A 42,675-nucleotide genomic window follows, 5' to 3' on the forward strand; every position below is an offset into this window, starting at 1 on the left:
CGGCCAGGGTCAGGATTTCGGCCTCGTCGGCGACGACGCGGATCAGGATGAAGCCGTCCGCCTCCTCCACCGCAAACACGCCGGGCGAGGCCAGCAGGGCCGACAGGCTGGCCGCGTCCCACGGCGTCTCGAACGCCTCGGCGTGGATGGCGACGAGGGCGTCGGTCACGATGCTTGGGGGCGCGGCTGCCCCGGCAGTCGGCTGGGCGGCGTGGCGTCGGGCGCACGCAGATAGAGGGGGCGCGGCGGCGCCGTCGCCGGATCGACCACGGCGGTCATATAGGCCAGGGCCTCGGGCGAGGGGGCGGGCAGGCGGGCGAGGACGGCCGCGCCCAGACGCTCGGGGAAGGCCTCGGCCAGGACCGGACCGCCCGACCCGACCAGGATCGGCGGCGCCCCGGCGGCGGCATGGAAGATGCGATCGGCCGCCGCCTCCAACGACAGGGCTTCCGGTTGGCCCAGCGGACGGCCGTCGCGGAACAGCCGCGCATAGACCTGACCCCGGCGGGCGTCGATGACGGCGGCCACCAGTCCCGCCGGCTTGATCGAGACAGCCAGGCTGTCCAGCGTCGACAGGCCGATCACCGGCCGGTCCAAGGCCGCGCCCAGGCCCTGGGCGAAGGCCAGACCGACGCGCAAGCCGGTGAAGGAGCCCGGCCCGACGGTGACGCCGATCCGGTCCAGCGCCTCGAAGCCGCCGCCGGCTTCCTTGGCCGCATCGGCCACAGCGTCGCGGACCATGCCCGCCAGCCGTTCCTGATGGCCCTTGGCCATCAGTTCGGAGCGCACGCCCAGCAGGCGCCCGTCTTCGACCACGCAGGCCGAGCAGGCGCCCAGCGCCGTATCCACGATCAGAACTCTCATCGCGGCCTTCCTATCGGGGCGGTCAGGCCGACGCCAGCGCCTCGACCACCCGCGTCACGGCGTGACGCAGCGCCGGGTCGCTGATGCGCGGAAAGGCCTCCGCCAAAGCGCGTCCGTCCGCCGTCGCCGTCAGGTCGCGCAAACCGGCCGCCGGATCCACCGCGTCCGCCCGCACGGGGAAGAAGTCGGCCACCGAACAGCCCAAGGCCGTCGCCACCTGGTGCAGGCGCGAGGCAGAGACGCGGTTGGCGCCCTTTTCGTATTTCTGAACCTGCTGGAAGCTGACGCCCAGTTGGACGGCCAGGGCCGTCTGCGACAGGCCCAGGGCCGAACGCCGCGCGGCCATGCGCAAGCCCACGGCGGCGTCGATATCCTGAGTGCGGCGAGGCATGGGCGGCGTCTCCCTGACGATGACGCCTGAAGAGTTTCACAACACCGCATGAAACACAACTGTTTCGTTTCATTACTCATCCAGCCGAGCGACGACCGCGCCGACCGCTCTGGCGCGGGCGCGCGGAATCCGCTCGATGGTCAACAAGGCGCCCGCCCCGCGCACGACCAGTTCCGTCTCGTCGGACCGCACATAGAGGCGCGCCCGCAGACTGCCGTCGTCCATTTCGATGACGCAGCCCTGATCTCGGCGCGGCCAGCGCCCCGGAGCGTACTCGAGCACCGTCCCGGCTGCGGCCCAGGGCGCCAGGTCATCGGTCGACAACTGCAGCCGCCGCCGCTCGCTGACGGGCGGGGATTCGAAGGCGCGACCGCGCGCCTGAAGCCCGTCAGACACGGGCTTGGGCTGCGGGGCAGGGGCGGCGCCGACCAGAAGCGCCAAATCCTCGGGCGTGGCGTCCAGGGCCCCGGTCAGGCGGCGCTGCACGTCGGGGCGGAACAGGCCGGGCCGTTTGCCGGCCTCGTACAGGCCCCAGCCCTGGCTGGTCATGCCGATCCTCTGACCGGCCTCGGCCTGGCTCAGGCCGCGTTCGCGGCGCAGGGCGGACAGGGCTTCGCCGAGAGCGCGGCCCTCGGCCCCGGCGTCATCGTCGGAAGTGAAACGGGCCATGCGGCGATCATGCCCCACGGCCCGTTCGGACGATAGTGTTTCATGTGAAACATCTTAGTGGGCCGCGGTGCTTCATAGTGGGCCGCGATCGTCGGTCCTTCGGGACCTCCCGACCCGACGCGGCCTGGCGCTCCGCGCGCGCTCAAACAGCGAGCCGCCGCGCGGCGAGCGATAGCGCTACTTAAATCACCTGCTCGACGCTGGTCACTTCGGGAATGTAGTGGCGCATCATCTGCTCCACGCCCGCCTTCAGGGTGGCCGAGGAGGAGGGGCAGCCCGAGCAGGCGCCGCGCATGCGCAGGCGCAGGACGCCGGTTTCTTCGTCAAAGTGGTCGAACAGGATATCGCCGCCGTCCTGGGCGACCGCCGGACGGATGCGGCTGTCCAGCAGGCCCTTGATCTCGGCGATAATCTCCGTGTCCTCGCCGGCGTCCTCGCCCGACGCCGCGACGCCGCGCGTCAGCGGCGCGCCCGAGACGAAGTGATCCATGATGACCGACAGGATCGGGGCCTTCATCGCGCTCCAGTCCGGGGCCTGAACGCCGCGCGTGACCGAGACGTAGTCGGCGCCGAAGAAGACGCCCTCGACGCCTTCCAACTGGAACAGGGCCTCGGCCAGGGGCGAGGCCGCGGCCTCGTCGATGGTGCGATATTCCAGCACGCCTTCCGGCGCCACGCCGCGGCCCGGCAGGAATTTCAGGACATTGGGGTTCGGCGTGGGTTCGGTCTGGATGAACATGGCCGGGAGATGCGCCCCCTGAGCGTCTTCTTCAAGACCTCAGGCGCAGCGCCTGACGCGCAAATCGTCGCTCAAGCAGCGAGGCTCCGCGAGCCGAGCGGTGGCGACGCTCAAGCAGCAAGCCGCCGCGCGGCTTGCGTTAGCGACCTCTTAAATCAGGCCAGATCTTCGATGTCGGCTTCGGTCAGTTCGCCGGGGACGATGGTCACGGGCAGCTTGCGGCCGGTGAAGGCGCCGCCCGATTTCAGCACCGCCGAGACCAGGGGCCCCGGACCGCGCGAGCCCGAGCCCGCCGCCAGCACCAGGATCTTGATGTCGGGGTCGGCGCCGACGGTCTTGCGGATGGCGCCCTGGGGTTCGCCTTCCTCGATGATGAAGACCGGGGCGGAGCCGGACTTCGCGGCGGCCTCCTCGCCGATGCGGGTCAGAAGGGCCTCGGCCTCTTCGCGTTGCTGGCGACGGATTTCGTCGCGGACGCCGGACCAGTGTTCGTCGGACCCGCCGGGCAGGGCGCGCAGCAGGACCACACGACCGCCAGTCGATTTGGCTCGACGCGCGGCGTAGCCGAGGGCCGCGCCGAACTCGGGACTGTCGTCGACAACGACGAGAAACTTCCTGGGCATGGGTCTTCCGGCCTTGCGGATCTCTGAACAACGGCGACCACCTAACGCCAAGCCGCCCCAAACGCCAAGGCCCGCCCGCCTCGCCGCGAACGACGAAACGAGCGGGCCCTGAACTGACGCCGAAGCGCGTGATCATGCGCTCAAGCAGCGAGGCTCCGCGAGCCGAGCGTAGCGCCAAGACTCGCTCAAGCAGCGAGCGACCGCGTCGCTCGCGATAGCGCCTTGGGAAGCGTTAGCTTCCCAACACTTCGCGAATAGCGCCGTTGGCGATGGTCAGTTTGGCGAAGGTCCAACCCGAGCCCGAAGCCTCGATCTCGTCGACCGAAGCGCGCAGGGTTTCAACCTGGGGCAGGCGGGCGCCGATCCAGGCGTCGACCGCCTGTTCCGCGCTTTTCTCGCCGGCGCCGACCGCCTCGGCCGAAGCCTTGGCCACGGCGCGGGTCAGCTGCTGCTGCTCGGTCATCAGGTCCTGGATCAGACGACGCACCGCCAGCCGGTCGAAGTGATCGGCCGAAGGCACCGAACCCGCCGCCGCCCGCAGACGGTCGAAGTCGAAGGCGGCGCCCACCTGGTGATAGAGACGCGCCATGGCCGGGGCGCTCCAGCCCAGCTCATTGGCCAGATCGCCGATGTCCGCCGTGGCCACCATGGGCCGCAACAGGGCGATGTCGCGCGCCAGGTCTTCCGGCGCGCCCAGGCCGACGAAGGTCGCCACGCGGGCTTCGTACTGACGCTGCTCGAAGCGCGACAGCACCTCGGAACCGGCGGCGCGCAGGGCGTCGGCGGCCGGCTGATAGGCGGCGATCATGCCGCCGACCGTCGTTTCCGTGCGCGCGGCGCGACGCGCCAGCCAGTAGGTCTGGCGACGCAGGACCTTGGCGATCTCCTGATAGAGGGCCGTCTGGGCCGCGGCCGGGATCTTCAGATCCAGAGCCGAGACCGCCTTCCAGGCCTGATCCAGGCGGAAGACCTGACGCGCGGTCTCGAAGGCCGTGACCATGGCGGCGGTGTCGCATTCCGCCGCCGCGCGCAGGCGGTCGGGGAAGGTCGCGCCGGCCATGTTGACGATCTCGTTCGACAGCACGGTGGCGATAATGTCGCGACGCAGGCGGTGGCCCTTCATGTCCTCCTCAAACTTCGCCAGCGGGGCCGGGAAGTAGTGGACCAGCAGGCGCTCGAAGAAGGCGTCGTCCGGGGCCGAGGAGCCGACGATCTCGTCGAACAGCTCCAGCTTGGAATAGGCCGTCAGCACCGCCAGTTCGGGACGGGTCAGGGCCGCGCCCTGCAGCTTCATCTCGGCCATGCGGGCGTCGTCGGGCAGGTATTCCACCGCGCGGTTCAGCTTACCGATGGCGGTCAGGTGCTGCATGAAGGCCTGCTGGGCGTCCAGGGCCTCGGCGCCCTCGGCCTGTTGCAGGGTCAGGGCCAGGGTCTGGTCGTAGTTGTGGGCCAGGACCTTGAGGCCGACCTCGTCGGTCATCGACTTCAGCAGGGCGTTGCGGTCCTCGGCCTTGAGGTGGCCCGAGGCGATGGCCCCGCCGGTGAGGATCTTGATGTTCACCTCGTGGTCGGAGGAGTCCACGCCCGCCGAGTTGTCGATGGCGTCCGTGTTCAGACGCATGCCCGCGCGCGCCGCCTCGATGCGGCCCAGCTGGGTGGCGCCCAGGTTGGCGCCTTCGCCGAGCACCATGGCCCGGACCTCGCCGCCGTTGATGCGGATGGCGTCGTTGGCCTTGTCGCCGGCCTGGGCGTTGGTCTCGCCCGCGCCCTTGATGTAGGTGCCGATGCCGCCGAAGTAGAGCAGCTCGGCGCGCGCCTTCAGGATGGCCTGCATCAGCGCAGTCGGGTCGACCGTGTCCGCCTCGATGTCCAGCAGTTCCTTGATCTGCGGCGTCAGGGCGATGGTCTTGGCCGAGCGCGAGAAGACGCCGCCGCCTTGCGAGATCAGGCTCTTGTCATAGTCCTGCCAGCTGGTGCGCGGGGTCTCGAACAGACGCTGACGCTCGGCGAAGGACTTGGCCGTGTCCGGGTTGGGGTCGATGAAGATGTCGCGGTGATCGAAGGCCGCGACCAGCTTGATCGCCTTGGACAGCAGCATGCCGTTGCCGAAGACGTCGCCGGACATGTCGCCCACGCCGACCACGGTGAAGGGCTCGGACTGGATGTCCTTGCCCATCTCGCGGAAGTGACGCTTGACGGCTTCCCAGGCGCCGCGCGCCGTGATGCCCATTTCCTTGTGGTCGTAGCCGGCCGAGCCGCCCGAGGCGAAGGCGTCGTCCAGCCAGAAGCCGTAGGACTGGCTCACGCCGTTGGCGATGTCCGAAAAGGTCGCCGTGCCCTTGTCGGCGGCCACGACCAGATAGGGGTCGTCGCCTTCCCAGACCATGACATTGGCCGGGCGCACCGGGGCGCCTTCGCCGACGATGTTGTCGGTGATGTCCAGCAGGCCGGACAGGAAGGTCTTGTAGGCGCGGATGGCTTCGGCCTGGACCGCGTCGCGGTCGCCGCCGACCGGCAGCTGCTTGGGATAGAAGCCGCCCTTGGAGCCGACCGGCACGATGACCGAGTTCTTGACCTGCTGGGCCTTCACCAGACCCAGGACCTCGGTGCGGAAGTCGTCGCGACGGTCCGACCAACGCAGGCCGCCGCGTGCAACGGGGCCGAAGCGCAGGTGGACGCCCTCGATGTGCGGGGCCCAGACGAAGATCTCGCGGAAGGGCTTGGGCAGGGGCAGGTCTTCAAGCTCGCGCGAGGCGATCTTGATGGAGATGTGCGGCTTGGCCCGGCCCTCGGCGTCGACCTGATAGAAGTTGGTGCGCTTGATCGCGCCGATCAGCAGGGCGATGCGGCGCAGCACCCGGTCGTGATCCAGGCTCTTCACGTCCTGCAGCAGGCCGACGATCTTGTCGTTCAGCTCGGCGACCAGGGCTTCGCGTTCGGCGACCGAGCCTCCGTGGGCCGGATCGAACCTGGCCTTGAACAGCGACAGGATGGCGCGCGCCACGGTCGGGTATTCGCGCAGGGCCGCTTCCTGCACCGCCTGCGACGGGTCCAGGCCGGTCTGCTGGCGATAACGGGCCAGGGTGCGGATCAGGGCCGCCTCGCGCCAGTCGACGCCCAGCTCCAGCACCAGACGGTTGAAGCCGTCGCTCTCGGTGCGACCGGTCCAGACCGCCGAGAAGGCGGCCTCGAACGGGGCCTTGATGTCGGCGAAGGTCAGGGCCTCGCCGCGCGGGTCTTCCAGCAGGAAGTCGTGGACATAGATGGGGGCGTCGCCGATCGGACGGATGACGTGGTCCGATTCCTCGAGCGTCTTCAGACCCATGTCGGCCAGAAGCGGCAGGACGTCGGACAGCGGCACGGCCGAGCCGCGACGATAGAGCTTGAAGCGGAACTGCAGCGAGGTCTCGTCGGCCGTGCGGAAGGCGCGGACCGCCACCGGCTCGGAATGGACGCCGTCGCCGGCCGAGCCGTCGTTCAGGCGGTCGAACTGCTCCAGGTCGGCCACGGCTTCGGCGGCGTCATAGCGGTCGCGATAGGCGACGCCGTAGGCCTCGGCCCACTTGGCGCTGGTCGGGCCGACGGCGACTTCATCGACGTCAGCGGCGCGCAGGGCGGATTCGAAACGGTCCATCCAGCTGCGGCCGGCCTCGGCCACCGCGGCCTCCAGCGCCTTGGGATCGGGGTTCAGGTGGGCGCCCGGCTCGACGCCGATGATGTAGTGGACGCGGACCAGGGGCTGGTCCGACAGCTGCGGATACCAGGCCGAGACCCGGCCGCCCCAGGCCTTGGCCAGGATGCCGCCGATCCGCTCGCGCACCGAGGCCTCGAACCGCTCGCGCGGGATGAAGCAGAGCACCGAGACGAACCGGTCGAACGGGTCGCGACGCGAGAACAGGCGGATACGCGGGCGGTCATAGAGGTGCAGAATGCCCAGCGCCGTCTCCAGCAGCTCGTCCTCGCTGATCTGGAACAGCTCGTCGCGCGGGTAGTTCTCGAGGATGTTCTTCAGGCGCTTGTAGTTGTGGCTGCCCGGGGCCTTGCCGGCGCGCTCCAGGGCGTTGGCCGCCTTGCGCCGGATCAGCGGCACTTCCTTGGCCATCTTGTCATAGGCTTCGGCGGTGAACAGGCCGACGAAACGGGTCTCGCCCGAGGCCTTGCCGTCCGCGCCGTAACGCTTGACCCCGACGTAGTCCATGTAGGCCCGGCGATGGACGCGCGAGCGGATGTTGGCCTTGGCCACCGTGACCGGCTCGCTGAGGTCCAGCTGGCGCTGCATGGCCTGGGTCAGGACCGCCGGCTCCGAGGCGCGGCGCAGCACCCGGCGCGCGGGATCGCCCAGGACGCCGAGGCCCTGATCGGAGACCTCCAGCGGCGCCTCGGGGGCGTAGCCGCCGTCGGCGCTGCGCGGATAGGCATAGTCGCGGGCGCCCAGGAAGACGAAGTGATCGCTCTTGGCCCAACGCAGGAAGGCGATGTTCTCTTCCAGCACGGCGGGATCGACGGCGGCGGGGGGCGAGGCCTCCAGCTGCTCGACCGCGTCGCGCATCGACTGGACCATGGCGGCGTGATCACTGACGGCGGCGCGCACGTCGGCCAGGGCCTGGGCCAGGCCTTCGCCCAGGGCGTCGCGGCGCTCCTGCGGCAGGGGGTCGATGACGACGATGATCAGCGAGTCGCGACGGCCCGTCTCGATCTCGGCGATCGGGTGGAACAGAGCGCGCACGGTGACTCCGGCGTCGGCCAGTTCGCCCAGGACGCTGTCGACCAGGAAGGGGGCGTCGTCCTGCAGGATCAGGACGCTGTCATAGCCGGTCGGGGCGCCGTCGGCGCCGGCCAGCGGGCCGACCGTAACGCGAGCGGGTTCGCCGGCCTTGCGGGCCTGGGCCGAGCGCCAGACCAGACCCAGCAGGGCGGCCAGGTCGTCGCCGCCCAGTTCCGGCGTCTCGTCAGCAGCGTAGTCGTCGAAGGCCTGGGCCAGGAAAGACTTTTCAGCGGCGCCCGGCGGGCCGTCGACAATCCGCGCATAAGCCGCTTCCAGCGCCTCCAGAGTTGCTGGCGTGGCGGAAACTGTGCGCGGAGCGGCGGACATGGGAAAGTCTCGAACAGCACGGCCTGAGGCCGCAGGGATTGCGCCCGCACCTTAGCGCCGCTGGCGGAACTGGCTAGGTCGCCTGAGGCGCCCAAGACCCTGAATTTCAGTGTGCAGCGCACCATGTTGCGCCGGAGGCCCAGTGTTGGGCGAAATCTGCTCGCCAGGGTCGCAATCAGGACAACAAGCGCCCCATTTTCCGCCCTGATCAGACAAGCTCCCATCCACAATCCGAGGTCTGAAACGAACAAGGCCGTCGAACGCGAACGCTCGACGGCCTGCTCGGGTCCGGCGCCAGGAGGGGGAGGGAGGCGCCGTCCTCTGGACTTCGCGGCCGGGAGGGGGAGGGGAGGCCGCGTCGTCTGATTGGGTAGATAGTCGCCAGATATGGCGGATCAAGGGCAGGATCAGGCTTCATCCGGGCCTTTTTCATGCGACCGCTTGCCGCGCCCCAGCCGCCTGAACCAGCCGTTCCCGGCCGCGGCCTCGGCCTTGGGTTTGCGCGGCGCATAGGGCTCGCCGTCGCCCGACAGCAGCACCGCCATCCAGCGCGAGCCCTTGAACTCGGCCAGGACGGCCATGGCCATGACCGCCAGCGGCGTCGACAGGAACATCCCCGGCACGCCCCACATCTTGCCCCACAGGGCCAGGGCCAGCAGGACCACCACGGGGTCGATGTTCTGATTGTCGCCCTGCATGCGCGGCTGGACCAGGTTGCCCATGACGAAGAGCAGGGCCTGAAGCCCGATCAGCAGGATCAGGGCGGGCCAGTAGCTCTCGAACTGAACCAGGGCGAACAGGGGCGGGGCCAGGCCGGCGATGGCCCCGCCCAGCACGGGGATGAAGCCGACGATGAAGATGACGAAGGTCCAGAACTCGGCGTTCTGAAGCCCGACCGCCCGCATCATGGCCCAGGCGACGACGCAGATCATGGCCCCGGTGACCGCCTGGACCCACAGATAGCCCTCGACCCCGCCGCGGACCCGATTGAACACCTCCAGCGCCTCGTCGCGGGCGACGCGGTCCGGGAACATGGCGACGATCTTCTTCCTGAAGCCCGCCTGGGAGGCCAGCAGGAAAGCCAGATAGACCATGACGAAGAAGGCGCCCGAGGCCACGCCCTGCGCCTGCAACGCCGCCTGCGTCAGCCAGCCGCGCAGGTCGATGCCCGCGATCAGGTCGTTCAGGGTCGGCGGCTTGATCACGCCGAACAAGGTCGCGACGTCGCGGATGATCTGGTCCAGACGCGGCCCGATGCCGGTCGAGGCGCCCGAGGCGTCGGTGAAGAATCCGGCCGCCCCGTCGACGATGATCCAGATCGAGGCCAGGAAGCCCAGCACCACCAGGATCAGGGCCGCAACCCCGGCGTAACGGGCGGGTATCGGCGTGCGATGCTCGATGGCCCGCTTCAACCCGTCGATCATGATCATCAGGAAGATGGCCATGGCCAGGGGCGTCAGGATGTCCCTCAACCAATAGAGGGCGGCCCCGCCCGCCACGACGGCGATCAGGACCAGGGCGTTGCGCGCGACCGAGGAGGTCGGAACCGTAATGGGGAGCTTCATGAGCGGGACTGTCGGGGTCGGCGGGGGCAGCGTCAATCGCTGTAAGCCTCGCGGTTCCGCCTTGCGGCCCCGTCGCGGTCGGATAAGCATGGGAACAGACGCTGGAGATCGCTGAATGACCGACGCCCCCGCCGCCCTCTTCCTCGGCCAGTCCTTCGAGGGCGCCGCCGAGAACCTGCTGTTCAAGCGCGCCAACCGCCACGGGGTGGTGGCCGGCGCCACGGGCACCGGCAAGACGGTGACGCTACAGATCATGGCCCAGGGCTTTTCCGACGCGGGGGTGCCGGTCTTCTGCGCCGACGTGAAGGGCGACCTGTCGGGCATCAGCCAGGCGGGCGATGTCGCCAAGTTCGGCGAGCGCGCCGGCAAGATGGGCCTGAGCCTGACCGGCAAGGCGGCGCCGGTCGTCTTCTGGGACCTGTACGGCCAGAAGGGCCACCCGGTGCGCGCCACCGTCACCGACATCGGCCCCGTCCTGATGGCGCGGATGCTAGAGCTGAACGACGTGCAGGAAGGGGTGCTGACCGTCGCCTTCCACGTCGCCGACAAGGAGGGCCTGCTGCTGCTGGACCTCGAGGACCTGCGCAGCCTGCTGGCCTATGTCGGCGAGAACGCCCAGACCATCGGCCGCGAGGTCGGCAATGTCTCGCCCACCTCGATCGCCGCCATCCAGCGCGCCCTGCTGCAGCTGGAGCAACAGGGCGGGACCGCCTTCTTCGGCGAACCGGCCCTGCGGCTGGAGGACATGATGCGCACCTCGCTGGACGGGCGGGGTCAGGTGAACGTGCTGGATTCCACGCGGCTTATGAACAGCCCGCGTCTGTATGCGGCCTTCCTGCTGTGGCTGCTGTCGGAACTGTTCGAACAGCTGCCCGAGATCGGCGACCCGGAGAAGCCGCGCCTGGTCTTCTTCTTCGACGAGGCCCACCTTTTGTTCAACGACGCGCCCAAGGGCCTGCTGGAGAAGGTGGAGCAGGTGGTGCGCCTGATCCGCTCCAAGGGGGTCGGGGTCTATTTCGTCACCCAGAACCCGGCGGACATCCCCGACACCGTCCTGGCCCAGCTGGGCAACCGGGTGCAGCACGCCCTGCGCGCCTACACCCCCGCCGAGCAGAAGGGGCTGCGCGCCGCGGCCCAGAGCTTCCGCACCAACCCCGCCTTCGACACCGCCGAGGCCATTCAGGCTCTGGGGGTGGGCGAGGCCCTGGTCTCGACCCTGGACGACAAGGGCGCCCCGACCGTGGTGGCCCAGACCAAGATCCGTCCGCCGGACTCGCGCCTGGGCCCCGCGACCGAGCCCGAGCGCGCCGCCGTCATGGCCGCCAGCCCCGTGCGCGGAACCTATGACGCGACCATCGACCGCGAGTCTGCCGAGGAAGTGCTGAAGGCCCGCCGCGCCCAGGCCGAACGCATCGAGGCCGAAACCGCCGCCGTCGAGGCCCAGGCCAAGGCCGCCGAAAAGGCCGCCCGCTCGGCGCCCGCCCCGGCGCGCGAACGCGCCGCACCGCGCCCCCGCGCCTCGTCCCGCCAGACCCCGATGGAGGCCCTGACCAAGTCCGTCCTGCGCACCGCCGGCACCACCATCACCCGAGAACTGATGCGCGGCCTGCTGGGCAGCCTGAAGCGGCGGTAGGGGTGAAGTCCGATGGGGGTTGGAAAGCGGCGGCTACCCCTTTGAGACTAAGCCAGCATCAGCGGCAGCAAGATGGTCTGCGCTGGCCTGCTGTTTCGTTCGCCTGAAGGCTCCGTATCGGTTGTCCCCCGCGTCACCGGGAAGGAAAACGAGGACGTAGAATAGGGCTTGCGCGCCGACGAAGGGCAGCAACCCTATCCAAGCATAGCGGCCAGGCCGACCTAGATCGTGAAGTCGTTTAGCACTCAGACAGAGAAAAGAAGCGAGTGCAGACAACCATAAGAAGCCATAAGCAGAATACCTGATCACGCGGTTGCCAGCCGCGTGAACATAAGCATCTACCTGAACGCCCCATTCGCGCGCATTCCCATCCCAGAGTTCATTGAGCAGTCGGCCACTCGAAGTGAAATCGGGCAGAGCAAGAATGAAGGGCTGTAAGAGCGCCACCGCCAAGAGCCAAAGAAACACGAGCGCCAAATACGTTCGTCGGTCGATCCTGCCTCTAGGGCTAAAAATATTGATCACAATAGCCTCCCCAAAAGTGAAGGCAGTTTGGGCACCCTAAGCTCGTGAGATCAACGTTCTTTTGATCTCACGACCACTGCTCAACCTCGCGGCGTCAGCCGCCACATCCTGAGCGGGTGCCGCACCGCGCCGGCTTCGGCGCCCGCCGCATCGCCCCGGCCGATATAGAGGTCGGCGCGAACGGGGCCGCGGATGGCCGAGCCGGTGTCGAGCGCCATGACCAGGCCGCGATAGCTGGCTCGGGCGCCGACCAGATTGCCGCCGTCGGCCTCGATCCAGACGGCCTCGCCATAGGTCCAGCGCGACGGGTCCACGGCCACCGAGCGGCGGGCGGGCAGGGGGACGCCGGCGGCGCCAGTCGCCTCATTGCCGTCGTCGGGACTGACCCCGAAGAAGATGTAGCGCGGGTTCAGAGCCATCACCGCGCGCGCCTCGGCCCCGCGACGGGCGGACAGCCAGCCGCGAATGGCGTCGCCCGAGGTTCCGTTGGCGGGCAGCAGGCCGCGCTCGGCCATCGGCCGGGCGATGCCGACGAAGGGCTTGCCGTTGTCGGCGGCGTAGGCGGCGCGCAGGCGGGCGCCGTCCGGGAAGGTCAGGGTCCCCGAACCCTGGATCTGCAGGAAGAAGAGGTCCTCGGCCCGCATCCAGGCCAGGGCCGTCGACTGGGCCGATCCGGCCTCGATGGCGGCGCGGTCGCCGACCTCGGACAGGTTGGCGGGGCGGCTGAGGACCGGGGCGTCGAACTCGTCGTCGGGGACGCGGCGCGCCGCATACTCGGGCGCGAAATAGGCCGTCAGCAGCCCGGCGCGGCCGTCGTCGGTGCGGGCCTCGGTCGCGACGAAATTCGTTTCGAGGAAGCCACGAGCGTCGCTAGGCGACGGCCGTCTTGAGGCCAGATCGCGGGCGCGGGCGCAGACGACCTCGGCCGCCCCGCCCCGGGCGCGGACGCAGCCGGCGACGTAGGCCCCGAAGGCGGCCAGATGGTCTTCCTCGGCCCAGCCAGGCAGGGCGCTGAGGCTGAGACCTTCGACCGAGGTCGGCGGCGACGCCGGACCCGGTCCAGGGCTGGTCGACGTCGGCGGCGGAACGATCGGCGGAGTCGAGGCGCAGGCCGCGACGAACAGCAGAAGCGACAGGACGCCGGCCCTGTTCGTCCCCGACCGGGCCGCGCCCGACCGAGCGAGCGGCGGGACGGGCGCCACGGCGCGCATCAGGCGCTGGCCGGCTCGACCCGGGCCAGGGCCCAGTTGGGATCGGCGGCGCCCAGGGCGCGCTCGAAGGTCCAGAGTTCGGCGGTGCGACGTTCCTCGGTCGCGGGCTCGCCCGTGGCGGGGGTCACGACGCTGCGCATCTCGGCCAGGAAGCGGACCTTGGCGACGGCGCGGTCATCGCGAACCGTGGCCAGCTCCAGGTCGGCGCGGGGCGGATGCAGGAACTCGGCCTGTTCGCGCTCGCCGCGCGCTTCACGCGCCGCGATGCCGGCCTCGAACGAGGTCATGACCGAGGGGGTCAGCAGAGGCCGCAGGGCCTCGCGGTCGCCCGAGGCGTAACCGCGCACGATGGTCTCATAGGCTTGACGCGCGCCTTCCAGGAATCGGGCGGGGTCGAAGCCGGGGTCGCGGGCCTTCAGCCCGGCGACGGCGGCGGCCGTGGCGGCGTCGACGCCGGGCGTCAGCGCAGCGGGCGCCTGACCGGCCATGGGCGCGGCCTGAGGCAGGCGGGCGTCCTCCTGCGGCTGACGACCGACCTTCTTACCCAGCACATTGTAGAGCGCGAACAGCAGCACCGCGGCGGCGATGGCGAACATGACGATCTGGAATTGCACGGGCACGGGCTTCACCTGATTGGCGCGCGCCCAGGGAGTTTCGGCGGGCGCGCATCTGTTATGGTGAGGATTAGGGGGCGATCCCGCCCGGCGCAAGGCGAGGGGACTTCAGAACGCGGGTCTCGCCGTTGCGGCCAATAGCCTCGCCGTGGTAGTCGCGGGCCCTTCACCCCGGGCCCGGAGCGGTCCGGCGTCCCTCGTTTTCAGACTGACGGCTTTCCTTCATGACCGACGCCACCGCCCCCGCCGACACCGCCCCCAACGGCCAGACCGAGCCGACGCAGGGCCAGCCCGGCGGCCCCGGCTTCCGCATCATGGCGCAGTACGTCCGCGACCTGTCCTTCGAGAACCCGCGCGCGCCGGAAAGCCTGCGCATCGAGGGCAAGCCGGCCATCGACATGGGCGTGGAGATGAACGCCGCCGGTCGTCCCGACGGCCTGTTCGAAGTCGACCTGAAGCTGTCGGTCAAGGCGACCGGCGACGACAAGAACGCAGTGTTTCACGTGGAACTCGTCTACGGCGGCCTGTTCGCCCTGAGCGGCGTTTCGCCCCAGGACATCGAGCCCCTGCTGCTGATCGAATGCCCGCGCTACCTCTTCCCCTTCGCGCGCCAGATCATCGCCCAGGCCACGTCGGACGGCGGCTTCTATCCGCCCTTCATGGTCGACCCGATCGACTTCGCCGCCATCTATGTCGCCCGCCAGCAGCAGATCGCCAGCAGCCCGGCCGACGCTGGCCAGGCTTGATACAAAGAAGACCGCTAACGCCCGTCGCGCGGCGACGGGCTGCCTGAGCGGAAAAATCAGATGATTGGGAAACGGCTCGTCGCGATCGCGGCGGGCCGTTTTTCTTGGCGCCTCAGTTGGCGGCTTCGACCTCGACGGTCACGCCATATCGGGCCCACAGGCTGTGGTCCTTCAGCGTCGATTTCAGGAAGGCCAGATGCGCCGCCTGTTCGGCCTCGGTCGAGCGGAAGGGCAGGGGGTTGGGCCGGGCGCCGTGGCTGACGGTCGCGGCGGCCGCCATGGCCTGCGGGCTGCGGGTCGAGGTCAGGTCCAGCGCCCGCTCCTTGCCGCCGCGCAGCTCCAGATAGACCTCGGCCAGCAGGCGGGAGTCGATCAGAGCCCCGTGCAGGGTGCGGTCGACCAGCGAGATCTTGAAGCGCTTGCACAGGGCGTCCAGCGAGTTCGGCATCCCCGGAAAACGCTTCTGCGCCAGCTGCAACGTATCGATCCACCGCTCCTGCGGCGGCGGCTTCTGGTCGATGCGGCTATATTCGAAGTCGATGAAGTTGCGGTCGAAGTTGGCGTTGTGCGCGATCAGGGGCGCGTCGCCGATGAACTCCAGCAGGTCAGCCGCGATCTCATGGAACCTGGGCGCGTCCTTGACGTGGTCGTCGGTGATGCCGTGGACGCGGATCGCGTCCGGCGGAATCAGTCGTTCGGGATTGACCAGACGGTGGAAGGTCCGCCCCGTCGGCAGTAGGTCGTGGATCTCGATGCAGCCGACTTCGATGAGACGGTCGCCCGTCTTGGGATCGAATCCGGTGGTTTCGGTGTCGAGGACGATTTCGCGGGCCATGCCCCCTTAATGGGACAAGCCGCGCGCCGGCGAAAGAGCAGGCTCAGCCGCGACGCGGCGGCATCCACGTCGGATCGAGGACTGTCCCCACGATTTCCCGCACCTGATCCCGCGCCGCGTCCAGCCCCCGGCCGGTATCGACCAGGAAGTCGGCGCGGCGGCGCTTCTCGGCGTCCGGCGTCTGGCGGGCCAGGATGGCGTCCAGCCGTTCGCGGGTCATGCCGGGGCGGGCCAGAACCCGCGCGGCCTGCACCTCGGGATCGGCGGTGACCACGACCACGGCGTCGACCAGCCCGTCGCCGCCGGTTTCGAACAGCAGGGGGATGTCCAGGACTGCCAGCCGAACGCCCTCGGCGCGCGCCGCCGCCAGATCCAGCGCGCGGTCCTGCGCCACCAAGGGATGAACGATGGCCTCCAGTCGGCGGAAGGCGTCCTCGTCGCGGCCCAGGGCCTCAGCCAGGCGGACGCGATCCACGGTGCCGTCGACGACCACGCCGGGGAAGGCCTCGTGCAGCGGTCCGACCGCCGCACCGCCGCGCGCATAGAGGCGATGCACGGCGGCGTCGGCGTCCCACAGCAGGGCGCCTGCGTCGGCGAACATCTGCGCCGTGGTCGACTTGCCCATGCCGATCGAGCCGGTCAGGCCGAGGATAATCATCCCGCTTCTCCCAGATGGGCCAGCAGCAGGGCGCGCAGGTCGAGCGGGGGAGGAGGCCGACGGAACAGGGCCTCGAACGAGGGCGCCGCCTGGCCGATCAGCATGGCCAGTCCATCCACCGTGGTCAGACCGCGCGCCCGCGCCGCCGCCAGGAAGGGGGTGACCACAGGCTTGTAGGTCATGTCCATGACCACGGCGCCCGGCTTCAGCGCCGACAGGTCGATGGTCGGCGGAACGCTCAGGGCGTTGACGACCAGATCGGCCGAGGACAGGGCGGTCTCGTCGGCGACGCTGACCGACGGGCCCAAGTCGGCGGCCAGGGCCTCGGCCCGGTCGCGTGAACGGTTGAGGATGCGGATGCTCGCCCCCGCCTCGATCAGGGCGCCCGCGCCCGCCCGCGCGGCCCCGCCGGCGCCCAGCATGACCACGACCGCGTCCTTCAGGTTCAGGCCCGGTGCCTGTTCGGCCAGGGCGTAGAGAACCCCAACGCCGTCCGAACTGTCGGCGCGCACGCGGCCGTCCTCGAACACCAGGATATTGGCCGAACCCGTGGCTCTTGCTGCAGCGCTCGCCTCGTCGGCCAGGGCGAAGGCCTGCTCCTTGAAGGGGGCGGTGACGTTCAGCCCCTGAATCAGGCCCGCGCGACCGGCGGCGATCAGGGCGTCGAAGCCTGCGGCGTCCCTGGGGGCGAACGGCATATAGGCGCCGTCGATTTGGCCCGCCTCCAGCCAGGCGTTGTGGATGACGGGGCTGAGCGAATGGGCCACCGGCTGACCGGCGATGCCCGCCAGCATGGCCGCGCCCGTGATGCGGTTAGGGGAGGGGCTCACGACAGGATCACTCCGGCGCGGCGCAGTTCGGCCAGCACCGGCCACAAAGGCAGGCCCAGGACGGTGAAGTAGTCGCCCTCGACCGCCTCGAACAGTTGCGAGCCCAACCCCTCCAGACGGTAGGAGCCGACACAAGCCAGAAGCGCCTCGCCCTCGGCGGCCAGATAGGCGTCGAGGAAGGCGTCGGAGAAGTCGCGCATCTTCATCTCGACCGTGTCCACGCCCGACCAGACCACCTGGCCGTTGCGGGCCAGGGCCGCGCCGGAATGCAGCTGATGAGTGCGGCCGCGCATGGAGACCAGGCGTTCGCGCGCCGCCGCCAGCGTCGGCGCCTTGGAGACCAGGCCGCCGTCGAAGGCCAGGGTCTGATCGGCGCCCAGGACCCAGGCCTCAGCGTCGTGGCGCGACACGGCCAGGGCCTTGGCCCGCGCCAGTTCGACCGCCAGTTCGACCGGGTCGACGCCCGGCGTCTTCAGCGCGTCCTCGTCCACGTCGGCGACCTGGACCGTGAAGGGCACGCCCGCCTCGGTCAGGATCGCGCGGCGCGCCGCGCTCTTGGAGGCCAGGATCAGCCGTTCGGCGTCGTTTTTCACCAGACAGTCCCCACGCGATGCGTCCGCCGCTCGCTCAGAAGGTTGATGATGGCCGCCGCGGTCTCCTCGACCGAGCGACGGGTCACGTCGATGGTCGGCCAGCCGCGCCGCTCGAAGGCGCGCCGCGCCTTGACCGTTTCCTCGCGCACTGCGTCATGGTCGACATAGTTGGAGGCCCGGCTGGCGTTCAGCCCCTCCAGACGATTGCGGCGAATCTGCACCAGCCGATCGGGCGCGACGGTCAGGCCGACGACCAGAGGATTTTTCAACTGGGTCAGCCGCTCGCCGTCTTCCTGACCCGGCACCAGGGGCACGTTGGCGGCGCGGATGCCGCGATTGGCCAGATAGATGCAGGTCGGGGTCTTGGACGTCCGGCTGACGCCGCACAGAACCACGTCGGCGTGCTCCAGCTGATCCAGCGTGCCCTGGCCGTCGTCGTGGGCGATGGCGAAGTCCAGGGCGCCGATGCGATTGAAATAGCCGTGGTCCAGGGCGTGCTGGGCGCCGACGCGGGTCGAGATGTTCGTCCCCAGATAGCCCGACAGGGCGCCGACCAGAGGATCTAGCGCCCCGATCTGCGGCGTCTGCAGCCGACGGCAGCCTTCCTCCAGCTGTTCGCGCAGTTCGCGGTCGACCAGGGTGTGCAGAACCACGCCCGGCGCCCCCGCCACCTCCTCCAGAACCCGCTCCATCTGTTTGGGCGAACGGACGAGGGCGTAGATGTGCTCGATGGGAATGACGCCGTCGAAACGGGCGATCACGGCCTTGGCCATGGCGTTCAGGGTCTCGCCGGTCGAATCCGAGACCAGGTGGACGTGAAAATAGGTGGCGAGGCGCGACGATCCGGGGGCGCGGGCGGGGCTCATGGCTCTGATCGTCTCCTCATCCTCGGCGCCTGGGGCGGATACCGTCGGACTCTGTCCCCGGAGCCTGTGCAAAAGCCGGGGCGCCGTTCGACATCGACTGGGCGCCGAATCCTCTAGCAAGGCCGCGCGCCTGTCGCGAGCGGGGATCGCGGGCGCCGATGGCCGAACGGCGCCTCGAGTCGTTCATACAGGCGCCGTTTAATTATCCTCACCCGGGGATAAGGCGCCTTGTCCAGAATTGGCGCCCGGCGCCTTTCCCACAACGGCGCCCAGATCGGACTCCCGTCATACCGGGCCCCAAGCGGGTTATCCCCGCAATCGACACACCATGGCCGAGGCCGCCGGATTCGTTCAGCCGAAATCGGGGAGAAGCCTGTCGATCGACGGGAGGATCGGATTCTATCCCCGCGATCCAGCCCCCTGCTTCCATCCTCCAATTCTTTCAAATTCTTATTCTTGAATAGGGATTGAGGCTTGGAGGTGTGCATCCTAAAGCCCAAGGCATGAGCACTCCTCTTCTGATCCAGGCTCTCCAGGGCCAGACTCTCACCCGCCCCCCCGTATGGTTCATGCGTCAGGCCGGGCGCTACCTGCCGGAATACCGCGAGCTGCGAGCCAAGGCGCCCGACTTCATCGCCTTCTGCATGAACCCGGAGATGGCGGCTGAGGCCACGCTTCAGCCCATGCGCCGGTTCGGCTTCGACGCGGCCATCGTCTTCGCCGACATCCTGCTGATCCCGGGCGCCCTCGGACAGAAGGTCTGGTTCGAAACCGGCGAAGGCCCGCGCCTCGGCGCCCTGCCGTCGGTGGAGTCGATGCGGGAGCTGGCTTCCGGGGCGGGGGAAGCCCTGAAGGCGGTGGGCCAGACCCTCAGCCTGGTGCGCGCTGAACTGGAGCCGGAACGGGCCCTGATCGGGTTCGCCGGGGCGCCCTGGACCGTGGCCACCTATATGCTGGACGGCGAGGCCCGCACCATCATGAAGGGCGAACGCGCTGCGGCTCGCACCTATGCCTATGCCGAACCCGAAAAGGTCGCGGCCCTGCTGGACGTTCTGGTCGAGGCCACCGCCCATTATCTGAAGATGCAGCAGGACGCCGGCGCCCAGGTGCTGAAGATCTTCGAGAGCTGGGCCGAGGGCCTGCCCGACGATCTGTTCGAAACCCTAGTCCTGAAGCCTCACCAGGCGCTTGTGGCCCGCGCCCGCGCCCTGGGGGTCACCGTACCGCTCATCGGCTTCCCAAGAGGCTCTGCGGCGCTTGCGGAACGTTATGCGACCCAGTGCGACGTTCAGGCCGTGGCGCTGGACACCGCCTGTCCCCTCGAAGTCGGCAAACGCGTCCAGGCCATCAAGCCGATCCAGGGCGCGCTCGACCCCCTGTTGCTGCGCGCGGGCGGTCCGTTGCTGGATCGTCGCGTCGATCAGCTGATGGAGGCCTGGGGCCAGGGGCCGTGGATCTTCAACCTGGGCCACGGCATCCTGCCGGACGTGCCGATCGCCCACGTCGAGCAGGTCCTGCGTCGGATCGGCGCCCAATGAGCCAGGCCGCCGAGAGCAGTCGTCCCAACCGGCGCGTGGCCGTGGTGCTGACCAATCTCGGCGGGCCGGACGGGCCTGACGCGGTCAAACCCTTCCTGTTCAACCTGTTCAACGACCCGGCCATCATCGGCTTGCCGGGCATCGTGCGTACGCCTCTGGCGCGGTGGATCTCTTCGCGTCGCGAGAAGTCGGCCCAGGCCAACTACGCCCTGATGGGCGGGGGCTCGCCCCTGCTGCCCGAGACGCTGAAGCAGGCAGCGGCGCTATCGGAGGCTCTGGCTGACGCGGCGCCGGGGGATGAGACCGAGGTCTTCATCGCCATGCGTTACTGGCATCCGCTGACCGAGGATACGGCGCGGGCGGTGGCCGAGTTCCAGCCTGATCACGTGGTCCTGCTGCCGCTCTATCCGCAGTTCTCAACCACCACGACGGCGTCGTCGCTGAAGGCCTGGCGCGAGGCCTACAAGGGGCCGGGCCAGGTCCACGCCGTCTGCTGCTATCCCGACGCTGAGGGCCTCATCGAGGCCCAGGCCCGGCTGATCCGTGAGACCATGGACGAGGCCGAGGGCCGCCCTGTGCGCGTGCTGTTCTCGGCCCACGGCATTCCCGAAAAACTGGTCGCCGCCGGCGATCCCTATCAGGCCCAGGTCGAGGCCACCGTCGCCGCCGTCGTCGCCCGCATGGGGCTGACCGACTGGGGCATCTGCTATCAGAGCCGGGTCGGGCCGCTGAAATGGCTGGGGCCGTCGACGCCGCAGGCGGTCGAACAGGCGGGCCGGGACGGGGTCGGGGCCGTGGTCGTGCCCATCGCCTTCGTCTCCGAACACATCGAGACCCTGGTCGAGCTGGATCACGAATACGCCGAACTGGCCGCCTCGGTCGGCTGCGCCCCCTATCTTCGGGCGCCCGCTGTCGGCGTGGAGCCTACCTTCATCGCTGCTTTGGCCGAGGCCGTGGAAGCCGCGCTGGAGACTTCCGGCGTCGCGCCGCAGGGGGCGTCCAAGGGTGGACCATGCGCCCACTTGAAAGCCTGTCCAGGCGGTTGTTCAAAGGCGGCCTGACCGGTCGAGGGGTGCGTCATGGACTATTACAATCTGGCCCGCGGGCTTCACATCCTGGCGGTGATCGCCTGGATGGCCGGCATGCTCTTCCTGTCGCGCCTGTTCGCCTATGACGCCGAGCAGAACGCCAAGCCCGAGCCGCTGCGCGGGGAAATGCAGGCCCTGTTGCGTCTGTGGCAGACACGGCTGCTGCGCATCATCATCAATCCGGCCATGATCCTGGCCTTCGTCTTCGGCGGCTGGCTGCTGTGGTTGCGCAGCGGGGACGGCGCGGACTGGAGCTTTGTCCATCAGCCCTGGATGGCGACCAAGCTGACCGGCGTCTTCCTGCTGGCCGCCTGGCATGGCTTCCTGGCCGGGCAGAGGAAGAAGATCGCCGCCGGGACGTCGAAATACTCGGGTCGCTTCTGGCGCATGACCAACGAGATTCCCTTCCTTCTGGCCATCATCATGGTGCTGTCGGTGACCCTGGAATGGACCTTTTAAGGGCGCTAGCGCTCGCGACGCGGTCGCTTGCTGCTTGAGCGCTGGTGTTTCTGATACCGCCTTGCTTGACGGCGCCCGGTCATTCGTGGTTCCGCTGGCCGTGAACCGTTCGGCGTAGGTCGCAGGGCGGTCCCTCTCTTTTGCGACGCCTGCCGGATCGATCCTGCGGGAGCCCGTCGCCCTCCCTCTGGCCGCAAGGCCGCGACATCGACAGACGAACCGCCCTCGACGTGTCTTCGCGTTCGAGCGCGCGAGCGAGCACGCCATGACCGACACGCCCGAAAACAACGACCATTCCTCGGAAGTGGTTGAAACTGTTGCGGAACGTCCGCGCAAGACGCTGACGCTGGGCGGCTCCAAAGCCGCTGTCGAGCCCGCGCCGGAACCGGAAATCGAAATCGAAGCGGTCGCTGAAATAGTCAACGACGACACCGGCGTCGACACCACGGCCGACGACGAGGACGAGGACGGCGAGCCGATCGTCCCCAACGGCCGCATCACCCTGCAGGAACTGAACGAGAAGACGCCGGAAGACCTGGTCGCCTTCGCCGAGGGCCTGGACATCGAGAACGCCGGCAACCTGCGCAAGCAGGACCTGCTGTTCGCCATCCTGAAGACCCTGGCCGACGAAGAGGTCGAGATCATCGCCTCGGGCGTGCTGGAGATCCTGCCGGACGGCTTCGGCTTCCTGCGCAGTCCCGACGCCAATTATCTGCCGGGCCCGGACGATGTTTACGTCTCGCCGTCGCAGATCCGTCGCTTCGGCCTGCGCTCGGGCGACACGGTGCACGGCGCCGTGCGCGGCCCGCGCGAGGGCGAGCGCTACTTCGCCCTGCTCAAGGTCGACACGATCAACTTCGAAGATCCGGAGATGGTCAAGACCAAGGTCCTGTTCGACAACCTGACGCCGCTCTATCCCGAAGAGCGTCTGCACATGGAAATCCAGGACCCGACGCTGAAGGACCGCTCGGGCCGGGTCATCGACATCGTCGCCCCGCTCGGCAAGGGCCAGCGCTGCCTGATCGTCGCCCCGCCGCGCGTGGGTAAGACGGTCATGCTGCAGAACATCGCCAAGTCGATCGAGCGCAACCACCCGGAAGTCTTCCTGATCGTCCTGCTGATCGACGAACGCCCGGAAGAAGTCACCGACATGCAGCGCACGGTGAAGGGCGAGGTCGTCGCCTCGACCTTCGACGAACCGGCCACCCGCCACGTCGCCGTCGCCGAAATGGTGATCGAAAAGGCCAAGCGTCTGGTCGAGCACAAGAAGGACGTGGTTATCCTGCTGGACTCCATCACCCGCCTGGGGCGCGCCTACAACGCCACGGTCCCGTCGTCGGGCAAGGTGCTGACCGGTGGTGTCGACGCCAACGCCCTGCAACGGCCCAAGCGCTTCTTCGGCGCCGCGCGTAACGTGGAGCAGGGGGGCTCGCTGACCATCATCGCCACCGCCCTGATCGACACCGGCAGCCGCATGGACGAGGTCATCTTCGAAGAGTTCAAGGGCACGGGTAACTCGGAAATCGTGCTGGACCGCAAGGTCGCCGACAAGCGGATCTTCCCGGCCATCGACGTGCTCAAGTCCGGCACCCGCAAGGAAGACCTCATCACGCCGAAGGACCAGCTGGCCAAGACCTATGTCCTGCGTCGTATCCTCAACCCGATGGGCCCGCAGGACGCGATTGAGTTCCTGCTCGACAAGATGCGCCAGTCCAAGAACAACGGCGATTTCTTCCAGTCCATGAACACATAATTCCGGCCCTGGCGCCGCCCGCGCGGCGGGCGGCTGCTTGAGGGCATGTTTCACGTGAAACATGCGCCCGGCTGAAAGGCGAACGTCATGAAGCTGAACATCGAGATCGACTGCACCCCGGCCGAGGCCCGCGCCTTCCTCGGTCTGCCGGACGTGACCGTGCTGAACGACCATCTGGTGGCCGAGATGCAGAAGCGGATGGACGCCAACATGTCGGCCATGCAGCCCGACGAACTGATGAAGACCTGGACGTCGTTCGGGGTTCAGGCCCAGGACCAGTTCCGCCGTCTGATGGAAGCCGCCGTCACGGGCGCACCCAAGGGCTGACGACTTGAGCGCCGACGCCGACACCATCTTCGCCCTGGCCACCCCGCCGGGGCGGGGCGCCATCGCCGTCCTGCGACTGTCCGGGCCGCAGACGGAGACCGCCCTGACCGCGCTGGGGGCAGGGGGGCTGACGCCGCGTCTGGCCTCGGTGCGCAGCCTGCGCTACGAGGGCCGTCTGATCGACGAAGCCCTCATCCTCCGCTTCGTCGCCCCGCGTTCCTATACGGGCGAGGACTCGGCCGAGCTGCATCTGCACGGCGGTCGGGCCGTGATCGAGGCGGCCAGCATGGCCCTGATCGCCCTGGGGCTGCGTCCGGCCGAACCGGGCGAGTTCACCCGACGCGCCTTCCAGAACGGCCGCATGGATCTGGCCCAGGCCGAGGCCGTGGCCGACCTGATCGACGCCGAGACCGAGGCGCAGAAGGCTCAGGCCCTGGGCCAGTTGGACGGCGCCCTGTCGGCCGCCTACGCCGGCTACCGCCGCGACCTGCTTAAGGCCCTCTCGCTGGTCGAGGCTGAAATTGACTTCCCCGATGAGGAAGTGCCCGACAATCTGGCCCGCACCGCCGGGCCGGTTTTGGACGCTCTGGCGGCTGACCTGCGCGCCGCCCTGGCCGATTCCGATCGCGGGTGCCGCGTGCGCGAGGGCTATCGCATCGTCCTGATCGGCGAGACCAACGCCGGCAAGTCGTCGCTGTTCAACGCTCTTGTGGCGCGCGAAGCGGCCATCGTCACCCCCATCGCCGGGACCACGCGCGACGTGCTGGACGCTGATGTCATGATCGGGGGTTACGCCGTCACCCTGTCGGACACGGCCGGTCTACGTGAGAGCGACGACCTGGTCGAGGTCGAGGGCATCCGCCGCGCCCGTCTGCGGGCCGAGGGCGCCGACCTGCGTCTGTGGGTGCGTTCGCCGTCGACCGAGGGCGCCGAAGATCCGGCCGCCGCCTTCATGCAGCCGTCCGATCTTCAGGTGCTGAACAAGGCCGATCTGGGGGCCGTCGTCGCCGCGCCCGGCCTCGAAGCCCAAACGGTCAGCACGGAGACGGGGCAGGGGCTGGCCGAGCTGCACGACTGGATCGCCGCCCGTCTGGCCCGCGACCTGTCGGGCGCCGACTTCCCGGCAGTGACGCGCGAGCGCCATCGCCGTCGTCTGGCTGAGGCCCTGGCGGCGGTCGAGGCGGGCCGTCGGGCGCTGGACCTGGCGCCGGAAATGGCCGGGGACGACCTGCGTCGCGCGGCCGACGCCCTGGCCCGCGTCACCGGCGCCATCGGCGTCGAGGACATCCTGGGCGAGGTCTTCTCGAGCTTCTGCATCGGCAAATAGCCACAGAACTTCGGTGTTTCACGTGAAACAACGGCGTCGTGGCTGTGGCGATGTCGGGCTAGATGGACTATGTCCTCGGCCATGACTTCCTCCCCCTCCACGACCTTCGACGTCATCGTCATCGGCGGCGGACACGCTGGCTGCGAGGCCGCCGCCGCCTCGGCGCGCGCCGGCGCCCGCACCCTGCTGCTGACCCAGAAGCTGGAAACCGTCGGTGAGATGAGCTGCAACCCGGCCATCGGCGGTCTGGGCAAGGGGCATCTGGTGCGCGAGATCGACGCCCTGGACGGCGTCATGGGGCGTCTGGCCGACGTCTCCGGCATCCAGTTCCGTCTGCTGAACCGTTCCAAGGGCGCCGCCGTGCGCGGCCCGCGCAGCCAGATCGACCGTCGTCTCTATCGCGAGGCCATGCAGGCTGAACTGGCCCAGACGCCGAACCTGGCCCTGATGGCCGGCACGGCCGAGGCCCTGATCCTGAACGGCGACCGCGTGGTCGGCGTCACCACGGGCGAGGGGACCGAACTGCGCGCCGGGGCCGTGGTCCTGACGACCGGCACCTTCCTCAACGGCGTCATCCATCGCGGCGAGGAACGCATCAACGCCGGTCGTTTTGGCGAGGCGCCGTCCGTGGGTCTGGCCGCTGACCTCTATGGTTCGGGCCTGACGATGGGGCGTCTGAAGACCGGCACGCCCGCGCGTCTGGACGGCCGCACCATCGCCTGGGACCGTCTGGAGATGCAGGCGGCGGATGACGAACCCGTGCCGTTCAGCTTCCTGACCGACAAGATCGAGGTGCCGCAGATCGCCTGCGGCATCACCCAGACGACCGAAGACACCCACCGCATCATCGCCGAGAACCTGGGCGAGAGCGCCGTCTATGGCGGCAAGCTTTCCGGTCGCGGCCCGCGTTACTGCCCCTCGATCGAGGACAAGGTGGTCCGCTTCGCCGACAAGACCAGCCATCAGGTCTTCCTGGAGCCCGAGGGTCTGGACGACCCGACCGTCTATCCCAACGGCATCTCGACCTCGGTGTCCGACGCGACGCAGATGGCCTTTCTGCGGACCATGCCGGGCCTGGAGGCCGTCGAGGTCTTCCGCTTCGGCTACGCCATCGAATACGACTATGTCGATCCGCGCGAACTGACCCCGGCGCTGGAGGTCAAGAAGCGGCCCGGTCTCTACCTCGCCGGCCAGATCAATGGCACGACCGGCTATGAGGAGGCGGGGGCGCAAGGGCTGATCGCCGGCCTGAACGCCGCTCGCGCCGCCGCCGGTTCCGACCCGATCATCCTGGGTCGGGACCAGGCCTATATCGGCGTCATGATCGACGACCTGGTGACGCGCGGCGTCACCGAGCCCTATCGCATGTTCACCAGCCGGGCCGAATATCGCCTGACCCTGCGCGCCGACAACGCCGACGTGCGCCTGACATCGTTGGGCGTCGCCGCTGGAATCGTCGGGTCCGAGCGCGCCAAGGCATGGCGGGACAAGGCCGATCAGTTGGGTCGAGCGAACCGTGTTTCACGTGAAACGCAGTTCACGCCCAAGGAGGCCGGGGCGCTCGGCATCACCGTCAACGCCGACGGTCAGCGTCGGTCGATCCGCGACCTGCTGTCCTTCCCCGGCGTGACGCTGGACCACTTCGTCTCGGCCCACCCCGAGATCGCCGACTGGTCGCCCGCCGTGCGCGAGCAGGTCGAGATCGACGCCGTCTACGCCGGCTACCTTGACCGTCAGGCCGCCGAGGCCGAGGCCCTGCGTCGGGAGGAGGGGCTAGCCCTGCCCGAAGGGCTCGACTACGCCGCCATCGGCGGGTTGTCGAACGAGGTCCGCGAGAAGCTGATCCTGGTCCAGCCCCGCACCCTGGGGCAGGCCGGCCGGATCGAAGGTATGACCCCGGGAGCGCTGACGGCGCTGCTGGCCCACGTCAAGAAGGCGACGCCGCTCGCCGCAGAAGTCGAGACGATTGTCGCGTGACCCTGGATCCCATCGCCGCCTTCCGCGCCCACACCCGGGCCAGCGACACCCAGATCGCCGATCTGACCGCCTTCCTCGCCATGCTGACCGAAGCCAATGAGGTGATGAACCTCGTCGGCCCGGACTCCATTCCGGACTTCTGGAATCGTCACGCCTGGGACAGCGCCCAACTGCTGGCCCTGGCGCCCGAGGCCCTCACCTGGGCCGATCTGGGCGCCGGCGCCGGCTTCCCCGGCGTGGTCCTGGCCATCCTGCTGAAGGAGCGTCCCGACGCCCATGTCTGGCTGATCGACAGCCTGGGCAAGCGCTGCCGTTTCCTGGATCAGGTCGTCGAGGCGCTGGATCTGCCCGCTACGGTCGTCAACGGCCGGGCCGAGGAACAGGACATCGAGGTCGACATCGTCACCGCCCGCGCGGTGGCGCCGATGGAGAAACTGCTGGCTTATGCACAACCTTACTTCCAGCACGGTGCACAAGGTCTGTTCCTGAAGGGCGAGAAGGCCGAAGTTGAGTTGAAAGAGGCGGCCAAGCTCTGGCATTTTAACAGCGACCTCTCCGTCTCGCGCAGCGACCCGCGCGGACGCATCGTCCATATCCGGAGTCTTCGCCGTGTCCGCTGATCGCGAGAAACAGACCCGCGTCCTGGCTGTCTCGAACCAGAAGGGCGGGGTGGGCAAGACCACGACCGCCATCAACCTCGGCACCGCCCTGGCCGCCATCGGCGAAAAGGTGCTGATCGTCGACATGGACCCGCAAGGCAACGCCTCCACGGGTCTGGGTGTTCCACGTGAAACACGTCGAGCAACGATCTATGACGTCATCGTCGACGGCCGTCCTATCGACCAGTCGGCGGTGGAAACCGCCGTGCCGGGCCTGTTCATCGTGCCCGCCGACGCCGACATGTCGGGCGTCGAGATCGAACTGAGCCAGGCCGATCGCCGCTCCTATCGTCTGCGCGACGCCCTGGCGGCGCAGGGCGGCGAGGGTCATTCCCGGTATGACTATGTCCTGATCGACTGCCCGCCGTCGCTGAACCTTCTGACGCTGAACGCCATGGCCGCCGCCGATGCGGTTCTGGTGCCGCTGCAGTGCGAGTTTTTCGCGCTGGAGGGCCTGACCCAGCTGATGCGGACCATCGACATGGTCAAGCAGAGCCTCAATCCGGCGCTGGAGATCCAGGGCCTGGTCCTGACCATGTACGACCGCCGCAACGCCCTGTCGGGCCAGGTGGCGGCCGACGTGCGCGCCCACTTCGGCGACAAGGTCTATGACAGCGTCATTCCCCGCAACGTGCGGGTGTCCGAGGCGCCCTCCTTCGGCAAGCCGGTGCTGATCTATGATCTGAAATGCACCGGCAGCCAGGCCTATCTGAAGCTGGCGCGCGAGCTTGTGGCGCGTGAACGCCAGCGTCGTCAGGCGCTCGCCGCCTGATCGGCGGCTTTCCCGATTAAGTAGAACGGAATCAGCATCTTGTCCGAACGTCAACGTGGTCTGGGTCGCGGCCTGTCGGCCCTTCTGGGAGAGAATGTCGCCGAGAGCGCGCCGGTGGACGGCGGCGCTCAGCCGACGGGCGTGCGCGCCGTGCCGATCGAGAGCCTGAAGCCCAATCCCGATCAGCCGCGCAAGCAGTTCGCCTCTGAGCATCTGGAAGAACTGACCGCCTCGATCCGCGACAAGGGGGTGCTGCAGCCCATCCTGGTCCGGGCCCAGCCCGGCGAGGACGGCGTCTGGCAGATCATCGCCGGCGAGCGCCGCTGGCGCGCGGCCCAGGCCGCCCGACTGAAATTCGTGCCGATCATCGAACGCCCCATGGACGACGTGGAGGTGATGGAGGTCGCCATCATCGAAAACGTCCAGCGCGCCGATCTGAACCCGGTCGAAGAGGCCATGGCCTATGGCTCGCTGATCTCGCGTTTCGGCCGCACCCAGGACGCCCTGGCCGGGGTGGTCGGCAAGAGCCGCAGCCACGTCGCCAACACCCTGCGTCTGCTGCAACTGCCCGACAGCGTCCTGACCCACGTCATGGAGAACCGCCTGTCGGCCGGTCACGCCCGCGCCCTGATCACCGCCCCCAACCCCGAGGCCCTGGCCGAACAGGTCCTGTCCAAGGGTCTGAACGTGCGTCAGACCGAGGCTCTGGCCCGTCGCACGGCCGAAGGTCCCAAGGCGTCGAAATCCAAGCCGGCGTTGAGCGGGGAGGGCGCCGCCGACGTGGCCGCTCTGGAGCAGGATCTGGCCGACGCCCTGGGCCTGAAGGTCCTGCTGACCGACAAGGGCGGCAAGGGCGAGCTGACCATCAAATACGGCACCCTGGAACAGCTCGACGACCTGTGTCGCCGCCTGATGCGCGGCTAGGTCGCTAGCTCAGAGGGCAGGGATCTGAACGCCATTTCACTGGCGCTTGATAGAAGGCGGCGCCGGTGCGGGCGTTGACTGCGAGAGCGGCAGCGTCGCCGTTGCGGCAAGTTTGATAGACAGTGATCTGCGCGCGGTCGGATTTCCAGCCCGCCGCCGCAATCACCCCGCGAGTGGTTTCCGCCTCGCTATCCGGGGCCCGTTTCAATCCGACCAGCATAGCCGGAACATCGTCGGGCGGCAGGCGGAAGCTTAGCGTCTGGGCGGCGCTGTCGAGATCATGCTGGTCGCGGATGTCATAGGCGCTGCTCGGCACGAAGGCGGGAATCCAGCCACGCTCGATTGCGCCAGCCTGCCTGGCGGCTTGGAAATCGCTATGGCGCTCATGCACGACCTCGTCGCAGGCAGAGGCGAGCAGGGCGATAAGGCTGACGGCGAAGAACCTCATGACCCCAATCTCAGCCATCATCGCCGAACCGGCAATGTTCGTTCTTTCGTGCTAGGGTGCAGCCATGACTGAACAGACTGACAAGACCAGCGCCACCGAAGCCCTGAAACGCGCTCTGGCCGCCAAGAAGGCGGGCTCGCAGGCCGGTCCGGCGGGCGAGAAGGGCGGGGCGCGGGGCGCGGAGAAGGCGATGCAGCGTCAAGCGGCGGCGATGAACAAGCCGGCCTTCCGTCTGATGTCGAAGCGGGGCTGACTCAAGCAGGCCGAAGGCCGATAGGCCCTAGGCTTAAAGCCCGATGCGCTTGGCGCGTGCGGATATTTCCAGCAGCAGGCGCTCGGCGATCAGGGCTTCGGGCAGGCCCGTGGTCTTGGTGGCGATGTCGGCGGTGTTGACGCTGTCCTGCACCTCGTCGAGCAGGTCCAGCCGCCAGGCGCGGGCCTGACGCAGGATCTCGGCCTCCTGTTTCCAGAAGACGCCGGCGGACTTGGCGGCCTCCTTGGCGCCGGCGCCCGAGGCTTGCAGGACGTTGATCCGGCGCAGTTTTCCCAGGTGGATGGCGGCCATGCGCACGGCCATGACGGCGCTCTCGCCCTCGGCCAGGGCGCGGCGCAGGCCCGATTGGGCCGGGGCGGGACGACCGCCAAAGGCCTGCAAGGCGGCGTCGGACAGGGAGGCGTCGGGCTCGACGCCCAAGTGCTCTTCCAACTCGGGCGTGTCGATGGTGCGGCCCGAGCCGGGGCCGATGTAGAGGACCAGACGCTCGATCTCCTGACGCATCAGGCCGCGTTCGCGCGGCAGGCGGGCGACGAAGCGCTCCAGGGCGTCGGCGGTCAGGCCCACCTTGTCGGCGGTCAGGGCCTCGCGCGTCATGCGCGCCACGTCGCCGACCTCGTCCTCGTAGCAGGCGATGCCGACGGCGCCGGCGGCCTTCTCGGCGGCCTTGCGCAGGGCGGACTCACGGCCCAGCGCCCCAGCCTCGATGACCAGCATGGCGTCGGGATTGTAGCCGCCCTCGGCGTGGACGGTCAGGGCGGCGGCGATGGCCTTGTCGACGCTGGCCTTGCCGTCCGACAGGCGAATGCGCACCAGACGGCGCCCGCCGATCATGCTCAGCGCGGTCAGCGCCTCCTCCAGCCTGACCGCGTTGCCGTCGATGTCGGCCTCGGTCAGGAAGGTGACGTTGAACGGGTCGTTCAGGTCGGGCGTGATGGCCTTGCACAGGGTCAGGGCGCGTTCGGACACGCCCGAACGATCCTTGCCGTGGATGACGGCGGCGCGGATGTGGCTGTCCGGCGCCTTCAGGAAGCGGTCGACCTCGGGCCGCTTGGCCAGGATCACGCGGCGAGCCCCTTCAAGCGGCGGCTCACCGGCCCGCCAGGGCGCGCATCATGTCCAGGCGGATCAGGCGCGCCAGATCGGCGGCGGCCCGGTCCTCGCCGTCCTGCTGGGCGGCGATGGCGGCATAGGGCTGGTCGGCGGAGGCGTAGGTGGTAGTCGTGGTCTGCGAGCCCTTGATCGGCTCGCCGCCGCTGACCGGGGTCAGGGTCCAGTCGGCCTTGACCGTCAGCTCGTAGCGGCTCGCGGTGTCGTCGATGCGCCGGCCGAGCGGACGGCGTTCCTGAGTGACCTCGGTCGTCAGGCGATAGAGGGGCTGGGCCGAGCCGTCGCGGCCGAAGGCGTCCTCCAGCTGCTCGCGCAGCCGGTAGCCCAGGCGGTTGTCGGGGGTGGAGACAGCGATGCGCGACAGGCCCGCGCCCACGCCCATCTCACCGTAAAGGGGCGTGAAGCCGCAACCCGAGAGCAGGGCCGCGCCCGCGACGGCGATCAGGGCGAGGGCGCGACGCATCAGCCGGCCACCAGGTTGACGATACGGTCGGGCACCACGATCACCTTGCGGACGCTGAGGTTGTTGGCGGCAAGGTAGGCCTGAACCGTCGGATTGGCGAGAGCGGCGGCCTCGACCGTCGCATTGTCCGAGCCGCGCGGCAGGACGACCTCGCCGCGGCGCTTGCCGCCGATCTGGACGGGCAGGGTGACTTCGTCGTCGGCGGCCAGGGTCGCGTCAAACACCGGCCAGGGCGCGTCCAGCACCATGCCGTCTTCGCCCAGTCGCGCCCAGGCCTCCTCGGCCAGGTGGGGCGTGAAGGGCGCGATCAGGCGGGCCATGGTCGACAGGGCCGTCTTCCTGGCCTCGCCGCCGGCCTTGTCGTGCTGACGCAGGACAGCCAGGAAGGCGTAGAGCTTGGCGATGGCCGAGTTGAAGCGGAAGCCCTCGACGCCCTCGCTGACGGCCTTGATGGTCTTGTGCGTCTCGCGGATCAGGCTGGCGTCCACATCGGCGTTGGCCGGGGCCGCGGCGTCGAAGCCGTCGAACTCGGTCCAGACGCGCTGGACGAAGCGGCTGGCGCCCTCGACGCCGCCGGCGGACCACTGGACGTCACGCTCGGGCGGACTGTCGGACAGGACGAACAGGCGCCCAGCGTCGACGCCGTAGGCCTCGATGATGTCCTGGGGGGCCACCACGTTCTTCTTGGACTTGGACATCTTCTCGATGTCGCCGATCGTCAGGGCGGCGCCGGACGACAGGCGGGTGGCGACGCGCTGGCCGTCCACCGTCTCGATGCGGACGTCCGAAGGCTCGACCCAACGCGGCTTGCCGCTGGCTTCGTGGCCTTCGTAATAGGTCTCGTGGACCACCATGCCCTGGGTGAACAGGCCGGCGAAGGGCTCCTTCACGTCCATCAGGCCGGCGTCCGACAGGGCGCGGGTGATGAAGCGGGCGTAGAGCAGGTGCAGGACCGCGTGTTCGACGCCGCCGATGTACTGATCGACCGGCAGCCATTTCGACGCGGCGGCCTTGTTGATCGGCGCGTCCGCCTTGGGATCGGCGAAGCGGGCGAAGTACCAGCTGGAATCGACGAAGGTGTCCAGCGTGTCGGTCTCGCGACGGGCCTCGCTGCCGCAGCTCGGGCAGTTGACGTGCTTCCAGGTCGGGTGACGGTCCAGCGGGTTGCCCGGCACGTCGAAGGTCACGTCCTTGGGCAGTTCGACCGGCAGTTGCTCGGCGGGAACGGCGACCGGGCCGCAGGTCTCGCAATGGATGATGGGGATGGGGCAGCCCCAGTAGCGCTGGCGGCTGACGCCCCAGTCGCGCAGGCGATAGATGGTCTTGGCCTCGCCGGTCGCCGCCGCCTCGATGCGGGCGATGGCCTCGGCCTTGGCGGCGTCGATGTCCAGGCCGTTGAGGAAGTCGGAATGGGAGATCGAACCGGGGCCGGTATAGGCCTCGTTCGCCACGGCGAAGTCGTCGCCGGCGCCTTCGGGACGGACGACCGGGATCACCGGCAGATCGTATTTGCGGGCGAAGTCCAGATCGCGCTGGTCGTGGGCCGGGCAGGCGAAGACCGCGCCCGTGCCGTATTCCGACAGGATGAAGTTGGCGATCCAGACCGGAATCTCGGCCCCCGTGAAGGGATGGATCACCTTCAGGCCGGTGTCCCAGCCGATCTTCTCGGCCTGTTCGATTTCGGCCTGGGAGGCGCCGCCCTTGCGGCATTCGGCGACGAAGGCGGCGACCTCGGGGTCAGCCTCGGCCAGCTGTTTCGAGATCGGATGGTCGGGCGCCAGGCCGACGAAGCTGGCGCCGAACAGGGTGTCGGGACGGGTGGTGTAGACCTCGACCGCGTCGTGACCGGACGGAGCCGCGTGGGGCGCGAAGGCCCACTTCATCTGCAGACCCTTGGAGCGGCCGATCCAGTTTTCCTGCATCAGGCGGACCTTATCAGGCCAGCGGCCTTCCAGTTCGGACAGGCCGTCGATCAGATCATCCGCATACTGAGTAATACGCAGGAACCACTGGTTCAGCTTGCGCTTCTCGACCAGGGCGCCCGAGCGCCAGCCGCGTCCGTCGATGACCTGTTCATTGGCCAGGACCGTGTTGTCGACGGGGTCCCAGTTGACCACCCCGTCCTTTCGATAGACCAGACCGCGTTTGTACAGCTCCAGGAACCAGGCCTGCTGCTTGCCGTAATAGGCCGGGTCGCAGGTGGCGAATTCGCGGCTCCAGTCCAGCGACAGGCCCAGCAGCTTCAGCTGGTCGCGCATGGTGGCGATGTTGGACCAGGTCCAGTCGCCGGGGTGGACGCCGCGCTCCATGGCGGCGTTCTCGGCCGGCATGCCGAAGGCGTCCCAGCCCATGGGGTGCAGAACGTCGAAGCCCTGGGCCCGCTTGTGCCGCGCCACCACGTCGCCCATCACATAGTTGCGGGCGTGACCCATGTGGATGTTGCCCGACGGATAGGGGAACATCTCCAGCACATAGTATTTCGGACGGCCGGTGTCGGCGTTGGACACCGAAAAGGCGTCAGCGGCCGCCCAGCGGGCTTGCTGGCGGGGTTCGGCGGTCTTGGGCTCGTAACGAGTGGCCACGGCGTATCCTGAGGTATCGCCTCAGGCGCGAAGCTTGAGGCGGCCCTGAGGTCTGCGTTGGGGTGGCGGGAGGAGGCGGCTCTTAGCGAGCCGCGTTGGCGAGGTTGAGCTGGCGCGCGCGGGTCAGGATGGCGTTTTCCAGATCGGTTTCCGTCTGGGCCGCGACCGGGGCGGCGGTCCAGGCGCCGGCGGCGTCCTTGACTTCCTTCGTCACAGACACGTTCAGGGCGTCGGCGCGCAGGCGGCGATCCAGGATGAAGACGGTGGCCTTGAAGCGTTCGTTCGGCGCCTGCGGATTGACGTACCAGTCATAGTTGACCACGCCGCCCCACGGGTCGGCGCTGGTCAGGGGCATGAAGGACAGGGTGTCCAGGGTCGCGCGCCACAGATAGGCGTTCACGCCGATGCCAAGCTGGGCGTCCGCCTTGGGCGCCTTTTCCTTGTCGCCGACGAAGGGCAGGCTGGCGCAACCGCCCAGCAGCAGTCCCGACGCGATCAGGGCGACCGCAGCGCCGCGAACAAATGCCATTCCGAGATCTCCGTAAAGGTTCGAGGTCGACACGTGGAGCGAACCTCGAGCGCAGGCGCCCGACGGTCCGCGCACGTCTGCGCCGCAGCCACGCTCTATAACACGGCCAAAAGGGGCCGTGACAAGGCGAAGCCGTGTTCGAAGACGGGAAGTCGACTTATTTGGCGTGCTGTCCGCGCCACAGGCGGGCGCCAGAGTCGTATGGAACCGGTTGCGCACGGCCACGTTGCGTTGACCGGGTGGATCAGCGGTGTCTAATCGCTGTGTCCTTGGGCTTCGGCCCTGGGTTCAGGAACAAGGGTCGGCGCATGAACGCCGTTCCCATAGGGTTGGAAGATGCGTTTCGTTGCGATCATCGCTGCGACTGTGGGCGTCCTGGCTATCGCCGGGACGGCTGACGACGCCTCGGCTCAGGCGCGTCGCGCGCCCGCCGTCTCCCTGACCGAAGCCGCCCAGGCCTCGCCCGCGCCGCAACGCCGCGGCCTGCGCTGGAACGACAGCGGCCGCTGGGGTCTGAATTTCAACCTGAACCAGCCGGTCGGCCGCGAGACCGACTGGGGCGACGTCGAGGCCGGCGCCTACTACCGCCTCAGCCCGCGTCTTCGCGTCGGCGCCGCCGCCAACCTGGCCTCGCCCGAGGTTGATCCGGCCCGCGCCCCCGAAAGCGACCGCCGCGCCCAGCCGCGCGTGCGTCTGGAAACCATCTTCAAATTCTGATTTCGGTTTAGGCCGTTGCGCTGAGCCTCAAGCGAGGAAGGCCGTCTGCACGGCGTCCACGCCCGCGATCCCGCACGCGCCCGATCCGTTCAGATCGGCGGCGTTGGCCGCACTGATCCCGCCCAGGGCATAGACGGGGCAGGGCGCCGCCGTCGCCATGGCCTTGAAGCCTGCGATCCCCAGCGCCGTCCTGGCCGCCGAAGCCCCGCCCGCCTGAAAAACCGGCGACACCACCAGGGCGTCCAGATCGCGCGCGCCCTTCACGGCCTCCAGCGAATGCGCCGCCCCGGTCAGCAGCCAGTCGGGCCGCCGTCCTGACAGGGCGTAGGCCGCCGACAGGGCCCGTTCCGGCAGATGCACGCCGTCCGCGTCGATCCGCTCGGCCAGATCGGCGTCCAGCCCGATCAGCAGGCGGACGCCGGCCGCCTTGGTCGCCGCCCGCAGTCGCAGACCCGTCTCCAGCGCATCGGCCGCTCCGAAAGAACGGAAGACCACGCCGGCGCCGGCGGGCAATCGCGCCGCGGTCTCCCACGGCCGGGGCGTCCGCGCCGGGTCGGTGAAGAAGAGCAGCGGGGGCAGGGCCTTGCTTCCAGGTGTTGGGGGCGGGCTGACAGCCGCCGCCGCACGGGCTAGAGCCGTCGCCGTCTGCCACAGCGTGCGCGCGTCCTCGGACAGGGTCATGACCGCCTCTAATCCCGCTTCCGCCGTTCCGTCCATCCATGATCGTTTCGCCGACGTGCGGGAGCACGTCCGGCAAGCCTGTACCGAGGCTGGCCGCGATCCGGCGTCCGTGACGCTGACGGCTGTGTCCAAGACCCAGCCGCTAGAGGCGCTGGAGGCGGCTTTGGCGACCGGCCAGCGTGTCTTCGGCGAGAACCGGGTGCAGGAGGCGCAAAGCCACTGGGCCGCCCGCCGCGCCGCCTTGCCCGATCTCGAACTGCGTCTGATCGGCCCGCTGCAGACCAATAAGGCGGTCGAGGCGGTCGAGCTGTTCGACGTCATCGAGACCTTGGACCGCGAGAAGCTGGCCGCCGCCCTGGCCGCGGCGATGGCCAAGACGGGGCGCCGTCCGCGTGTCCTGGTCCAGGTCAACACCGGCGCCGAGCCGCAGAAGGCCGGCGTCCTGCCCGCCGACGCCGACGCCCTGATCGCCGCCGCACGCGAGGTTCACGGCCTGAGCGTCGAGGGTCTGATGTGCATCCCCCCCGCCGACGAAGCGCCTGAACCCCATTTCGCCCTGCTGGCCGAGATCGCCGCCCGCAACGGCCTGCCGGTCCTGTCGATGGGGATGAGCGGCGACTATGAAACCGCCATTCGGCTCGGCGCGACCCATGTCCGCGTCGGTTCGGCCCTGTTCGGGGAACGAAATAGGCCTCTAAAGCCCTCTTAAGGCGATGAAATAGCGGAGCGCCCTTGGCGAACCCCTCAAGCCTCGCCATTCTCTACCCATGCCGACGCCCAAGACCATCCTGATCATCGACGACGACGACGACCTGCGCGAGGCGCTGGCCGAGCAGTTGGCCCTGCACGAGGAGTTCCGTCCCGTCCAGGCCTCCACCGCGACCGACGGGGTGCGTCAGGCGCGCGAGGTCCGCGCCGACCTGATCCTGCTGGACGTCGACCTGCCCGACATGGACGGCCGCGAGGCCTGCCGCCTGATCCGCAAGGCGGGCGTCTCGACCCCGGTCATCATGCTGACTGCCCAGTCCTCGGATTCGGACGCCATCCTCGGCCTCGACTCGGGGGCCAACGACTACGTCACCAAGCCCTTCCGCTTCGCCGTCCTTCTGGCCCGCATCCGCGCCCATCTGCGCAGCCACGAGCAGTCCGAGGACGCGGTCTTCCAGATCGGCCCCTACGAGTTCCGTCCGGCGTCGAAGATGATGCTGGACGACAAGGGCAAGAAGGTCCGGCTGACCGAGAAGGAAACCAACATCCTCAAGTACCTCTATCGCGCCGGGGCCAAGCCCGTGTCGCGCGAGGAGCTGCTGACCGAGGTCTGGGGCTATAACGCCGGGGTCACCACCCACACGCTGGAAACCCACATCTATCGCCTGCGCCAGAAGATCGAGCCCGAGCCCGGTCAGGCGCGCCTGCTGCTGACCGACGCGGGCGGCTACCGCCTGCAACCGTGATCCTGGCCTGAGCGGACGATGAGCGAGCGTCGCCCGACCCCGCCTCTGGTGGCGCTTCGGGCGTTCGACGCCGCGGCCCGCCTCGGCAGCTTCCGCGAGGCCGCCGAGGAGCTGGGCGTCACCCCCGGCGCCGTCAGCCGCCATATCAAGGCGCTGGAGATGCGGCTGGGCCTGCGCCTGTTCGACCGCTTCAACCGATCCGTGGTCCTGACCGCCGACGGCCGCCGTCTGGCGCAAGGGGTGGCCGACGCCTTCGAGCGGCTGGAAAGCGCGCTGGAGGCCGTTCGTCCCGGCCGCAGCCGCCAGCTGCGGATCTCGGCCCTGCCGTCCCTGGCGGGCAAGTGGCTGTCGCCGCGCCTGCACCGCTTCAGCGAGGACAACCCCGACCTCGACCTGATCGTCTTCGCCGAGGATCGCATCGCCGACCTGTCGAACGGCGAGGCCGACGTGGCCCTGCGCTACGGCGAGGGCCCCTATCCGGGCCAGGTCGCGCGTCGGTTGATGAGCGAACGCCTGATCCCGGTCTGCGCCCCGTCGCTGGCGGCGGCGCGGTCGATGCGGACCCCGGCCGACCTGCTGGACGCCGTGCTGATCCACGAAAGCTGGCACGACCTGCCCTTCGCCGACCGCATGGGCTGGAAGGCCTGGTTCGAGAGCGCGGGCGTCGTTGATCCGCGCGTCCAGCACCTGCGCGGCCCCATGTTCAGCCACAGCCATCTGGCGCTGGAGGCGGCCCTGTCGGGACGCGGCGTAGCCCTGACCTCGGCGCCCCTGGCCGCCGACGACCTGAAGGAGGGGCGGCTGATCCAGCCGGTCGATCACGCCCTGACCAACAACCTGGCCTACTGGGCCGTGGTCCTGCCCGAGCGCGCCGACGAGCCCAAGCTGCGGCGCTTCCTCAACTGGATCGAGGCCGAGTCCCACGCTGATCCGATCGAGTGATCTGAACTCACTTGACCTGGCCTAACCGTGGTTTGTCCACAGCGGGTCGATGGACCATGTTCGGTGCATTCGGATCTCCCCGCCGAAAGGAACCTCCATCATGAAACTCGTGCATCCCCGCGCCGACGCCTCGTTTGAAGCCGTCGTCGTCTTCACCGGCAGCGTCACCCTGATCCTGCTGGGCGTTCTGGCCGGCGCCAAGCTGCTCGGCGCCGCCTAAGACCAGAGCGAAATCGGTTCAGATGCGAATGCATCTGGACCGAGATATTCGCTCCAGCATCAATCCTGGAGCCGTGATTCACGGCATCGGCGGAATCGCGAAGCGATTCCTCCTCAACCGATCAGGCTCTAGAAACAGGCGGTCGCTCCCCCGACCGCCTGTCCTCTGCTCATCTGACGTTGTCTAGACGTCCAGGTCCATGACCACGGGGGCGTGGTCGCTGGGTCGTTCCCATTCGCGCACCGTATCGAGAACACGCGCGCTGCCCTTGACCACGGCGGGCGTCAGGCCCGGCGAGGTCCACAGGTGGTCCAGCCGCAGGCCGCGGTTCGACACCCGGAAGTCCTTGGCGCGATAGCTCCACCAGCTGGCCAGCTTGACCGGATCCGGGATCTGGTCGCGCACCACGTCGGCGAACCCGCCGGCGTCCTGCAACCGGCGCAGGGTCTCGATCTCGCCCGGCGTGTGGCTGACCACCTTCAGCATGAATTTGTGGTTGAAGACGTCGTTGTCGCCCGGCGCGATGTTGAAGTCGCCGGCCAGGACCAGAGGCCGCTGTCGGTCGCGCGTCTTCATCTCGGCGGTCAGGCGCTCATAGAAGTCCATCTTGTGATCGAACTTCGGGTTCAGCTTGCGGTCGGGAATGTCGCCGCCGGCCGGGATGTAGAAGTTCTGGATCTCGACGCCGTTGACCATGCCCGAGACGCAGCGGCCATGGCCTTCGCGACAGACGTCGAGCGCAGCGCCTTCGCCGTCGAGAATGGGCAGCTTGCTGGCGATGGCCACGCCGTGCCAGCCCTTTTGGCCGCGGATTTTCAGATAGGGCAGGCCCATCTGCTCGAAGGCTTCCCGAGGGAACTGGTCCTCGGTGCACTTGATCTCCTGCAGGCACAGGACGTCGGGCGCATATTCGGCGACGAAGCGGGCGACCTGATCAATGCGCAGGCGGACCGAGTTGATGTTCCAGGTGACGATACGAAGGGTCATGGCCCGGCCTTAGCACGGCCAAGGCATGAAAAAAGCGCCCGGAACGGGTCCGGGCGCTGTTCAGTTCGTCTCTCTCGCCGCCGGGAGGGGATGATTCCATGGCGGACAGAACGACCGCCGTCGTTCTGTGGTCAGAATGTCACACGAGCAAAAAAAGTCAAATCAAGAAAAAGCGTCAAGGCTGTGCCAGGCCTGTGACGCCCGTTCCGGTTGCGGCCTAGTTGCGGCTGGGACGACGCGTTGGATCGCGCAACTGGAACAGGCTGGCGGCCAGGCCGGAGGCGGGCTGCAGCGAGGTCAGCTGGATGCGGGTGCGCGATCCTTGCGCGTCGGTGATGGTCCACTCCTGCAATCGCAGGGGCGATCCGGCGAAGGCCAGGATGACCGAGCCCTCGTTGGGCTTGGAGGCGTCGCGGGCGGTGATGGCGAAGGCGCCGGACGCCATCCGCGTGACGCGGTCGACGCGCACCCCCTGATCCAGCCGGACCTCGCGCGCCAGGAAGGTCGACAGCGGCGTGGCGGCCAGCGGCACCTGGCGGAAGACGTTCAGGCGCGGATCGTAGCGCTTGACGTTATTGCCGTCGGCCACGACCAGCAGGCCCGCCGGCTCGCTGTATTCGAAACGCATCTTGCCGGGGCGCTGCAGCCAGAAGCGGCCGGAGCGACGCTGGCCGCCCGGGCCGGTCTCGATGAAGTTGCCTTGCGCCGCCGTCAGGCCGGTCAGATAGGCTTGGGCCTGACGCAGGGTGGCTTGATCCTCGGCGGACAGGCTGGACTGGGCCGAGGCGGGCGCGGCGGCGGTAATGGCCCAAGACGAGGCAAGGGCGGCGGCGCTGAAGCCGAAGGCGCGGCGTGAAATCGTCATGTCTTGTCTTCTCCCATTCGGGATGAGGGTTCGGATGGTCATCAAGCCGGATGCAGACGGCGACCCCATGACGCCAGCCTGACCATATTTCGGCGATCCGATGAAGCGCTGTTCATTGTTTCTGGGGGCTTTAGGGGTCCTAACGCTCGGCTCGCGGAGCCTCGCTGCTTGAGGACATGGGCGTTCCAACGAGCGCAGAGGGCGCGCGGTTCCGTTCGTCCGTGCTCGCTTCGGCGCTGAAGCAGCGAGCCGCCGCGCGGCGAGCGATAGCGCCCGGCGGCGAAGCCGCCGCCCTCGGCGCAGCCGAGACTACATAGGAGGAGGCCCGGCCAGGATGTCGCGTTTGCCGGCGTGGTTGGCGGGGCTGACGACGCCTTCCTGTTCCATGCGCTCGATCAGGGTGGCGGCGCGGTTGTAGCCGATCTGCAGGCGGCGCTGGATGTAGGAGGTCGAGGCCTTGCGGTCGCGGGTGACCACGGCCACGGCCCGGTCATAGAGGTCGTCGCCCGACATGCCGTCGCCATCGCCGCCCATGGCGTTGTCGCCGTCGCCGTCCGGTTCGTCGGTGATCAGGTCCAGATAGTCCGGCTCGGCCTGGAGGCGCAGGTGCTTGCACACCTCCTCGACTTCCTGATCGGTCACGAACGGGCCGTGCAGACGGGTGATGCGGCCGCCCCCGGCCATGTAGAGCATGTCGCCCTGACCCAGCAGCTGTTCCCCGCCCTGTTCGCCCAGGATGGTGCGGCTGTCGATCTTGGAGGTGACCTGGAAGCTGATCCGGGTCGGGAAGTTGGCCTTGATGGTGCCGGTGATGACGTCCACCGACGGGCGCTGGGTGGCCATGATCAGGTGGATGCCGGCGGCGCGGGCCATCTGGGCCAGACGCTGGACGGCGCCCTCCACGTCCTTGCCGGCGACCAGCATCAGGTCGGCCATTTCGTCCATGACCACGACCAGATAGGGCATGGGCTCGGGGCGGATCTTCTCGCTCTCGTAGACGGGGCGGCCCTGCTCGTCGAAGCCGGTCTGGACAGTGCGTTCGAAATGCTCGCCCTTTTCCTGGGCCTCGCGGGCGCGCTCGTTGTAGCTGGCGACGTTGCGGACGCCGAGCTTGGACATGCGGCGATAGCGGTCCTCCATCTCGCGCACGGTCCATTTCAGGGCCACGACCGCCTTCTTGGGATCGGTCACGACCGGCGCCAGCAGGTGCGGGATGCCGTCATAGACCGACAGCTCCAGCATCTTGGGGTCGATCATGATGAAGCGGCACTCGGCGGGCGAGTGGCGATAGAGGATCGACAGGATCATGGCGTTGACCCCGACCGACTTGCCCGAGCCGGTGGTGCCCGCGATCAGCAGGTGAGGCATGCGCGCCAGGTCGGCGACATAGGGCTCGCCGCCGATGGTTTCGCCGAGCGCCAGCGGCAGCAGATGGCTCTTCTTGTCGTATTCGCCGGACGCCAGCAGGTCGCGCAGATAGACGGTCTCGCGCTTGGCGTTGGGCAGTTCGATGCCGATGGCGTTGCGGCCCTGCACGACCGAGATGCGGCAAGCGCGGGCCGACATGGAGCGGGCGATGTCGTCGGCCAGGGCCACGACGCGGCCGTGCTTCACGCCCGGCGCGGGGACCAGCTCATAGAGGGTGACGACGGGGCCGGGACGGATCTGGTCGATCACGCCGCGCACGCCGAACTCCTGCAGCACGCCTTCCAGCATCTTGGCGTTCTGCTTCAGCGATTCTTCGTCCACGGCGCCGCCGCGCTGGCCGGGCTTGGCCAGGATGCCGAGCGAGGGCAGGTCGAAACCCTCGCCGGGCTCGAAGTCGAAGGTCTGCTGGTCGGCGTCGCTGCGCGGCTTGGGCGCCTTGACCGCCGCCACGCGCGGCTCGACGGCCTTGGGCGCGCGGGCCGAGGGCGGGGCGATCGGCGCGGCGGGGGCCGCGTCCTCCCACGGCGGGGCGTAGGCGGCGGGCGCATCGTCAGCGTAGGGGTCGGCGTAGGGATCGGCCGCATAGGGGTCAGCGTCGCCCTCGAGGTCGGCGGCAGGGGCGGCGGCGGGCGACGTCTCGGGCTGTTCGTGGACGCGGCGCGGCCGGCGGGGCGCGGCGGCGGGCGCGGCCTCGGCC

The 42,675-nt window shown here is 68.7% G+C and carries 41 protein-coding genes; 17 read left to right on the plus strand and 24 right to left on the minus strand.

What is annotated here, in order from left to right; genetic code table 11:
* Window positions 1-165: 165 nt before the first annotated feature.
* The 7 genes from tsaB to ACREEF_RS07695 all read right to left on the minus strand — a co-directional run bounded on the left by tsaB (window position 166) and on the right by ACREEF_RS07695 (window position 9,943).
* Window positions 166-864: a tRNA (adenosine(37)-N6)-threonylcarbamoyltransferase complex dimerization subunit type 1 TsaB gene (tsaB, locus tag ACREEF_RS07665; RefSeq protein ID WP_431565003.1), complete on the minus strand. Its 699-nt coding sequence runs from the start codon at window positions 862-864 to the stop codon at window positions 166-168.
* 22 nt (window positions 865-886) lie between these two features.
* Entirely contained in the window at window positions 887-1,255 is a 369-nt protein-coding gene (locus tag ACREEF_RS07670; RefSeq protein WP_431565004.1) for a helix-turn-helix domain-containing protein, read from the minus strand.
* A 72-nt stretch (window positions 1,256-1,327) separates the two neighbouring features.
* On the minus strand, window positions 1,328-1,924 hold the full coding sequence (locus tag ACREEF_RS07675; protein WP_431565005.1) for a helix-turn-helix transcriptional regulator: 597 nt from the start codon (window positions 1,922-1,924) through the stop codon (window positions 1,328-1,330).
* Window positions 1,925-2,105: 181 nt separating this feature from the next.
* Entirely contained in the window at window positions 2,106-2,663 is a 558-nt protein-coding gene (locus ACREEF_RS07680) for a NifU family protein (RefSeq protein WP_431565006.1), read from the minus strand.
* A 155-nt stretch (window positions 2,664-2,818) separates the two neighbouring features.
* Window positions 2,819-3,286 (minus strand): universal stress protein, encoded by a 468-nt coding sequence (locus tag ACREEF_RS07685; RefSeq protein WP_431565007.1) that lies wholly within the window; start codon window positions 3,284-3,286, stop codon window positions 2,819-2,821.
* A 232-nt stretch (window positions 3,287-3,518) separates the two neighbouring features.
* On the minus strand, window positions 3,519-8,378 hold the full coding sequence (locus tag ACREEF_RS07690; protein ID WP_431565008.1) for an NAD-glutamate dehydrogenase: 4,860 nt from the start codon (window positions 8,376-8,378) through the stop codon (window positions 3,519-3,521).
* Between the two features lie 407 nt (window positions 8,379-8,785).
* Window positions 8,786-9,943, minus strand: coding sequence for an AI-2E family transporter (locus ACREEF_RS07695; RefSeq protein WP_431565009.1), 1,158 nt, complete (start codon window positions 9,941-9,943; stop codon window positions 8,786-8,788).
* A gap of 115 nt (window positions 9,944-10,058) precedes the next feature.
* On the opposite strand from ACREEF_RS07695, the gene ACREEF_RS07700 reads away from it, so the two are divergent.
* On the plus strand, window positions 10,059-11,576 hold the full coding sequence (locus ACREEF_RS07700; RefSeq protein WP_431565010.1) for a helicase HerA-like domain-containing protein: 1,518 nt from the start codon (window positions 10,059-10,061) through the stop codon (window positions 11,574-11,576).
* A 33-nt stretch (window positions 11,577-11,609) separates the two neighbouring features.
* Here ACREEF_RS07700 and ACREEF_RS07705 read toward each other — a convergent pair whose 3' ends face one another.
* From ACREEF_RS07705 to timA, 3 genes are all read right to left on the minus strand, one after another.
* Window positions 11,610-12,101 (minus strand): DUF805 domain-containing protein, encoded by a 492-nt coding sequence (locus ACREEF_RS07705; RefSeq protein ID WP_431565011.1) that lies wholly within the window; start codon window positions 12,099-12,101, stop codon window positions 11,610-11,612.
* 80 nt (window positions 12,102-12,181) lie between these two features.
* A complete protein-coding gene (locus ACREEF_RS07710) occupies window positions 12,182-13,303 on the minus strand; it encodes an MltA domain-containing protein (RefSeq protein ID WP_431565012.1) in 1,122 nt (373 codons plus the stop codon).
* An 8-nt stretch (window positions 13,304-13,311) separates the two neighbouring features.
* On the minus strand, window positions 13,312-13,926 hold the full coding sequence (gene timA / locus ACREEF_RS07715; RefSeq protein WP_431565041.1) for a TIM44-related membrane protein TimA: 615 nt from the start codon (window positions 13,924-13,926) through the stop codon (window positions 13,312-13,314).
* A 224-nt stretch (window positions 13,927-14,150) separates the two neighbouring features.
* Here timA and secB point away from each other — a divergent pair, with 224 nt between their 5' ends.
* Window positions 14,151-14,672, plus strand: coding sequence for a protein-export chaperone SecB (secB, locus tag ACREEF_RS07720; RefSeq protein ID WP_431565013.1), 522 nt, complete (start codon window positions 14,151-14,153; stop codon window positions 14,670-14,672).
* Window positions 14,673-14,784: 112 nt separating this feature from the next.
* Here the strand turns inward: secB and dnaQ are convergent, their stop codons facing one another.
* From dnaQ to ACREEF_RS07745, 5 genes are read right to left on the minus strand one after another with little or no spacing between them, the layout of a single operon-like run.
* The gene (gene dnaQ, locus ACREEF_RS07725) at window positions 14,785-15,507 is read right to left on the minus strand and encodes a DNA polymerase III subunit epsilon (RefSeq protein WP_431565014.1); all 723 of its coding nucleotides are present in this window, start codon (window positions 15,505-15,507) and stop codon (window positions 14,785-14,787) included.
* Window positions 15,508-15,550: 43 nt separating this feature from the next.
* Window positions 15,551-16,165, minus strand: a complete 615-nt coding sequence (gene coaE / locus ACREEF_RS07730) for a dephospho-CoA kinase (RefSeq protein WP_431565015.1) — start codon at window positions 16,163-16,165, stop codon at window positions 15,551-15,553.
* Window positions 16,162-16,959 carry a shikimate dehydrogenase family protein gene (locus tag ACREEF_RS07735; protein WP_431565042.1) on the minus strand — a complete coding sequence of 266 codons (798 nt, stop codon included), beginning with the start codon at window positions 16,957-16,959 and terminating at the stop codon, window positions 16,162-16,164. Before ACREEF_RS07735 ends, coaE begins: the two co-directional genes overlap by 4 nt.
* 32 nt (window positions 16,960-16,991) lie before the next feature.
* On the minus strand, window positions 16,992-17,588 hold the full coding sequence (locus tag ACREEF_RS07740; RefSeq protein WP_431565016.1) for a Maf family protein: 597 nt from the start codon (window positions 17,586-17,588) through the stop codon (window positions 16,992-16,994).
* A complete protein-coding gene (locus ACREEF_RS07745) occupies window positions 17,585-18,454 on the minus strand; it encodes a pyruvate, water dikinase regulatory protein (protein ID WP_431565017.1) in 870 nt (289 codons plus the stop codon). The genes ACREEF_RS07740 and ACREEF_RS07745 overlap by 4 nt, the downstream gene beginning before the upstream one ends.
* 503 nt (window positions 18,455-18,957) lie before the next feature.
* Here ACREEF_RS07745 and hemE point away from each other — a divergent pair.
* The 10 genes from hemE (at window position 18,958) to ACREEF_RS07795 (ending at window position 29,278) form a co-directional block, all read left to right on the plus strand.
* On the plus strand, window positions 18,958-19,992 hold the full coding sequence (gene hemE, locus ACREEF_RS07750; RefSeq protein WP_431565018.1) for a uroporphyrinogen decarboxylase: 1,035 nt from the start codon (window positions 18,958-18,960) through the stop codon (window positions 19,990-19,992).
* On the plus strand, window positions 19,989-21,053 hold the full coding sequence (gene hemH / locus ACREEF_RS07755; RefSeq protein WP_431565019.1) for a ferrochelatase: 1,065 nt from the start codon (window positions 19,989-19,991) through the stop codon (window positions 21,051-21,053). The genes hemE and hemH overlap by 4 nt, the downstream gene beginning before the upstream one ends.
* Before the next feature lie 18 nt (window positions 21,054-21,071).
* The gene (locus ACREEF_RS07760; RefSeq protein WP_431565020.1) at window positions 21,072-21,539 is read left to right on the plus strand and encodes a CopD family protein; all 468 of its coding nucleotides are present in this window, start codon (window positions 21,072-21,074) and stop codon (window positions 21,537-21,539) included.
* Window positions 21,540-21,804: 265 nt separating this feature from the next.
* Complete coding sequence (gene rho, locus ACREEF_RS07765) at window positions 21,805-23,292, plus strand: transcription termination factor Rho (protein WP_431565021.1); 1,488 nt, start codon at window positions 21,805-21,807, stop codon at window positions 23,290-23,292.
* Between the two features lie 87 nt (window positions 23,293-23,379).
* Window positions 23,380-23,619, plus strand: coding sequence for a DUF6489 family protein (locus ACREEF_RS07770; RefSeq protein WP_431565022.1), 240 nt, complete (start codon window positions 23,380-23,382; stop codon window positions 23,617-23,619).
* Between the two features lie 4 nt (window positions 23,620-23,623).
* Window positions 23,624-24,946: a tRNA uridine-5-carboxymethylaminomethyl(34) synthesis GTPase MnmE gene (gene mnmE / locus ACREEF_RS07775; RefSeq protein WP_431565023.1), complete on the plus strand. Its 1,323-nt coding sequence runs from the start codon at window positions 23,624-23,626 to the stop codon at window positions 24,944-24,946.
* Window positions 24,947-25,027: 81 nt separating this feature from the next.
* On the plus strand, window positions 25,028-26,923 hold the full coding sequence (mnmG, locus tag ACREEF_RS07780; RefSeq protein ID WP_431565024.1) for a tRNA uridine-5-carboxymethylaminomethyl(34) synthesis enzyme MnmG: 1,896 nt from the start codon (window positions 25,028-25,030) through the stop codon (window positions 26,921-26,923).
* The gene (gene rsmG / locus ACREEF_RS07785) at window positions 26,920-27,543 is read left to right on the plus strand and encodes a 16S rRNA (guanine(527)-N(7))-methyltransferase RsmG (protein WP_431565025.1); all 624 of its coding nucleotides are present in this window, start codon (window positions 26,920-26,922) and stop codon (window positions 27,541-27,543) included. Before mnmG ends, rsmG begins: the two co-directional genes overlap by 4 nt.
* Window positions 27,533-28,354 carry a ParA family protein gene (locus ACREEF_RS07790; RefSeq protein ID WP_431565026.1) on the plus strand — a complete coding sequence of 274 codons (822 nt, stop codon included), beginning with the start codon at window positions 27,533-27,535 and terminating at the stop codon, window positions 28,352-28,354. The genes rsmG and ACREEF_RS07790 overlap by 11 nt, the downstream gene beginning before the upstream one ends.
* A 39-nt stretch (window positions 28,355-28,393) precedes the next feature.
* Complete coding sequence (locus ACREEF_RS07795; protein ID WP_431565027.1) at window positions 28,394-29,278, plus strand: ParB/RepB/Spo0J family partition protein; 885 nt, start codon at window positions 28,394-28,396, stop codon at window positions 29,276-29,278.
* 4 nt (window positions 29,279-29,282) lie between these two features.
* Here the strand turns inward: ACREEF_RS07795 and ACREEF_RS07800 are convergent, their stop codons facing one another.
* On the minus strand, window positions 29,283-29,726 hold the full coding sequence (locus tag ACREEF_RS07800; protein WP_431565028.1) for a hypothetical protein: 444 nt from the start codon (window positions 29,724-29,726) through the stop codon (window positions 29,283-29,285).
* Window positions 29,727-29,790: 64 nt separating this feature from the next.
* Between ACREEF_RS07800 and ACREEF_RS07805 the strand changes: the two genes are divergently transcribed.
* Window positions 29,791-29,979, plus strand: coding sequence for a hypothetical protein (locus tag ACREEF_RS07805; RefSeq protein ID WP_431565029.1), 189 nt, complete (start codon window positions 29,791-29,793; stop codon window positions 29,977-29,979).
* A 33-nt stretch (window positions 29,980-30,012) separates the two neighbouring features.
* On the opposite strand, the gene holA is transcribed toward ACREEF_RS07805, so the two are convergent.
* The 4 genes from holA to ACREEF_RS07825 form a co-directional block, all read right to left on the minus strand.
* Window positions 30,013-31,065 carry a DNA polymerase III subunit delta gene (holA, locus tag ACREEF_RS07810; protein ID WP_431565030.1) on the minus strand — a complete coding sequence of 351 codons (1,053 nt, stop codon included), beginning with the start codon at window positions 31,063-31,065 and terminating at the stop codon, window positions 30,013-30,015.
* Between the two features lie 25 nt (window positions 31,066-31,090).
* The gene (lptE, locus tag ACREEF_RS07815) at window positions 31,091-31,573 is read right to left on the minus strand and encodes an LPS assembly lipoprotein LptE (protein WP_431565031.1); all 483 of its coding nucleotides are present in this window, start codon (window positions 31,571-31,573) and stop codon (window positions 31,091-31,093) included.
* Entirely contained in the window at window positions 31,573-34,155 is a 2,583-nt protein-coding gene (gene leuS, locus ACREEF_RS07820) for a leucine--tRNA ligase (protein WP_431565032.1), read from the minus strand. The genes lptE and leuS overlap by 1 nt, the downstream gene beginning before the upstream one ends.
* Window positions 34,156-34,237: 82 nt before the next feature.
* Window positions 34,238-34,684, minus strand: a complete 447-nt coding sequence (locus ACREEF_RS07825) for a DUF3576 domain-containing protein (protein ID WP_431565033.1) — start codon at window positions 34,682-34,684, stop codon at window positions 34,238-34,240.
* Window positions 34,685-35,020: 336 nt separating this feature from the next.
* Here ACREEF_RS07825 and ACREEF_RS07830 point away from each other — a divergent pair, with 336 nt between their 5' ends.
* Window positions 35,021-35,401, plus strand: a complete 381-nt coding sequence (locus ACREEF_RS07830; RefSeq protein WP_431565034.1) for an NtrZ family periplasmic regulatory protein — start codon at window positions 35,021-35,023, stop codon at window positions 35,399-35,401.
* 27 nt (window positions 35,402-35,428) lie between these two features.
* Here ACREEF_RS07830 and ACREEF_RS07835 read toward each other — a convergent pair whose 3' ends face one another.
* Window positions 35,429-36,082: a thiamine phosphate synthase gene (locus tag ACREEF_RS07835; protein WP_431565035.1), complete on the minus strand. Its 654-nt coding sequence runs from the start codon at window positions 36,080-36,082 to the stop codon at window positions 35,429-35,431.
* Between ACREEF_RS07835 and ACREEF_RS07840 the strand changes: the two genes are divergently transcribed.
* The 3 genes from ACREEF_RS07840 to gcvA are packed head-to-tail and all read left to right on the plus strand — an operon-like array spanning window position 36,081 to window position 38,478.
* Complete coding sequence (locus ACREEF_RS07840) at window positions 36,081-36,791, plus strand: YggS family pyridoxal phosphate-dependent enzyme (protein ID WP_431565036.1); 711 nt, start codon at window positions 36,081-36,083, stop codon at window positions 36,789-36,791. The genes ACREEF_RS07835 and ACREEF_RS07840 overlap by 2 nt on opposite strands.
* Before the next feature lie 58 nt (window positions 36,792-36,849).
* Window positions 36,850-37,536, plus strand: coding sequence for a response regulator transcription factor (locus tag ACREEF_RS07845; protein ID WP_105564206.1), 687 nt, complete (start codon window positions 36,850-36,852; stop codon window positions 37,534-37,536).
* A gap of 18 nt (window positions 37,537-37,554) precedes the next feature.
* Entirely contained in the window at window positions 37,555-38,478 is a 924-nt protein-coding gene (gcvA, locus tag ACREEF_RS07850) for a transcriptional regulator GcvA (RefSeq protein ID WP_431565037.1), read from the plus strand.
* 403 nt (window positions 38,479-38,881) lie between these two features.
* On the opposite strand, the gene xth is transcribed toward gcvA, so the two are convergent.
* The 3 genes from xth to ACREEF_RS07865 all read right to left on the minus strand — a co-directional run.
* Window positions 38,882-39,685 (minus strand): exodeoxyribonuclease III, encoded by an 804-nt coding sequence (xth, locus tag ACREEF_RS07855; protein ID WP_431565038.1) that lies wholly within the window; start codon window positions 39,683-39,685, stop codon window positions 38,882-38,884.
* A 217-nt stretch (window positions 39,686-39,902) separates the two neighbouring features.
* Window positions 39,903-40,550, minus strand: coding sequence for a LolA family protein (locus ACREEF_RS07860; protein WP_431565039.1), 648 nt, complete (start codon window positions 40,548-40,550; stop codon window positions 39,903-39,905).
* A gap of 309 nt (window positions 40,551-40,859) precedes the next feature.
* On the minus strand, window positions 40,860-42,675 hold a 1,816-nt coding region (locus tag ACREEF_RS07865; protein ID WP_431565040.1), incomplete at its 5' end, for a DNA translocase FtsK.

Source organism: Brevundimonas sp., assembly GCF_050729455.1.
Taxonomy (GTDB): domain Bacteria; phylum Pseudomonadota; class Alphaproteobacteria; order Caulobacterales; family Caulobacteraceae; genus Brevundimonas.

What these genes read in the sequence shown, in the direction of transcription:
- ACREEF_RS07840 (WP_431565036.1), top strand. Translation starts at nt 36,081, where the DNA reads ATGACCGCCTCTAATCCCGCTTCCGCCGTTCCGTCCATCCATGATCGT.
- ACREEF_RS07735 (WP_431565042.1), bottom strand. Translation starts at nt 16,959, where the DNA reads ATGCTGGCGGGCATCGCCGGTCAGCCGGTGGCCCATTCGCTCAGCCCC.
- ACREEF_RS07680 (WP_431565006.1), bottom strand. Translation starts at nt 2,663, where the DNA reads ATGTTCATCCAGACCGAACCCACGCCGAACCCCAATGTCCTGAAATTC.
- ACREEF_RS07685 (WP_431565007.1), bottom strand. Translation starts at nt 3,286, where the DNA reads ATGCCCAGGAAGTTTCTCGTCGTTGTCGACGACAGTCCCGAGTTCGGC.
- ACREEF_RS07690 (WP_431565008.1), bottom strand. Translation starts at nt 8,378, where the DNA reads ATGTCCGCCGCTCCGCGCACAGTTTCCGCCACGCCAGCAACTCTGGAG.
- ACREEF_RS07805 (WP_431565029.1), top strand. Translation starts at nt 29,791, where the DNA reads ATGACTGAACAGACTGACAAGACCAGCGCCACCGAAGCCCTGAAACGC.
- ACREEF_RS07760 (WP_431565020.1), top strand. Translation starts at nt 21,072, where the DNA reads ATGGACTATTACAATCTGGCCCGCGGGCTTCACATCCTGGCGGTGATC.
- hemH (WP_431565019.1), top strand. Translation starts at nt 19,989, where the DNA reads ATGAGCCAGGCCGCCGAGAGCAGTCGTCCCAACCGGCGCGTGGCCGTG.
- coaE (WP_431565015.1), bottom strand. Translation starts at nt 16,165, where the DNA reads ATGATTATCCTCGGCCTGACCGGCTCGATCGGCATGGGCAAGTCGACC.
- xth (WP_431565038.1), bottom strand. Translation starts at nt 39,685, where the DNA reads ATGACCCTTCGTATCGTCACCTGGAACATCAACTCGGTCCGCCTGCGC.
- ACREEF_RS07800 (WP_431565028.1), bottom strand. Translation starts at nt 29,726, where the DNA reads ATGAGGTTCTTCGCCGTCAGCCTTATCGCCCTGCTCGCCTCTGCCTGC.
- ACREEF_RS07830 (WP_431565034.1), top strand. Translation starts at nt 35,021, where the DNA reads ATGCGTTTCGTTGCGATCATCGCTGCGACTGTGGGCGTCCTGGCTATC.
- gcvA (WP_431565037.1), top strand. Translation starts at nt 37,555, where the DNA reads ATGAGCGAGCGTCGCCCGACCCCGCCTCTGGTGGCGCTTCGGGCGTTC.
- rho (WP_431565021.1), top strand. Translation starts at nt 21,805, where the DNA reads ATGACCGACACGCCCGAAAACAACGACCATTCCTCGGAAGTGGTTGAA.
- mnmG (WP_431565024.1), top strand. Translation starts at nt 25,028, where the DNA reads ATGACTTCCTCCCCCTCCACGACCTTCGACGTCATCGTCATCGGCGGC.
- ACREEF_RS07695 (WP_431565009.1), bottom strand. Translation starts at nt 9,943, where the DNA reads ATGAAGCTCCCCATTACGGTTCCGACCTCCTCGGTCGCGCGCAACGCC.
- ACREEF_RS07770 (WP_431565022.1), top strand. Translation starts at nt 23,380, where the DNA reads ATGAAGCTGAACATCGAGATCGACTGCACCCCGGCCGAGGCCCGCGCC.
- ACREEF_RS07845 (WP_105564206.1), top strand. Translation starts at nt 36,850, where the DNA reads ATGCCGACGCCCAAGACCATCCTGATCATCGACGACGACGACGACCTG.
- secB (WP_431565013.1), top strand. Translation starts at nt 14,151, where the DNA reads ATGACCGACGCCACCGCCCCCGCCGACACCGCCCCCAACGGCCAGACC.
- ACREEF_RS07675 (WP_431565005.1), bottom strand. Translation starts at nt 1,924, where the DNA reads ATGGCCCGTTTCACTTCCGACGATGACGCCGGGGCCGAGGGCCGCGCT.
- dnaQ (WP_431565014.1), bottom strand. Translation starts at nt 15,507, where the DNA reads ATGGCCCGCGAAATCGTCCTCGACACCGAAACCACCGGATTCGATCCC.
- ACREEF_RS07670 (WP_431565004.1), bottom strand. Translation starts at nt 1,255, where the DNA reads ATGCCTCGCCGCACTCAGGATATCGACGCCGCCGTGGGCTTGCGCATG.
- ACREEF_RS07835 (WP_431565035.1), bottom strand. Translation starts at nt 36,082, where the DNA reads ATGACCCTGTCCGAGGACGCGCGCACGCTGTGGCAGACGGCGACGGCT.
- ACREEF_RS07860 (WP_431565039.1), bottom strand. Translation starts at nt 40,550, where the DNA reads ATGACGATTTCACGCCGCGCCTTCGGCTTCAGCGCCGCCGCCCTTGCC.
- hemE (WP_431565018.1), top strand. Translation starts at nt 18,958, where the DNA reads ATGAGCACTCCTCTTCTGATCCAGGCTCTCCAGGGCCAGACTCTCACC.
- ACREEF_RS07745 (WP_431565017.1), bottom strand. Translation starts at nt 18,454, where the DNA reads ATGAGCCCCGCCCGCGCCCCCGGATCGTCGCGCCTCGCCACCTATTTT.
- tsaB (WP_431565003.1), bottom strand. Translation starts at nt 864, where the DNA reads ATGAGAGTTCTGATCGTGGATACGGCGCTGGGCGCCTGCTCGGCCTGC.
- ACREEF_RS07700 (WP_431565010.1), top strand. Translation starts at nt 10,059, where the DNA reads ATGACCGACGCCCCCGCCGCCCTCTTCCTCGGCCAGTCCTTCGAGGGC.
- ACREEF_RS07825 (WP_431565033.1), bottom strand. Translation starts at nt 34,684, where the DNA reads ATGGCATTTGTTCGCGGCGCTGCGGTCGCCCTGATCGCGTCGGGACTG.
- lptE (WP_431565031.1), bottom strand. Translation starts at nt 31,573, where the DNA reads ATGCGTCGCGCCCTCGCCCTGATCGCCGTCGCGGGCGCGGCCCTGCTC.